48 protein-coding genes and 1 tRNA gene (2 of these 49 running past the window's edge) are annotated in these 57671 nt (G+C 62.6%); 25 read left to right on the forward strand and 24 right to left on the reverse strand.

The window, feature by feature from the left end; translation table 11 throughout:
• Positions 1 to 1036, forward strand: partial view of a diguanylate cyclase gene (locus tag HWE04_RS17070; protein ID WP_241813169.1) — the 3' portion only. It extends 170 nt beyond the left edge of the window; 1036 of the gene's 1206 nt are visible here — the last part of the coding sequence; its start codon lies off the left edge, out of view; its stop codon occupies positions 1034 to 1036.
• A 276-nt stretch (positions 1037 to 1312) separates the two neighbouring features.
• Here HWE04_RS17070 and HWE04_RS17075 read toward each other — a convergent pair whose 3' ends face one another.
• Positions 1313 to 1495 carry a hypothetical protein gene (locus HWE04_RS17075; protein ID WP_006462830.1) on the reverse strand — a complete coding sequence of 61 codons (183 nt, stop codon included), beginning with the start codon at positions 1493 to 1495 and terminating at the stop codon, positions 1313 to 1315.
• 863 nt (positions 1496 to 2358) lie between these two features.
• Between HWE04_RS17075 and mgtA the strand changes: the two genes are divergently transcribed.
• From mgtA to HWE04_RS17090, 3 genes are all read left to right on the forward strand, one after another.
• Complete coding sequence (mgtA, locus tag HWE04_RS17080) at positions 2359 to 5121, forward strand: magnesium-translocating P-type ATPase (RefSeq protein WP_241813171.1); 2763 nt, start codon at positions 2359 to 2361, stop codon at positions 5119 to 5121.
• A gap of 529 nt (positions 5122 to 5650) precedes the next feature.
• A complete protein-coding gene (locus tag HWE04_RS17085; RefSeq protein WP_241813173.1) occupies positions 5651 to 8155 on the forward strand; it encodes a T6SS effector BTH_I2691 family protein in 2505 nt (834 codons plus the stop codon).
• Between the two features lie 3 nt (positions 8156 to 8158).
• Complete coding sequence (locus HWE04_RS17090; protein WP_241813174.1) at positions 8159 to 9235, forward strand: DUF6708 domain-containing protein; 1077 nt, start codon at positions 8159 to 8161, stop codon at positions 9233 to 9235.
• Positions 9236 to 9365: 130 nt separating this feature from the next.
• Here the strand turns inward: HWE04_RS17090 and HWE04_RS17095 are convergent, their stop codons facing one another.
• The 9 genes from HWE04_RS17095 to HWE04_RS17135 all read right to left on the reverse strand — a co-directional run bounded on the left by HWE04_RS17095 (position 9366) and on the right by HWE04_RS17135 (position 19398).
• Positions 9366 to 10484: a hybrid sensor histidine kinase/response regulator gene (locus HWE04_RS17095; protein WP_077238348.1), complete on the reverse strand. Its 1119-nt coding sequence runs from the start codon at positions 10482 to 10484 to the stop codon at positions 9366 to 9368.
• Entirely contained in the window at positions 10481 to 11116 is a 636-nt protein-coding gene (locus HWE04_RS17100; RefSeq protein WP_241813176.1) for a chemotaxis protein CheB, read from the reverse strand. Before HWE04_RS17100 ends, HWE04_RS17095 begins: the two co-directional genes overlap by 4 nt.
• Positions 11113 to 11964 (reverse strand): CheR family methyltransferase, encoded by an 852-nt coding sequence (locus tag HWE04_RS17105; protein ID WP_006462836.1) that lies wholly within the window; start codon positions 11962 to 11964, stop codon positions 11113 to 11115. Before HWE04_RS17105 ends, HWE04_RS17100 begins: the two co-directional genes overlap by 4 nt.
• The gene (locus HWE04_RS17110; protein WP_241813177.1) at positions 11949 to 15449 is read right to left on the reverse strand and encodes a response regulator; all 3501 of its coding nucleotides are present in this window, start codon (positions 15447 to 15449) and stop codon (positions 11949 to 11951) included. Before HWE04_RS17110 ends, HWE04_RS17105 begins: the two co-directional genes overlap by 16 nt.
• Positions 15450 to 15731: 282 nt before the next feature.
• Complete coding sequence (locus HWE04_RS17115; protein ID WP_234294277.1) at positions 15732 to 16391, reverse strand: DUF1345 domain-containing protein; 660 nt, start codon at positions 16389 to 16391, stop codon at positions 15732 to 15734.
• Positions 16392 to 16491: 100 nt separating this feature from the next.
• Entirely contained in the window at positions 16492 to 17025 is a 534-nt protein-coding gene (locus HWE04_RS17120; RefSeq protein WP_006462839.1) for a SecDF P1 head subdomain-containing protein, read from the reverse strand.
• The gene (locus HWE04_RS17125) at positions 17022 to 17240 is read right to left on the reverse strand and encodes a hypothetical protein (protein WP_006462840.1); all 219 of its coding nucleotides are present in this window, start codon (positions 17238 to 17240) and stop codon (positions 17022 to 17024) included. The genes HWE04_RS17120 and HWE04_RS17125 overlap by 4 nt, the downstream gene beginning before the upstream one ends.
• Before the next feature lie 84 nt (positions 17241 to 17324).
• A complete protein-coding gene (locus tag HWE04_RS17130) occupies positions 17325 to 18719 on the reverse strand; it encodes a sensor histidine kinase (RefSeq protein ID WP_241813178.1) in 1395 nt (464 codons plus the stop codon).
• Between the two features lie 16 nt (positions 18720 to 18735).
• Positions 18736 to 19398 (reverse strand): response regulator transcription factor, encoded by a 663-nt coding sequence (locus tag HWE04_RS17135; RefSeq protein WP_006462842.1) that lies wholly within the window; start codon positions 19396 to 19398, stop codon positions 18736 to 18738.
• A 360-nt stretch (positions 19399 to 19758) separates the two neighbouring features.
• Here HWE04_RS17135 and HWE04_RS17140 point away from each other — a divergent pair, with 360 nt between their 5' ends.
• Together HWE04_RS17140 and HWE04_RS17145 are read left to right on the forward strand one after the other, a co-directional pair.
• Positions 19759 to 21999: a TonB-dependent receptor gene (locus HWE04_RS17140; RefSeq protein ID WP_241813179.1), complete on the forward strand. Its 2241-nt coding sequence runs from the start codon at positions 19759 to 19761 to the stop codon at positions 21997 to 21999.
• Positions 22000 to 22014: 15 nt separating this feature from the next.
• Positions 22015 to 22701 carry a Fe2+-dependent dioxygenase gene (locus tag HWE04_RS17145; RefSeq protein WP_241813180.1) on the forward strand — a complete coding sequence of 229 codons (687 nt, stop codon included), beginning with the start codon at positions 22015 to 22017 and terminating at the stop codon, positions 22699 to 22701.
• A 30-nt stretch (positions 22702 to 22731) separates the two neighbouring features.
• On the opposite strand, the gene mdtD is transcribed toward HWE04_RS17145, so the two are convergent.
• The 5 genes from mdtD to HWE04_RS17170 form a co-directional block, all read right to left on the reverse strand.
• Complete coding sequence (gene mdtD / locus HWE04_RS17150) at positions 22732 to 24171, reverse strand: multidrug transporter subunit MdtD (RefSeq protein ID WP_274620160.1); 1440 nt, start codon at positions 24169 to 24171, stop codon at positions 22732 to 22734.
• Positions 24172 to 24299: 128 nt separating this feature from the next.
• Positions 24300 to 25154 (reverse strand): ABC transporter permease, encoded by an 855-nt coding sequence (locus HWE04_RS17155; RefSeq protein WP_077238355.1) that lies wholly within the window; start codon positions 25152 to 25154, stop codon positions 24300 to 24302.
• A gap of 87 nt (positions 25155 to 25241) precedes the next feature.
• Positions 25242 to 26069 carry an ABC transporter ATP-binding protein gene (locus HWE04_RS17160; protein ID WP_006462847.1) on the reverse strand — a complete coding sequence of 276 codons (828 nt, stop codon included), beginning with the start codon at positions 26067 to 26069 and terminating at the stop codon, positions 25242 to 25244.
• 125 nt (positions 26070 to 26194) lie between these two features.
• The gene (locus tag HWE04_RS17165) at positions 26195 to 27208 is read right to left on the reverse strand and encodes an ABC transporter substrate-binding protein (RefSeq protein ID WP_241813181.1); all 1014 of its coding nucleotides are present in this window, start codon (positions 27206 to 27208) and stop codon (positions 26195 to 26197) included.
• 97 nt (positions 27209 to 27305) lie between these two features.
• Positions 27306 to 28361 carry an ABC transporter substrate-binding protein gene (locus HWE04_RS17170; protein WP_102664217.1) on the reverse strand — a complete coding sequence of 352 codons (1056 nt, stop codon included), beginning with the start codon at positions 28359 to 28361 and terminating at the stop codon, positions 27306 to 27308.
• Between the two features lie 166 nt (positions 28362 to 28527).
• Between HWE04_RS17170 and HWE04_RS17175 the strand changes: the two genes are divergently transcribed.
• From HWE04_RS17175 to HWE04_RS17250, 16 genes are all read left to right on the forward strand, one after another.
• Positions 28528 to 29199: a response regulator gene (locus HWE04_RS17175; protein WP_006462850.1), complete on the forward strand. Its 672-nt coding sequence runs from the start codon at positions 28528 to 28530 to the stop codon at positions 29197 to 29199.
• The gene (locus tag HWE04_RS17180) at positions 29192 to 30586 is read left to right on the forward strand and encodes a sensor histidine kinase (RefSeq protein ID WP_241813182.1); all 1395 of its coding nucleotides are present in this window, start codon (positions 29192 to 29194) and stop codon (positions 30584 to 30586) included. Before HWE04_RS17175 ends, HWE04_RS17180 begins: the two co-directional genes overlap by 8 nt.
• A 221-nt stretch (positions 30587 to 30807) precedes the next feature.
• Positions 30808 to 32079 carry an ABC transporter substrate-binding protein gene (locus tag HWE04_RS17185; protein WP_077238359.1) on the forward strand — a complete coding sequence of 424 codons (1272 nt, stop codon included), beginning with the start codon at positions 30808 to 30810 and terminating at the stop codon, positions 32077 to 32079.
• A 279-nt stretch (positions 32080 to 32358) separates the two neighbouring features.
• Complete coding sequence (locus HWE04_RS17190) at positions 32359 to 33237, forward strand: carbohydrate ABC transporter permease (protein WP_241813183.1); 879 nt, start codon at positions 32359 to 32361, stop codon at positions 33235 to 33237.
• A complete protein-coding gene (locus HWE04_RS17195) occupies positions 33225 to 34037 on the forward strand; it encodes a carbohydrate ABC transporter permease (RefSeq protein ID WP_241813184.1) in 813 nt (270 codons plus the stop codon). Before HWE04_RS17190 ends, HWE04_RS17195 begins: the two co-directional genes overlap by 13 nt.
• A gap of 8 nt (positions 34038 to 34045) precedes the next feature.
• Positions 34046 to 35083: an NAD(P)-dependent alcohol dehydrogenase gene (locus HWE04_RS17200; RefSeq protein ID WP_234294283.1), complete on the forward strand. Its 1038-nt coding sequence runs from the start codon at positions 34046 to 34048 to the stop codon at positions 35081 to 35083.
• Positions 35084 to 35085: 2 nt separating this feature from the next.
• Positions 35086 to 36306, forward strand: a complete 1221-nt coding sequence (locus HWE04_RS17205; protein WP_241813185.1) for an ABC transporter ATP-binding protein — start codon at positions 35086 to 35088, stop codon at positions 36304 to 36306.
• A complete protein-coding gene (locus HWE04_RS17210; RefSeq protein WP_241813186.1) occupies positions 36242 to 37123 on the forward strand; it encodes an AraC family transcriptional regulator in 882 nt (293 codons plus the stop codon). Before HWE04_RS17205 ends, HWE04_RS17210 begins: the two co-directional genes overlap by 65 nt.
• Positions 37124 to 37152: 29 nt before the next feature.
• Entirely contained in the window at positions 37153 to 38631 is a 1479-nt protein-coding gene (gene xylB, locus HWE04_RS17215; RefSeq protein WP_241813187.1) for a xylulokinase, read from the forward strand.
• 223 nt (positions 38632 to 38854) lie between these two features.
• Positions 38855 to 41338 carry a type VI secretion system Vgr family protein gene (locus HWE04_RS17220; protein ID WP_241813188.1) on the forward strand — a complete coding sequence of 828 codons (2484 nt, stop codon included), beginning with the start codon at positions 38855 to 38857 and terminating at the stop codon, positions 41336 to 41338.
• 16 nt (positions 41339 to 41354) lie between these two features.
• Complete coding sequence (locus HWE04_RS17225) at positions 41355 to 42248, forward strand: DUF4123 domain-containing protein (RefSeq protein WP_241813189.1); 894 nt, start codon at positions 41355 to 41357, stop codon at positions 42246 to 42248.
• Positions 42245 to 42448: a hypothetical protein gene (locus tag HWE04_RS17230; RefSeq protein WP_241813190.1), complete on the forward strand. Its 204-nt coding sequence runs from the start codon at positions 42245 to 42247 to the stop codon at positions 42446 to 42448. The genes HWE04_RS17225 and HWE04_RS17230 overlap by 4 nt, the downstream gene beginning before the upstream one ends.
• Positions 42445 to 43194: a hypothetical protein gene (locus tag HWE04_RS17235; protein WP_241813191.1), complete on the forward strand. Its 750-nt coding sequence runs from the start codon at positions 42445 to 42447 to the stop codon at positions 43192 to 43194. Before HWE04_RS17230 ends, HWE04_RS17235 begins: the two co-directional genes overlap by 4 nt.
• Before the next feature lie 2 nt (positions 43195 to 43196).
• Complete coding sequence (locus tag HWE04_RS17240; RefSeq protein WP_241813192.1) at positions 43197 to 43841, forward strand: DUF6708 domain-containing protein; 645 nt, start codon at positions 43197 to 43199, stop codon at positions 43839 to 43841.
• Positions 43842 to 43906: 65 nt separating this feature from the next.
• Entirely contained in the window at positions 43907 to 44269 is a 363-nt protein-coding gene (locus HWE04_RS17245) for a hypothetical protein (protein ID WP_342222440.1), read from the forward strand.
• The gene (locus HWE04_RS17250) at positions 44259 to 44516 is read left to right on the forward strand and encodes a PAAR domain-containing protein (RefSeq protein ID WP_241813193.1); all 258 of its coding nucleotides are present in this window, start codon (positions 44259 to 44261) and stop codon (positions 44514 to 44516) included. The genes HWE04_RS17245 and HWE04_RS17250 overlap by 11 nt, the downstream gene beginning before the upstream one ends.
• A 159-nt stretch (positions 44517 to 44675) precedes the next feature.
• Here HWE04_RS17250 and HWE04_RS17255 read toward each other — a convergent pair whose 3' ends face one another.
• From HWE04_RS17255 to HWE04_RS17275, 5 genes are all read right to left on the reverse strand, one after another.
• Positions 44676 to 46082 (reverse strand): DUF2130 domain-containing protein, encoded by a 1407-nt coding sequence (locus HWE04_RS17255; RefSeq protein ID WP_241813194.1) that lies wholly within the window; start codon positions 46080 to 46082, stop codon positions 44676 to 44678.
• A gap of 136 nt (positions 46083 to 46218) precedes the next feature.
• A tRNA-Val gene (locus HWE04_RS17260) sits at positions 46219 to 46293 on the reverse strand.
• 157 nt (positions 46294 to 46450) lie between these two features.
• Positions 46451 to 47185: a DNA polymerase III subunit epsilon gene (gene dnaQ, locus HWE04_RS17265; RefSeq protein WP_234294288.1), complete on the reverse strand. Its 735-nt coding sequence runs from the start codon at positions 47183 to 47185 to the stop codon at positions 46451 to 46453.
• Between the two features lie 59 nt (positions 47186 to 47244).
• Positions 47245 to 47679, reverse strand: coding sequence for a ribonuclease HI (gene rnhA, locus HWE04_RS17270; protein WP_241813195.1), 435 nt, complete (start codon positions 47677 to 47679; stop codon positions 47245 to 47247).
• A 76-nt stretch (positions 47680 to 47755) separates the two neighbouring features.
• The gene (locus tag HWE04_RS17275; protein WP_006464341.1) at positions 47756 to 48550 is read right to left on the reverse strand and encodes a class I SAM-dependent methyltransferase; all 795 of its coding nucleotides are present in this window, start codon (positions 48548 to 48550) and stop codon (positions 47756 to 47758) included.
• A 62-nt stretch (positions 48551 to 48612) separates the two neighbouring features.
• Between HWE04_RS17275 and gloB the strand changes: the two genes are divergently transcribed.
• Complete coding sequence (gene gloB / locus HWE04_RS17280) at positions 48613 to 49407, forward strand: hydroxyacylglutathione hydrolase (RefSeq protein WP_241813196.1); 795 nt, start codon at positions 48613 to 48615, stop codon at positions 49405 to 49407.
• A 342-nt stretch (positions 49408 to 49749) separates the two neighbouring features.
• The gene (locus HWE04_RS17285; protein ID WP_241813197.1) at positions 49750 to 51282 is read left to right on the forward strand and encodes a transglycosylase SLT domain-containing protein; all 1533 of its coding nucleotides are present in this window, start codon (positions 49750 to 49752) and stop codon (positions 51280 to 51282) included.
• Positions 51283 to 51439: 157 nt separating this feature from the next.
• On the opposite strand, the gene HWE04_RS17290 is transcribed toward HWE04_RS17285, so the two are convergent.
• Genes HWE04_RS17290 through HWE04_RS17305 form a run of 4 tightly spaced genes read right to left on the reverse strand, consistent with a single transcriptional unit; the run spans position 51440 to position 57024 of the window.
• A complete protein-coding gene (locus HWE04_RS17290; protein WP_241813198.1) occupies positions 51440 to 53029 on the reverse strand; it encodes an ABC transporter ATP-binding protein in 1590 nt (529 codons plus the stop codon).
• Positions 53026 to 54072, reverse strand: a complete 1047-nt coding sequence (locus tag HWE04_RS17295; RefSeq protein WP_039875999.1) for an ABC transporter permease — start codon at positions 54070 to 54072, stop codon at positions 53026 to 53028. Before HWE04_RS17295 ends, HWE04_RS17290 begins: the two co-directional genes overlap by 4 nt.
• Entirely contained in the window at positions 54069 to 55139 is a 1071-nt protein-coding gene (locus HWE04_RS17300; protein ID WP_006464346.1) for a microcin C ABC transporter permease YejB, read from the reverse strand. The genes HWE04_RS17295 and HWE04_RS17300 overlap by 4 nt, the downstream gene beginning before the upstream one ends.
• A 58-nt stretch (positions 55140 to 55197) precedes the next feature.
• Positions 55198 to 57024 (reverse strand): extracellular solute-binding protein, encoded by a 1827-nt coding sequence (locus HWE04_RS17305; protein ID WP_241813199.1) that lies wholly within the window; start codon positions 57022 to 57024, stop codon positions 55198 to 55200.
• A gap of 593 nt (positions 57025 to 57617) precedes the next feature.
• On the opposite strand from HWE04_RS17305, the gene fabI reads away from it, so the two are divergent.
• A protein-coding gene (gene fabI, locus HWE04_RS17310; RefSeq protein WP_006464348.1) for an enoyl-ACP reductase FabI crosses the window boundary here: on the forward strand, positions 57618 to 57671 show its beginning. It continues 729 nt past the right edge of the window; only the first 54 of its 783 coding nucleotides appear in the window; it begins with the start codon at positions 57618 to 57620; the stop codon falls past the right edge of the window.

Raw genomic sequence — 57671 nt, forward strand, 5'->3', positions numbered from 1 at the left:
GCGCATCTATCGCCTGCGCGTGATCGGCCTGGGGGTCGGCTTCTTCTGCGTGGCAGCCGGTTTCATGCAGAATCCGGTGATCTGGCCACTCTGGCTGGCGCTGTTCGGCCACGGCTACCTGTGGCCGCACGTGGCGCGCCACTGGGCGCTCAACAGCGCCATCCCCTATCGCGCCGAGCGGCGCAATCTGGTCATCGATGCCGCCATCGGCGGCTTCTGGATCGCCGCCCTCAACGGCAACCTGATCCCCAGCGCGGTCATCATCTCCATGCTGTCGATGGACAATATCGCCGCTGGCGGCCTGCGCCTGTTCATGCGCGGACTGTATGCCAGCATCGCCGCCTGCGCGCTGGGCTGGTGGCTGCTGGATGCGCACTTCCTGCCGCAGTCGGACCTGACCACCGTCCTCGCCTGCCTGCCGATGATGGCGTTGTACCCGCTGGCGCTGGGCAAGTCCACTTATGAAATGTCCAAGAAGCTGGCCGAGCGCTCACGGGAGTTCGAGATCGTCAGCCAGACCGACGGCCTGACCCGGCTGTTCAATCGACGTTACTGGGAAAGCCTGCTGATCGCGGAATTCGAACAGCGCAGCCAGGGCGGCGCGGGGAGTCACCAGGCCTTCCTGCTGTTGCTGGACCTGGACCATTTCAAGAGCATCAACGATACCCACGGCCACCTCACGGGCGACGAAGTCTTGCGCAATTTCTCGCGCCTGCTGCGTGCTGCACTGCGGGCAGACGACCTCATCGGTCGCTACGGGGGCGAAGAATTCGTGGTCATCCTGCGTGACATCGCCCCCGCCGAAGCGCTGCAGCTCTCACAACGCCTGGTCGAGGCGGCGCGCAGCACAAATGATGAAAACAATTTATACGGTTGCACCGTCAGCGCAGGACTGGTGCCCTTCTCGGCGGACATGGAAGCCCACTTCGTCTGGTTGCAGCGCGCTGACCACGCCATGTACTGCGCCAAGGAAAGTGGTCGCGATCGCCTGGTGGTGTGGGATGCCAGCCTGGCGCGCAGGAACGCTGCACCCTGATCAGCGACCAACGGCGACGATGGTGCAGGAAGGGTAGGTCAATGGAGTGACCGGAGGAGGGGCATCTGCCCGAGGACACCGGCAGGCGAGAAAAGCAGACGCAAAAAAGGCCGATGTTTTCGGGGCCGCCACGAGACCACTGTGAAAACATCGACCTAGGGAAATCAAGGCGGGGCGATCGGCAAACTCAAAGAATAGGCTGGTTCCCTGGAAATGCCTGCACCGATGCCCCGGCCATTGCCGCAACGAGCGGCAAAGCGGGCCGCAGAAAGCCCGCTAAATTAGCACTGGCAGTGCCTCCAGTACTAAAAGGGCGAGCAGCGCGCCAAAGACCGCGCCCACTGCTCTCAAACTGGTTCGGACCATCCGTGACGCTACCGGGACCTCCCCGCACAACAACAAGCCCGCCAGGGCCATCGGGATGAAGAACATGAGGTTGTTCATGATGAGGTTGGGCATGATGCGTCTCCTGGTCGAGTTTCTTGGTCTTGCGCGTGGTGCGCGTACTCTTGATGGGGCTTGCCTCGTCTGGAGTATAGGTCGCACGACATGGAAGACAAGGCAGCAGCGGGAACAATCGGTGCTGCACAGCAGCGCAGGCACCGCCCGGAGATGCCCGCCCGGCGGCCCTGACAAAGAGCTGACAGCCCACACCGCATCTGTTGCACATGCACAAATTTTTGGCAAGATTGGGTGAATTGCCTTGACCCTGTTTTCTGCGCGGGCGTAGAATTCGCCCGTTCTCATTTTCTGGAGTCCCTCTCATGGGCACTTGTTCGGGTGACAGTTGTTGCCGGTTAATTCCGGGTTAAGCCTCAGCAAGGATTTCAGCAGGACTTCTTCCTGTCGTCATCTTGCACAAGGCAGATGACGGCATCTCATGTCGGTAGCGCGCAGCCTGTTTGACGGGTTTCCCCGCGCCCTGGCGACAGCGATATTCCCTCACAACGACAGATCGACGATCGACCGCCGCAGACACGGCGGCATGACGCATGCATCACCACGCCTTGCCAGCCCTGCGCTGCGCCGGGCTGGCCTTTGCCTGCCGCCTGCCGCATGCACGCCCGCCTGGCTCATCGCCACGCGCGGCCTGCTCTGCTTGCGCCATCAGGCGCCGATGACAGGGGCTCCGCTCAACCAGGCGGAGGCTATGCACATTCCATGAACACTCGAAGACCCAGCGCGCCCTGCCCGTTCGCCCGCGCCCTTGCCGGCGGGGACCGGCCACGGCGCTGATCCGAGGCCGGCAAGTCCAAGCGCTTGCCGGTGCGATGCACATCCTTCGTCCCCGGGACGAAGACCAACAAGAAAAGAAGCACGTCATGAATCTGAACCTGCTGAAAGAAACCTTTGCCAGCTTCATCCGCGCACGCGGCATGGATCGTCACTTCCGCCGCCTGGGCATGGACATGTTCCGCAGCGCCCCGGTCACCCGCGAAGTCCCGCAGACCCTGGCCGAACAACTGAGCGAGGCCTCCCGCAGCGAGGCACAGGCCCTGCTGCAGCGCCTGCAATCGCGCCCTGATGGCCTCACCGAGGCCGAAGCCGACGCCATCCGCGTCCACAGCGGCCCCAATGAAGTCGAACACGAAAAGCCGCTGACCTGGCCAGTCCACCTGTGGCACTGCTACAAGAACCCCTTCAACCTGCTGCTGACCCTGCTGGCGGCCGTGTCCTTCTACACCGAAGACATGAAGGCGGCCATCGTCATTGGCACCATGGTGGTGGTTTCCACGCTGCTGCGCTTCGTCCAGGAAGCCCGCTCCAACACCGCCGCCGACAAGCTCAAGGCCATGGTCAGCAACACCGCCACGGTGATGCGTCACGACCAGGTCGAGGAGATCGCCGCCGAAGCCCAGCGCTACTTCGACGTAACCCTGCATCCCAAGGGCGCGCGTCGCGTCGAAGTACCGATCCGCAATCTGGTGCCGGGCGACATCGTGCTGCTCTCGGCCGGCGACATGATCCCGGCCGACCTGCGCCTGCTGTCGGCCAAGGACCTGTTCGTCAGCCAGGCCGCAATGACCGGCGAATCGCTGCCGGTGGAGAAGTTCGTCACCCCCAGCAACCTCAACAACAGCAGCCCGCTGGAGCTGGACAACCTGTGCTTCATGGGCACCAACGTGGTCAGTGGTTCGGCCAGCGGTGTGATCCTGACCACCGGCAAGCGCACCTATTTCGGTGCCCTGGCCGAGCGCGTCACCGCCACCGACCGCACCCCCACTGCCTTCCAGGCGGGCGTGAACAAGGTCAGCTGGCTGCTGATCCGCTTCATGCTGGTGATGACCCCGGTGGTGTTCTTCATCAACGGCTTCACCAAGGGTGACTGGGTCGAGGCCTTCCTGTTCGGCCTGTCGGTGGCGGTGGGACTGACGCCCGAAATGCTGCCCATGATCGTCACCTCGACCCTTGCCAAGGGCGCCGTGGCGCTGTCGCGCAAGAAGGTGATCGTCAAGCGGCTCGATGCGATCCAGAACTTCGGCGCCATGGACGTGCTGTGTACCGACAAGACCGGCACCCTGACCCAGGACAAGATCTTCCTGGAACGCCACACCGACATCCACGGTGAGCCCGATGACGAAGTGCTGCAGTACGCCTACCTCAACAGCTACTACCAGACCGGCCTGAAGAACCTGCTGGACGTGGCCGTACTGGAACACGCCGAGTTGCAGCGCGAGATGTCGATCGCCTCGGCCTATCGCAAGGTCGATGAGATTCCCTTCGACTTCCAGCGCCGCCGCATGTCGGTGGTGGTCTCCGAGCGCGAAGACCACCATGAGCTGATCTGCAAGGGCGCGGTGGAAGAGATCGTCTCGGTCTGCTCGCACGCCCGCGTGAACGGCCAGATCGTACCGCTCACCGCCGAACTGCTGGAGGAAATCCGCGCCACCACCGGCAGCCTCAACGCCGAAGGCCTGCGCGTGGTCGGCGTGGCCGCCCGCGATCTGCCGCCGACCAAGGAGGTCTATAGCCTGGCCGATGAATCGGAGCTGGTCCTGATCGGCTACATCGCCTTCCTCGACCCGCCCAAGGAATCCACCGCACCGGCGCTGGCCGCCCTGCGCGCCCATGGCGTGAAGGTCAAGATCCTCACCGGTGACAACGAACTGGTGACTGCCAAGATCTGCCGCGAGGTCGGGCTGGAGGTCAAGGGCATGCTGCTCGGTTCCTATGTGGAAAAGATGAGCGACGCCGAATTGTCCGAAGCGGTGGAAACCGTAACCGTCTTCGCCAAGCTTTCGCCGGCCCATAAGGAGCGCATCGTGCGCGTGCTGCATGACCGTGGCCATGTGGTCGGTTTCATGGGCGACGGCATCAACGACGCCCCGGCCCTGCGCGCGGCCGACATCGGCATCTCGGTCGATACCGCCGTCGATATCGCCAAGGAAGCGGCCGACCTGATCCTGCTGGAAAAGAGCCTGATGGTGCTCGAAGAAGGCGTGCTGGAAGGCCGCAAGACCTTCGCCAACATGCTGAAGTACATCAAGATGACGGCCAGCTCCAACTTCGGCAATGTCTTCTCGGTATTGATCGCCAGTGCTTTCCTGCCCTTCCTGCCGATGCTGCCCCTGCATCTGCTGGTGCAGAACCTGCTGTACGACGTCTCGCAGATCTCGATCCCCTTCGACAACGTCGACAAGGAGTTCCTGGAAAAGCCGCAACGCTGGGATGCCGGCGACATCGGTCGCTTCATGGTCTTCTTCGGTCCGATCAGCTCGATCTTCGACATCAGCACCTTCGCACTGATGTGGTTCGTCTTCGGCGCCAGCTCGCCGGAACACCAGACCCTGTTCCAGTCCGGCTGGTTCATCGAAGGCCTGCTCTCGCAGACCCTGATCGTGCACATGATCCGCACCCGTCGCATCCCCTTCTTCCAGAGCCGCGCCTCCTGGCCGCTGATGGGAATGACGCTGGTGATCATGGCCATCGGCATCGCCATCCCGATGACGCCGCTGGCGCACTACTTCAAGCTGGAAGCGTTGCCACTGACCTACTTCCCGTGGCTGGTGGTAATCCTGGTGGCCTATGCGGTGCTGATCCAGGCGATGAAGGGCTGGTATGCGCGGCGGTATGGCTGGCAGTAGGTTCGGTCGCGGCCAGCAAAAAGGCAGTTCAATGAAACTGATGCCACGCTAAGGTCCCCATTCAATTCCACAAAGACGGCGATGCGCGCTTGACGTGTGCATCGCCGTCGTCTTTATTGCACTGCGCTTCGATGGCTTCTGCCGCGGCAAAAACACATCATTTATCGAAGCAATTCAACAGACGTCGCGCTGGCGCCATGCAACCATCTGCGCTTTCCCGATCTGGCCCTGCTTGAACCGCATCTGCTTTCCACGGGAAACCATCCCCTCCCGTAGAAAGACTGGCATGCATCGACACAACATCGGCTGGGCAATCCCCACCCCTCAGCCACAGCCCCACCGCATCCTGCAATTCTCGTCTGCCCCACGGCGCAGCCTTTCCTGAGCATCCCACATCAAGCGACGCATGGACCGCACTGTCCAGCGGCGCAACCAACTGGAGCGCCCTCCTCGCCCGGCTCGACCACGTCGATTACCGGCAGATGGAAGAGCTCCACCGTCTCATGTCCCCATCCAGAGGAGCAGCACGATGACCAACTGTAATTTCTGCCACAAGAAAGGCCTGCTGATCTACCCGGTCCGCTACGCCGTCGCCAGTCCATATGGCGCGGAGGGCGTACCGGGGCTATCCGGCAATTTCCGCATCGAAGACGCACCCCAGGCCGCAGGCGCCGCCAAGTACACCCTGCGTGCGCTGCGCCCCGGCTATCTCTATACCTATGACGAGCGGCGCCAGCGGCTCAAGGCCTATGTCGTCCTCCCCAGCGGGCATCTGTGGAACTACCCGCTGGAATACAACACACCCCATCCCTCGACAATCCGGTTCGCCTGTATCGAAGCCAGCGAAGTCGTACGTGCCTATTGCGTCGACATCGAGCACACCGATGCCGACCCCGCAGGTAACTTCTGGATAGGCTGGTCCAATGTGCAGTGGACCAGGACCCTGATCAAGAAAGTCAGCGATGCAAGCTGGCGCAAGAAACACATGCGCTGCATCGCCATCCCCGCCCTGCTGGCGGGCAGTGCGGTGCATACCGGCGAATTCAGCGCCTGCGCGGAGAAGGTCTCGCATTTCGCTGCCAATCCGGAGGCCATGAAGAAGGCCTTTTCATTCAGCAACACCCCCGTCGATTTCGAGAGCCTGAAATACGCCACCAAGGCGCGCTTCAACGGCATCATGGCGCAACAGGAACCCCACTTCAAAGGCTACATCGCCGCCCTCAATGACCCGGTCGGCATGACCAACGACTTCAGCGAACTGACCGTACCGGGATTGCAGGCAGGATTTGATGAAAAGGTGCATCAATCCAAAGTCATCGCTGACATCCTGGCCATGACCGAACAACACGTACGTCGTGAAGCCCGTGACGACGTGAACCTCGACGACACGATCGACGAGGTAAGCAAGCATCATCCCGATGGCAATCTCTACGCTGGGTTGAAGGGGTGGATGGCCGTCTTCAAGGCGGGTGGGCTTGAGCGCTACGAGAAGAAGCAACAAGAGAAAAGAAGGAAATACGGCATCGACAAGGCCGGTCGGCAAGAGGCCGCCGCAGACGAGGCCTGGCATGATCTGACCCATGACAATGGCAAGCCGACCCTGGACGAGAAGAAGCTGAAGGCCTTCCCCGCCATCTATGAAGCCGCGCTCAAGGAATTCGAACCACGCTACCTTCAGCTGGTGATGACCCATGTCGGCTGGCTCAGGAGCGAGCAACTGGCGAACTGGATGGAGGCTGTCCATGATGATGCCGATATCCGCAGCGGCTATGCCTACAACGAATCGGTATCGCAATGCATCGGCCATGCTGTCTGCACCCAGCCTTGCATCGACCAGCTCACCAGCTGGATCTCGGACGAAAATCTGAAAAGCCCGCGCAACCTGTACGGCCGTGCATTGCTATACAACCAGGCCGACATCATCGCTGCGACGGAGCCGCAGCTCAAGGGCAGCGATATCCAGGTTGAGAACATCCTCAACATCTACAAAGGCGCCATCGACCGACTTCACGATCCGCAGCAGGCCACGCAATTGATTGATCACCTGGCACTAACGACCGGCAATGTCATCAGCCGCTCTCTTGTCAAAGGCGGCCAGAGCATAGCCCGTTCGCTGGCGATGCTTCACCTGAAATTGCTGGCCGGCGGCAGCCTCAAGGTCAGCAATGCAAGTGCTACCGATATAGCTCGATGGGCCATCACCCAGGCACAAGAGCAAGGCATCAAACTTGACACCCATCGGCGGCAGACCAGGGCGGACGCCCGTGCCGAGGCACGTAGTGCGGTCAGGCGTGCGAAGGCGACCACAAACGTTATCGCTTATGAACTCGATATTCCCAGGCTGGAAAAGGAGGGACGTATCGCTCCCGGGACGATCAAGGGCATGGGGATTCCGGGTATCGCGATGGCGCAGAAGTGGCTTGGCTCCTCGTCACCTCGGGATTTCAGGCTGGGGGTGGTGACCATCATTGTGCAGATGACGGCACTCAATTTTGCGATGGAGGATCTGGCTAACAACGATCAGTTCAACCAGGAGGAGACGAGAGTCAAGGCCACCGTAGCGATCCTTAGCTTAAGTGCGACCATCGTCGAGACGGTTGCGGTGACCGTAGAAAAATCAGTGGAACATCCGCTGGGGGCCTTCATCCGAGGCCAATGGCGAGTTGAACTCAAACTCGCGAGAAAATTCACGGTTGGAGCGCGAATAGCCGGAATGCTGGTGGGAATTCTCAGCGGCGTATTCGATATTGTGGTGAGTGCCCCGGCAGCACGCAATAGCGGTAACGAACTACTTTCGACCTTATACAACGCCAGCGGCACCTTAAGCATCGGCATTGCTATAGGTGCCTATTATTCAATTGGCGCAATCTTCTGGCCTTTTCTTATTCTTTCATTCGGTATCGCAATCACTATTGCTTACGTGAACAATAGCGCGTTGAAGAACTGGATTGCTCGATGTGAATTCAGCGCCGGGGAAAAATATATTTCATTTGATACCCAACTAAAGGCATTTTACGAGGCAATTGGAGCTTAAAGAGTGGATGAACGCACATTTCAATTTAAGGCTGGCAAGCCCATTCCCATCTGGGATCTCAACCATCGGTTGCCCATCGATAGAGCTGTCGGACCAGAGTGCAAAGATACAGGCACCATTTTCAGAATTAACTCTTCCTTTATGGATGCAACAGATCAGCCCTACAAGGATAGACAGTGGCAAGCCGGCGGCGTGACGACAGCATGCATAGGAGTACTCGCTATCCTGTATCTTGCAGGAATCATCATGCTGGATGATATCAAGAGCAGTACCACCTATCTGGTCACCAACTTCCTTATCATGACGGGATCTATTTTTGGTTTCAGCTACTGCATTTTGAAGTTCGGAAGGGACGAATTTTTTTCGCTAAAGCGTCGCCCCATTCGGTTCAACCGAAAGGAAAAAAAAATTTACGCGATTCGCCGCCGTAGGTTCTTCTCTAAGCCAGGACAAGGGGATATCACATGGGAAGTTCCTTGGGACGAAAACGCCATCTTCTGCATCCACCGAGGATTCTCCAACAACAGTCCGGTCTATCACATCCGCCATTACGAAGTGGATGAAGACGGTAACGTCCTGCGTGCTTTTGCCATCGGCCGAAAATGGGAGGAGCAGGAGAACCTGCAAGGCCTGCTATCCCAATGGAACTACTGGTGCTGGTACATGAACCATGGACCAGCCGAATTACCCAAGCCGCCATTGTTTTTCAGCGAACGCGAGAGCATGCGAGAAAGCTTCCTCTTCTGCCTGTACGATTTTGGCACACAGGCGAGTGTTCGCTACCGTATCGCGATGATGCCGTACATCCTGCTCATGACCGGCTACCGCTTGCTAGCGCTCTGGACTTGCCGCGATCCGGTCTGGCCACAGGCAGTAAAGGACGTCAGCCTCATTGAACCTGACGACCCCTACGATGAGCCACGCGGGAATACTCCAATTGGCTGGGGCGACACCGTGCTTGCCACGCAGCGAGGCGATTATCCTGACGATCCGAAAATGGAAATCAAAGATTGGAAAGGCGAAGCTGACCCCGCGCTGAATGCCTTGCTTTGGGCAAAAGATGTACCACCCAAATGTTGACCTTTGCGTGATCCGGATATTTCGAGTAGCGAAAACGAAAAACCCTGCCAGTTGAACGGCATTGGCGCCCCGAAGCCAATGCCGGTTCTTCCAAGTCTGCCCCGTCTCGAAGGGAAAATATCGGTACGGCTCAACGGCGCGGCAAGCGCACCGTCACCATGGTCTGCACCTGGTCATCGGAGGTCATGCTGATGCTGCCGCCATGTGCCTTGACGATCTGCTGGGCGATGAAGAGACCCAGTCCCAGGCCTTCCTTGCGTCCGATCTCGCGCTCGCCACCGCGGAAGGGATCGAAGATCACCGGCAGCAGCGCCTCCGGGATCACGCCGCGATTGGCGATCACCATCACCACCTCGTGCTCGCTGCGTCCATCGATGCCGATGCAGACCGGATGGCCTGGCTCGCCATGCTGCAGGGCATTGCCCAGCAGGTTGGCCGCTACCTGGCCCAGGCGGTCGCCGTCCCAGTAGCCATTGTCGTCACCCTCGATGCGACGTTCGATGACGCTGCCCGGATACGTGGCCTGGTATTCCTGCACCACCCGCTCGGTGATCTCGCCCAGGCAGGCACTGGCGCGCACCAGCGGAATGCCGCCTGCCAGGCGGGCGCGGGCCAGGTCCAGCATGTTCTCGATCAGCTTGGCCATGCGCTTGCCGCCGTTGAGGATCTGCTGCGAGGCCTTTTGCGCCACCTCTTCCTTGTAGGTCCGCTGCATCAACGTGGCCGCCATCACCACGGCACTGAGCGGATTGCGCAGATCGTGGCCGAGGATGGCGACGAACATCTCGTTCATGCGCAAGGTCTCGGTGCGCGCCCGCAGTTCCAGCGCCAGTTGCTGCTTCTGACGATACAGCTGGAAGAACACCTCCGCCTTGTTGCGCAGGATGTGCGGTTCGATGGGCTTGTAGAGAAAATCCACCGCGCCACTCTCGTAACCCTTGAACAGACGGCGTTCGTCGCGCACGCCAGCCGTCACGAAGATCAGCGGCACGTTGCGGGTACGCTCGCTGCCGCGGATCAGTTCGGCCAGTTCGAAGCCGTCCATGACCGGCATCTGTACGTCAATGAAGGCCAGTGCCACCTCGTGCTGCAGCAGCAGCTCAAGGGCTTCCATGCCCGAGCGCGCCAGCAGCAGTTCGACATCGTCACGCTGAAGCAGCGCCGACAAGGCCAGCAAGTTTTCTTCGAGATCATCGACCAGCAGGAATTTCACCCGTGGCAGGTCTCTTTGTTTCTGTTGTTCTATCACCTGCGTTCCTTTTCCTGGTCATTCCCCTGTACGCCTACGGTACGCAGCAGATCGGCAATCTGCGAGAGCGTGAGCACATGGTCGATCTTGCCCAGCGCCAGTGCCTGCGCCGGCATGTAAGGCACCTGCGCCTGTTGCGGGCTTTGCACCACCGTCATGCCGCCGGCGCGACCGATGGCCTGCAAGCCGGCCGCGCCATCGTGGTTGCCACCGGTGAGGACAATGCCCAGCAGCCGCTCGCGGTAGACATCGGCAGCCGACTCGAACAATACGTCGATGGCCGGTCGCGAAAAGTTGACCAGTTCATCATTGGACATGGCCAGCAAGGGCCCTTCCTCGCCGCGGTCGACCAGCAGATGATAATCCGGCGGCGCAAAATGGATCACGCCGGGCTGGGCTGGCAGCTTGTCCTGCGCTTCCACCACCGGCTGGGCACAACGGTCGGCAAAGATCTGCGGCAGCAGGCTGGGCCGTTCGCGCGGCAGGTGCAGCACCACCATGGTCGCCACTGCCGCGCCGCGACGCAGCGCCGGGAGGATTTCCGAGAGCGCCTCTACGCCGCCGGCGGAGGCACCGATGACCACGGCCTCGATGTTGCGGCCCTCCAGCGAAGGCAAGGCGACGGTACTCACAGCTCGCCCTTCTTCTGGAACAGGCGTTCCTCGCGGTCCACCTCGTCGAAGGCCACGCCATGCGAGGAGAAGCGCAGCGACTCCTTCGAGCCCAGGCCGAGGAAGCCCTTGCGCACCAGCGATTCGCGGAACAGCCCGAGGGCGCGCTCCTGCAGATGGCGGTTGAAATAGATCAGCACGTTGCGGCAAGACACCAGGTGCATCTCTGCAAACACACTGTCGGTGGCCAGGCTGTGGTCGGAAAAGACCACATTCCGGCGCAAAGACTTGTCAAACACGACGGCACCATAAGCCGCCGTATAGTAATCCGAAAGCGAAGTCCTTGCTCCGGATTTCTGGTGATTGCTGGTGAAGCCGGGAATGCGGTCCAGCTCGTAGACGCCGGCCTCGGCCTTCTTGAGCGCAGTCTGGTTGATGTCGGTGGCGTAGATGATGCTGCGTTCAAGCAGGCCTTCCTCGCGCAACAGGATGGCCAGGGAATAGACTTCCTCGCCACTGCTGCAGCCGGCCACCCAGATCTTCAGCGAGGGATAGGTGCGCAACAGCGGCATCACCTTCTCGCGCAGCGCCTTGAAGTAGCCAGGATCGCGGAACATCTCGCTGACCTGCACCGTGAGGTAGTCCATCAGCGCCGGGAAGACGGTGGCATCATGCAGCACCTTGTCCTGCAGCTGCGAGAGGGTGTCGCAGCCGAAACGGATCATGGCCGTGGCCAGGCGACGCTTCAGGGAGGCGCCGGCATAGCCGCGAAAATCGCAGTGATACTTCAGGTAGATGGCGTCCAGCAGCAACTGCATCTCGATATCGAAATGCCGGTTGGCCAGGGCCTGGTTTATTTGGGCATCCATACACGTACCAGGGACAGCAGTTTTTCCACATCCAGGGGCTTGGCGATGTAATCGTTGGCGCCGGCGGCCAGGCATTTTTCCTGGTCATCCTTCATCGCCTTGGCGGTCAGCGCGATGATGGGCAGGCGCTTCCAGATGGCCTGCTTGCGGATCTCGCGCATGGCGGTCAGGCCGTCCATCTCCGGCATCATGATATCCATCAGCACCAGGTCGATGACGGCGCCGGGCTTGTCCTGGCTACGTTGCAGCGCATCCAGGGCCTCCCGGCCGTTACGGGCGATCTCGACCTTCATGCCCTTGGGCTCCAGCACCGAGGAAAGCGCAAAGATGTTGCGCACATCGTCTTCCACCACCAGGATGCGGCGGCCTTCGAAGACCGTCTCGCGGTCGCGCGCCACCTTGAGCAGGCGCTGGCTTTCCGGCGGCAGTGTGGTTTCCACCTGGTGCAGGAACAGCGTCACCTCGTCCAGCAGGCGCTCCGGCGAACGCGCATCCTTGATGATGATGGAGCGCGAGAAGCGGCGCAGGTTCTGCTCTTCCTCGGCCGAGAGCGAGCGGCCGGTATAGACGATCACCGGCGGGAAGGCCACATGCTCCTGCTCGGCCATCTTTTCCAGCAACTGGTAGCCGGACAGGTCGGGCAGGTTCAGGTCCATCACCATGCAGTCGAAGGTGGTCTCGCGCAGGCGCGCCAGGGCGTCCGTGGCAGTACGCACACCGACCAGGTTGATGTTCTCGCCGGCCAGCAACTGCCGGATGCTGTCGAGCTGGCGGGCATCGTCCTCGACCACCAGCACATGCCGCAGGCCTTGCAGGAACTTGGCTTCCAGCTTGCGGATGGCGCCGATCAGTTCTTCGCGCTGCACCGGCTTGAGTGCGTAACCGATGGCGCCGCGCTCCATGGCCTCTTGCGAATAGTCGGCCACCGACACCACGTGCACCGGGATGTGGCGGGTCTTGGGATTGCGCTTGATCTGGTCCAGCACACCCAGACCGGAGAAGTCGGGCAGGTTCATGTCCATCAGGATGGCGCTGGGACGATACATCTCGGCAGCGGCCACGCCTTCGTTGGCGGAGTGCGTGACGACGCACTGGAAACCCATCTCATGGGCCAGGTCGCGCAGGATCATGGCGAAGGCCGGATCGTCCTCGATCACCAGGATCAGGCGTGCAGTGGCCTCGATCCGGTGGCGGTCGTCGTCGATGGCGATCTCCTCCAGGCGTGTCGGTGTGGCAGCCGTCGCCGAGGCACTGGCAACGCGCACGTCCGGCGCCGTGGCCACCTGGGCCGCCTGCAGTGTCGAGGCTGCGGCAGCGGCATTTGCCGACTTCGGCGTCGTCGCCGGTGCACGCAGGATGGCTTGGTCACCGCTGTAGACCTGCGGCAGCGAGAGCGTAAAGATGCTGCCCTCGCCCGGCCGGCTCTGCACGGTGATGTCGCCACCCAGCAGGTGGGCCAGGTCACGCGAGATCGACAGGCCCAGACCGGTGCCGCCGTACTTGCGGTGGGTGCTGCCATCGGCCTGGCGGAAGGCTTCGAAGATGAACTGATGCTGGTCCTCGCCAATGCCGATACCGGTATCGCGCACGGCGAAGGCGATGCGGTTCTGGGCGTCGGCATAGACGCGCAGGCTGACCTCACCCTTCTCGGTGAACTTGATGGCGTTGGAGAGCAGATTCTTGAGGATCTGGCCCAGGCGCTGCATGTCGGTTTCCATGCGCTGCGGCACGCCCGGCTCCACGTCCACCTTGAAGCCCAGGCCCTTCTGCTGGGCGGTCATGGCGAAGCTGGCCTTGAGTTCCTCGGCCAGCTTGGTCACCACGAAGGATTCGGAGACGATATCGAGCTTGCCGGCCTCCATCTTGGAAAGGTCGAGGATATCGTTGATCAGCGCCAGCAGGTCGTTACCGGCCGATGAAATGGTCTGGGCGAAGCGCACCTGTTCGTCGGTCAGGTTGCCCTGTTTGTTGTCGGCCAGCAGCTTGGCCAGGATCAGGGTGGAGTTCAGCGGGGTGCGCAGTTCGTGGCTCATGTTGGCCAGGAACTCGCTCTTGTACTGGTTGGCGCGCTCCAGTTCGGTGGCCTTGTCCACCAGCACCACCTGGGTCTTGGCCAGGTCGTCCTTCTGCAGTTCCAGCAACTGGGCCTGCTCTTCCAGCTGGGCATTGGTTTCCTCCAGCTCGGCCTGCTGGGTTTCCAGGCGCAGCTGCGAGGCCTTCAGGGCCTGTCCCTGCTCTTCCAGTTCTTCATTGTTGACCCGCAGTTCCTCCTGCTGGGCCTGTAATTCCTCGGACTGGCGCTGGGTCTCTTCCAGCAGTTCTTCCAGGCGGGTGCGGTCCTTGGAGGAGCGCACGGCGATGGCGATCTGGTCCGACAGGCGGGCCAGCAATTCTTCTTCCTCGGCGCGCACCCGGCGCAGGAAGCCGAGCTCGAACACGGCCTGCACCGTGCCATCCACCGAGGCCGGGACGATCAGCAACTCACGCGGCTGATGACGCCCCACGGCCGAGGAGACGGTGAGATAGTGCTCAGGCACATCCTTGACATGCATGGCGCGATTGAGCTTGGCCGCCTGGCCCAGCAGACCCTGGCCGTCCCGCAGATTGGGCTGGATCTGCTGCTCGCCCTCATCTTCCAGGGCATAGGCTGCGAAGCGCTGGAAATCGCCGCCATCGGTGCGCAGGTAGATGGCGCCGACCTGCGCGTTCAGGTAGGCCGTGAGGAAGGCCAGCGTGTTTTCGCCCAGGGTGCTCAGGCGCTGCTCGCCCTGCAGGCGCTCGGCCAGGCCCATCTGTCCGGCGCGGATCCAGGTCTGCTTCTCCCGCGAACGATAGTCGCGCGAGGTGGTGACGGCAGCAGCGGCGATCAATACCAGCAGCAGGGCCGAACCACCCCAGGCCACGGCGGTGGAAAAGGCGACTGCATCACGCCAGTCGGACTGACGTGCGGTCAGCAGGTCGCGCTCCTGCTCTTCCATGTCGCGGGTCAGGGTGCGCACGCGGTCCATGGACATCTTGCCGCGATCCGATTGCACCACCGCCAGCGCGCCAGCGGCATCGCCATTGCGGCGTCGGGTGATGGTCTCGGCCAGTTCTTCCATCTTGTCGTTGACCACCCGTTCCACCTGCGACAGGCGCTTGACCTGGTCGGGGTTGTCGACGATCAGCTCGCGCAGGCGCGTGATCTCGCCCGGCAAGGCGGCCCGCGCCTGGTTATAGGGACTGAGATAGCTTTCGGTGCCGGTCAGCAGGAAGCCGCGCTGGCTGGTTTCGGCATCCTTGAGGGTGGAGACCAGATTCTGCAACTGCTCGCGCACCTGCATGGTGTGCGAGACGGCATTGGCCGCTTCCCCCCGGCTGACCGAGGCTTCGTAGGTGAACAGGGCGATCAGGACGACCGCCACGATCGCCACCGAAAACCCGATCAAGGGTCCCATCGGTAGTGGTGGGCCGGAAAATGCGCCCTTGCCCTGGCGCTTCAACATGGCAATACGTTCTTCTGCTTGGCTGGAATAAACCCGCACGGTGCGCTCCGTTGTTCGAATCGTTGGTCGAGCTGCGGGGGTTCTTTGCCCCCCTCCCCTGGTCTTGCCTTTTGCCACACGGAAAGCCGGCCATTATACGGTGGCCTTCCGGTTCACGCTGCGCCCGGCCCGGGATTGCCCGGGACTGCCTGAGGCTGCATGAACCCGGCTAGGACAGGCGCCCGCCGGTTCGGTTCCATTGCGCTGACATCCTGGCGCCGACAACCAGTGGCGCCGGTCGGCTCAGTTGCCGGCCAGGCCGGCAGCGATATTGATGGACAGGCCGATGATGGCGGCATTGAAGATGAAGCAGATCAGCGAATGGACCAGCACCGACTTGCGCAGCGAGCGCGAAGCCACGCCGACATCGGAGGTCTGCACCGCCACGCTGATGGTGAAGGCGAAATAGAGGAAGTCCCAGTAGTCGGGATTACGCTGCCCCTCGGGAAAGCGCAGCGGCAGGGCGTCGGGATCGTCATCATCGGCATAGAACAGCCGCGCATAGTGCAAGGTGAAGATGGTCCCGATCAGGGCCCAGGAACCGAAGACGGTGGAGGCCGTGAAGGCATACCGCAGCAGGCGCCCGCCCTCGCTGTGGTGGCTGCCCCCGGCCAGTTCCAGCAGGATCGCCAGCAGGCTGGCGATGGCCGCCACGCAGACCATGACCAGCACCACCTGGGCGCTTTCATCCTCGGTTTCGGCCAGGCGCTTGACGGCCTTGGCATCGGCTCGCACCATCATCAGCCACAGGCTGAAAAGATAGAACCAGACACCGGCGTTCCAGCCGATCAGGCATCGACTGATCCAGGTGGAGGCAGGAATGAAGACGGCGGCGACAATACCCACAGCCATGCCGATCAGCAAGCGTGGGTGGACCTGGACGATGTGGCGGGCGACGGACATTGTTATTGTTGGGCTGGTGCGTGAAGCCGCGGTGGCGTGCAATGGGCAGGACATTAGCATGCCCTGCCCCGCCCGGCCAGCGCCCTGCCGCCTTTGCGCCCTAGCGGCTGGGGAACAGACGCGCCAGGCGCACCGCTTCCTCGAAACTGGACAAGCCGGTCAAGGCCATGGTGTTGATGGTCATCGGCCCCTCCACCCTGGCCACGTTGGTGACACGACCTTCCAGCACGGCCGCCAGCTGGCGGCCCATGAATTCCCGCGAGGCTGCCGCCAGCCTGGCCGTCCCGACCGGCGAGAACTGCAACACCAGAATGGCGCGACCGGCGGCGTCCTTCTGCGCGCTGGCGCGCTGCACGTCGCTGGCATCCAGGGCCACGCGCGGCGCAAGGTAGATGTCGCCGCCCGGGGGATCGCTGATCTGCGCCTTGATCCAGCCCTGGGTCGGCACCGTGGTAGCGCCGCGCAGCTCGAACAGGGTCGAGGAAGACGGCGCCGCACCACCCTGCATGCCGCTGGAGGCGCAACCGGCCAGCACCAGTGCGGCACCGGCGGCCGCGCCCAGCAGCAGGGTGCGGCGGCGCGGCGATGCCAGATACAGGGCACCGGGGGTGAGGGAGAACTCGGGGGCGCTCAAAATTCGTGCTCCTTCAAGGCGCGCTGGGCGCGTTCGCGGGCGCTGGCCAGCGCCTCTTCCTCGGTCGGGAAGAGGCCCACGGGAATATAGGTCTCGGCGATCTCGGGCTCGCGCGCCAGGCGCACGAAGACCTGCGCCTCGAATCCCTCGTCGGGCTTTTCCACCGCTTCATAGCGGGCGATGTGGGTACCGCTTTGCAGGACCTTGTCCGTCATGTTGCCTCCTGGATTGTCACGAAGAAGGTGTTTAGACAGAACCGGGAGAGCGAGGTTCGGAGGCGGCGCAAGGGGCCCCTGCCATCAGCCAGCCAGCGGGAAGCGCACTGTAAAGAGCGTGCCCAGCCCGTGCTCGCCGCTATCAACGCTGATCACGCCGCCATGGTCATGCGCGATCTCGCGCACGATGGCCAGGCCCAGGCCGCTGCCGGCCACCTTGTCGTTGGCGCGGTAGAAGCGGTCGAAGATGAGCTCGCGATGCTCGGGCGCAATACCCGGCCCGGAATCCTCTACCGTCAGCACGGCGGCACCATCCTGCTCCAGGCAACGGACGGTGACCGTGCCATGCGGGGGCGAATAGCGCACAGCGTTATCGATGAGGTTGTCGATCAGGTCGCTCAGGAGGAAGCGGTCGCCCCGCATGCGCGCCGGCTGCAGGTCGAAGCCGAGGTCGATGCGCTTCTTGTCGGCCTCTTCGATGAAGTGCTGGACCGACTCTTCCAGCAGCTTGTCCAGCGACAGCTCTTCCAGCTTGCGGCTCTCGAAGAGCCCCGGCTCGGAACGCGCCAGGGCCAGCAACTGGCGACTCTGGCGGATCATGCGTTCCACCGAGGAATTCATCATCGCCAGGGACCGGGCCGTATCGGGCTGATCCTGATGCTTGTCGTGCAGCAGCTCCAGTTGCAGCTTGAGCCCCGTGAGGGGGGTGCGTAACTGGTGGGCGACATCGGCCATGAAGTTCTGCTGTGCCTGCTCACCCTTGTTGATGCGCGCCATCAGTTCATTCATGGCCACGATCAGCGGCTGCAGTTCGACCGGTGCGCCGGTGCCATCGATGGCGCCCAGCTTGCCATGACCGCGTTGCTCCAGGTTGCGCTGCAGGCTCTTGAGCGGGCGCAGGCCGCGCCGCACGGCAATCAGCACCACCGACAACGAACCGAAGGTCAGGGCGCCGTCCAGCAACAGGAAGGACAGCAGAATGGTGTAGTGCGCCCGGTCGCGCTTGCGGATGGTCTCGGCCACCGCCACCGAAATGATGCCGTTCTTGACGCGCACCTGCATGGCGGCGATGCGCACCGGCTCGCCGCGCATCTCGCCATCGAAGTTGATGGGACGGTCGAAGACATCACTTTCCGGCAAGCGGGGAAAACCCTTGTCGCCCACCACGATCTGGCCTTCGGTATTGCGCACGGCGAAGAAGGTGGTGTCGGAGTGGTTGCTGCGCAGGATCTGCTCGGCCTGCTGGGTCAGTTCGGCGGTGGTGCGTTCCTGCCGGTGGCGCACCTGGGCGTACAGACCCCAGGTGGAATCCATCAGGTTCTGGTCGAAGGCGTGCTGGGCCGGCAGCCAGGCCAGCCAATAGGTCAGGCCGGCGCCGACCAGGTTGAGCAACAGCAAGGGCGCGATCAGCCACTTGAGCAGGTCGCGCCGGATGCTGGCGTGGGTCGGCGATGGACTGGCCGCGGCGGTGTCGGACATGCGCTGCCGGCCGGGATCAGGTCTCGCTCTTTTCGAGCATGTAGCCAAAGCCGCGGATGGTGCGGATCACCACCCCGGAGTCGGCGATCTTGAGGCGGATGCGCGAGACGTAGACTTCCACCGCGTTGATGGTGAAATCCTCGCCCCAGGGCAGTACGGCGTCGATGATCTGCTGCTTGGAGACCACCCGCGAGGCGTGCTGCATCAGGTATTCCAGCACCGTCCATTCGCGCAGGGACAGCTCGATCTTGCGACCATCGATGTCGGCGCGCTTGGTGGCGTTGTCCAGCGACAGGCCGCCCACGGTCAGCTGTGCCGGCTGCGGCGCGCTGCGGCGGATCAGCGCCTTGATGCGCGCCACCAGCTCGGGCGTGGCAAAGGGCTTGACCAGGTAATCGTCAGCGCCCAGCTCCAGGCCGTGTACGCGGTCGGGGATGGTGTCACGCGCCGTCAGCAGCAGCACCGGGGTATTGTTGCCGGCCGCACGCATGCGCCGCAGGACCTCGAAACCATCGATGCCGGGCAGGCCGATGTCCAGCACCAGCACGGCCGCATTGAAACGCTGCGACAAGGCATCGTGGCCGTTGTTGACGGTATGCACGGTGAAACCATGCGAATTGAGCACACGCGACAGGCCGTCGGTGAGCACCGGGTCGTCTTCGACCAGCAGAACATTCATAGGAACTTCGAAAGAGAAAAAACAGCGCAAAACCTCTGCGTGACGCTGCATCGTATTGCAGCCGCGCCAATGCTGCAAATCGGGGATTGCCCGAGACAGCCCGGGGCCGGCAGGCGGTGTTACTTTTTTGTCACACTCAGTTTGACGTCAGCTTGCTGACAGTCATTTGTCAGCTTGCCTCCTTAATCTTGCGACCGGTGCCCGTGAATAAAAATCATTGGCATACAGAACAACAATACTGGTCATCAGCCAGCCAAACGGTCTTCCATGTCGAAGGACGGAGTAGCCAGCCATTGGAGCCAATCCGGCGCGAGCCGGATTGGCTTCTCGTTTCTCTACTCCACTCTCCTCGACACGAACATGAACCGTCTCACGCCGATCGCCGCCGCATTGCTGGCCACCTTTGCGGCTCCCCTGCCGCTGCTGGCGCAACAGACTGCGCCCGCTTCTGCATCCACCTCTGCATCCACTTCTGCGACCGCCAGCAACCAGCTGGCCCCGGTCACGGTGGAAGGCCGCCGCGACGATTTCGCCAGCACCGGCACCGCCATCAGCAAACTGCCCGCCGACCTGCACGACGTGCCGCAATCGGTGACGGTGGTCAACAAGGCGCAGATGCAATCGCAGGGGGTGAGCTCGCTGGCCGACGCGCTGCGCAATGTATCCGGCATCACCCTGGGTGGCGCCGAGGGCGGCCAGATCGGCAACAACATCAACTTGAACGGTTTCTCGGCGCGTACCGACATCTACCTGGACGGCTTCCGCGACCGTGGCCAGTACTACCGCGACACCTTCGCCATCGAGGAAGTGGAAGTGCTGATGGGCCCGTCCTCGATGCTCTTCGGACGGGGCTCCACCGGCGGCATCATCAACCAGGTCAGCAAGAAGGCCAACCTGAAGACGGCCACCGAAGTCTCGGCCTCGGTCACCACCAACGGCCTGGTGCGCAGCACCGCCGACGTCAACCGCACGCTGTCGGATACCTCCGCCCTGCGCATCGAAGCCATGGCCCAGAACGGCGCGGCCAGCACCCGCAACCAGACCGACGTGCAGGACTTCGGCCTGGCCGGCTCCTACGTCTGGGGCATCGGTACGTCCACCGAGATCACTCTCTCGGCCCTGCTGCAGCACAACCACGACCAGCCCGATTACGGCCTGCCGCCGCTGAACGGCCATCCCGTCAATGTCGACCGCAACACCGCCTATGGTCTCAACAGCGACCGCACCAACCAGGACGTGGCCTCCTTCAATGCCGGCATCAAGCACAAGATCGCTCCCGACGTGACCTTGCGCAGCCAGACGCAGTTCAACTACGTGCATACCGATGCCGTGGAAACCGCGCCCAATACCATCGGCACGGTCTCTTCCAGCGGCTTCACGGCGCTGACCAATGCCACCAGCAACCTGCCGCTATCCAGCCTCTACGTGCGCGGCCAGAGCCATGACCGCGACATCCGCGACTACTCCATCTTCAACCAGACCGAACTGGCGGCCAAGTTCGCCACCGGGAGCATCAAGCACGATGCCCTGGTGGGCGTGGAAGTGGGTCATGACGGCTACGACAACCAGAACTACTACCGCAACGGCAGCTGCAACGGCCGCTCTCTGAATGCCGCAGGCGCCACCACCGGCTACATGGATTGCGTCAGCGTCGTCAGCCCCAGCTACAGCGCTGCCGGCAGCAGCGTGGCCGATACTGCCGGCAACCACGCCGGTGGCAGTGCCAACACCATCGCCGCCTATGTGGGCGACACCATCGAACTGGTGCCGCAGTTCAAGCTGGTCGGCGGCCTGCGCTATGACCGCTACATCGCCAGCATCAGCAACTCGATCAACGCCGGCAACACCTCAGGCTCCACCGCACTGGCCTCGGCCGACCAGACCGTCAATTTCCTGAGCGTGCGCTCGGGCGCGATCTGGCAGCCCAGCGCAGCGCAGGCCTACTACGTCTCGTATGGCACCTCGTTCAATCCCTCGCTGGAACAACTGACCGGTACCCTGGGCCAGCAGAACCTGGATCCGGAAAAGAACCGCTCCTATGAGGTGGGCGGCAAATGGGACCTGGACAATGGCCTGGCCCTGAGCGCAGCGGCCTTCCAGATCACCAAGGAAAACGCCCGCAGCCTGGTCACCACCGGCGTCTATGCCCTGGCCGGCACGGTCCGCGTGAACGGTGCGCGCGCCGGTGCTACCGGTCGCATCACGCGTGACTGGCAGATCGCCGCCAACTACACCTACCTGGATGCCCAGGTCATCGGCGGCGCCGTGGGCGATACCTCGGTCGGCAAGGTGCCGGTCAATACGCCCAAGCACACCCTCACCACCTGGACCACCTACGACCTGGCCCCGCACTGGCAGGTCGGCGGCGGCGCGACCTACATGTCGCAGCGCTATGCCAATGCCACCAACACGGTGCAAGTCGGTGGCTACACCCGCTATGACGCCATGCTGGCCTACACCACCAAGGCCTATGACATCCGCCTGAACCTGTACAACCTGACCGACAAGATGTATTACGATGCGCTGATCCAGTCCGATGGCGGTCGCTCGGTCCCGGGTTCGGGTCGTACCGCGTTACTGTCGCTGACCTATCGCATGTAAGGCAGAAGGAAACCGATGCTCATCACCGTCCCCCAGTTGCTCGACCCGGCCACCCTGCAGACGGTACGCGGCCTGCTGGAGGCCGCCGGTCCGGCCTGGGTGGATGGTCGCGTGACCGCCGGTTACCAGGGCGCGCCGCTGAAGTTCAACCAGCAGATCGACGAGCGTGCCGAGGTAGCCCTGCAGTGTCAGCACCTCATCGTGGCGGCGCTGGAACGGCATCCGCGCTTCATCAGCGCGGCGCTGCCCAACCTGATCTACCCGCCCATGTTCAACCGCTATGGCGAGGGCATGGGCTTCGGGGCGCACGTGGACGGCAGCGTGCGCATCCATCCGCACACGGGCCGCAAGCTGCGTACCGATGTCTCGGCCACCTTGTTCCTGGCCGACCCGGCCGAGTATGACGGGGGTGAATTGCAGATCGAAGACAGCTACGGCATGCACAGCGTCAAGTTGGCCGCTGGCGACATGGTGCTCTACCCGGCCACCAGCCTGCACAGCGTGACCCCGGTTACGCGTGGCGTACGCATGGGCTGTTTTTTCTGGGTGCAGAGCCTGGTGCGCGACGATGGCCAGCGCCAGATGCTGTTCGAGATGGACAATGCCATCCAGCGCCTGAACCAGACCGATGCCGACGCCCAGGCGCGGCGCACGCTGGTGGGCTGCTACCACAACCTGCTGCGGCAGTGGAGCGATACCTGAGCGCTGCCGATCTGCCCATCCTTGCGGTCTTTACTTGAAATAACGCGGGTCCATCCGGCGAAACACCCAGGCTGAGACCAGGGTGATCACGCCCACGATCACGAAGGTGATCTGGAAGCTGGCATTGGTGGCCGCCCCCTCGGGGCTCTTGAAGGCATTGACCATGGTGCCGCCGATGGTCACGCCCAGACCGATGGCCAGCATCTGCACCATCGAAAAGAGACTGTTGCCGCTACCCGCATCATCCTTGCGCAAGCCCTTGAGGGTGACGCTGTTCATGGCCGCAAACTGCATCGAGTTCGATGCACCGAAGACGGCCAGTTGCACGATGGCCGCCGCCAGTGGCCAGCCCGGCGTGATCAGGGCGAAGGACACGATGGACACGCCCACGATGGCGGTATTGACCAGCAGGAAGCGGTCATAGCCATGGCGCTTGACCAGCGGTGCGATCCACGGTTTGGCGATGGTGCCGGCGATGGCCGCCGGCAGCAGCAGCATGCCCGCATGCAGGGGCGAATACCCCAAACGCACCTGCAGCAGCAAAGGCAACAGGAAAGGCACGGCCGATGAGCCGATGCGACAGACCAGGTTGCCGGCCAGACCGATGCTGAAATTGGGCTCACCGAACAGGCCCAGCCGGAACAGCGGCCGCGCATGGCCGCGCGCATGCCACCAGTAGCCCAGCACGGTGGCCGCCGCCAGCAGGAACAGGGCCGCGCTCCAGGCTCCGCGCTGCGTATCGAAGGGCACATCCAGTGCCAGCGAGAACGCCACCATGCAGGCCGACAGCAAGGCACAGCCCAGCAGGTCGAAGCGCGGCGTATCGGCCAGGCTGTCATCGGGCAGGAAGCGCAGCACCGCCGCCATCCCGACTACGCCGATGGGCACATTGATCAGGAATATCCAGTGCCAGGACAGGCTTTGCACCAGCCAGCCGCCCAGTACCGGCCCCACCACCGGCCCCAGTTGCCCGGCAATCGAGATCGAGGCCAGCGCAGCGATGTACTGCGCCCCCGGCACGGCCCGCAGCACCGCCAGGCGCCCCACCGGCAACAGCATGGACCCACCCAACCCCTGCACCACCCGCGCCGCCAGCAGCATCGGCAAAGTGGGTGCCACGGCACACAGGATGGAACCGACCACGAACAGCAGGATCGCTGCGAAGTACATGCGGCGCGTGCCGAAGCGGTCGGCCAGCCAGCCCGAGGCGGGCGTGAGCGAGGCCATCGTCAGGGTATAGGCCACCACCACCGGGTGCATGTTCAGGACCGGTTCTCCCAGGCTGCGTGCCATGGCCGGCAAGGCCGTGTTGACGATGGTGGTGTCCAGCGTCTGCATGAAGAAGCCGGAGGCGACGATCCACAGCAAGGCGCGCTGGGTGATCGGATCACTACGGGGATCACTGCCGGGATCATTCAGGGAAGAAGCGGCGGGAGACTCGCTCAGGCGTTGCGGCTGGTCGGCGGACATGGCGGAAGGCGGCTGAAAGAAGAAGGCAACACGACGGACGATGGACAATGCAATGACAAAAAGCGGCGGGGACACGAAACCGTGTCCCCGCATTACTTCATCATTCTAAGACTTTTATGGCCGGCCCATCAGAAGGCCTGCGGACGCCACTTCAGCAGGCGCCTTTCCACTGCGTGCAGCAACCAGTCCGCCGCCAGCGCCACTACCGCCAGCACGATCATGGCTGCGAACACGCCGCTGGCATTGAAGGCACCCTGGGCGGTGGAAATCAGCAGGCCGATACCCTGCTTGGAACCCAGGAACTCGCCCACCACCGCACCCACCAGCGCAAAGCCGAAGCTCACATGCAGGCTGGCCAGGATCCACGACAGCGCCGAGGGAATCACCACCGCCATGGTCACCTGACGGCGCGAGGCGCCCAGGATCTGGGCATTGGCGATCATGTAGCGGTCCGCCTCGCGCACGCCCTGGAAGGCGTTGGCAAACACCACGAAGAACACCATCACCACCGCCAGCGCCACCTTGGAGGCCATGCCGAGGCCGAAGGCGATGACGAAGATGGAACCCAGCACCACGCGCGGAATCGAGTTGGCGATCTGGATGTAGAGGCTGAACACATCCGAGAGCAGCTTGTTGCGACCGAGCACGATGCCGGCAATGACGCCGGCCACCGAGCCGATCAAGAAGCCCAGCACCGTTTCTTCCAGCGTGACCAGCACCTGGGTCCAGAGCGAGCCCTGGGACGTGCCTTCCACCATCCAGTCATAGATCTGGATCACGATCAGCGAAGGCTGGGAAAAGAAGAAGGGATCGATCCAGCCGATGCGGGCGCAGACTTCCCAGCCACCCAGCACGATCACCAGGATGGCGATACGCAGGCCGATGACCAGGTTGCGGCGGCCGCGAATCTTGCGCTGCGCCTCGGCTTCGACGGCGGCGATATCCATCGTCGCGGCGGAATGGCTTGCTTGTGCTTGTGTCATGTTGCTCACCTGTTGTCGGATTTCGTTATTCAGATTCGTTGTCGGGAAAGGTCGCTGGTGGCTACCTGGTGCCAGATGCCTGATCCCTCAGGCGATATGGACTTCCTCGCGCAGATCGGCCCAGATGCGGCGCGAAATGTCGATGAAGCGCTGCTCGTAGCGCACCTCTTCCATCACGCGCGGACGCGGCAGGTCGATGGGATAGACGCTCTTCAGGGTGGCCGGGCGGGCGGTCAGCACATAGACCTTGTCGGCCAGGGCGATGGCTTCCTCCAGGTCGTGGGTGACGAACACCACCGAGCCGGAATGGGCCGACCACAGGCGCAGCAGTTCGTCCTGCATCAGGGTGCGGGTCTGCATGTCCAGGGCCGAGAAGGGTTCGTCCATCAGCAGGATTTCGGGGCTGTTGATGAAGGTCTGGGCCAGCGCCACGCGCTTGCGCATGCCGCCGGAGAGCTGGTGCGGATAGTGGTCGCCGAACTTGTCCAGGCCTACGCGGCGTATCCATTCATCGGCCAGCGCATGCGCCTGGGCCTTGGACTGGCCACGGAACATGGGGCCGGCGGCGACGTTGTCGCGCACGCTGCGCCAGGGGAAGACGGCATCGTTCTGGAACACGAAACCGATGCGCGGATCGATGCCGTTGACCGGCTGCCCCATCACGCGCACTTCGCCCATGGTGGGCTTCAGCAGACCCGTGATCAGCGACAGCGTGGTCGACTTGCCGCAGCCGGTGGGGCCGACCACGGCCACGAATTCGCCCCGGGCCACGCTCATGGAAAAGTCGCGCAGGGCCACGGTAGCCTTGCCGTCGGCAGTGATGAAGCGGCAGGTCACGTTGCGCAATTCGATGGCTGGCGTTTCCTGGGCGGCGTTGCCGGCGGGGGTGAAGGCGTGCTGGTTGATCGCATTCATCGGATGGCTCTTTCGGGGCTGGAGGTTGAGTACCGCCCTGACGCGATATTTCGCATCATGGCGTCAAGCGTGGTTCGGAAAGCGGGACCGGCGACAACGCCGTCCCGGGGCTATCGGACGGAGTCCTATTTCACGGTGTCGACGAATTCATCCGTATAGGTCTTGGACAGGTCCACATGCTTGCCCTTGACGTTGGGATTGAATCCCGAGAGCACCGCCAGTACGGTTTCCGGCCCGCCCTTGGGCATCTTGCCGTCCTGCGAATACATGGGCAGCGAGTTGCTCAAGGCCTGCACGTACAGCGGCTTGTTGTTGCCGTAGTAGTCCTTGGGCATCTTGTCGGCGATCTGTTCGGCGCTGTGGGTGTTGATGAACTTGAGCGTCTTGACGAAGGCACGCGCCAGTTTCTGCGCATCGTCCTTGTGGCTGTTGAGCCAGCTGCGCTGCACATAGACGCTGGACGCCGGATACAGGCCACCCAGCGCCTTGACCGTGCCTTCCACGGTGCGCATGTCGATCAGCACCTGGGCGTCACCCGTCTTCAGCAATTGCGAGGCGGTCGGCTCGGTGGTCATGCCGGCATCAATGCGACCCTGCTTCATGGCAGCGATGAAGGTATTGTCCGCGCCCACTGGCAGCACCGAGAACTGCTTGGAGGTGATGCCATGGCGCGAGGCCAGGTACTGGGTCAGGAAGTTGGTGGACGAGCCCAGCCCAGTCACACCCAGGGTCTTGCCCTTGGCATCGGCCATGCTCTGGAAGTGCGGCGCGGCCTTGGTGGAGACCAGCTCCACCTCACCCGGCACCTGGCCCAGGATGGTGATGGCGGTGATTTCCTTGCCCTTGGTCTGCAGGTCGATGGAGTGGTCGTAGAAACCGACCACGGCCTGCACGGCACCGGCCAGCAGTTCGTTCTCGGCGTCGACGCCGGCCGGCTGCGACTGCAGCTCGACGTCCAGGCCCTCTTCCTTGAAGTAGCCCAGTTGCTCGGCCAGCTTGGCCGGCAGATAGACCATCTTGTTGATGCCGCCCACCATGATGGTGATCTTGGCAGCAGCCGAGGCCTGGCCGGGGAAAGCGGCCAGGGTTGCGCCGGCCACGGCCAGCGATAGCAAGGTTTGGCGAATGTTCTTGTTCACGATGTCTCCTGTTGGTCGAATCGGGGTGATGCGGATGCAGCGGATGCAGCGGATGCAGCGGATTCTAGGGTGTTCGGCGCGTGCGTGCAGGGAGGCCTTACTTCACCTGATCGACGAACTCGTTGGTATAGGTCTTGGACAGGTCGATGTTCTTGCCCTTGATGTTGGGGTTGAAGCCGGCCATCACCTTCAACACCTGTTCGGGGCCACCGGCGGGCATCTTGCCATCGGGTGAATACATGGGCAGCGACGCCTTCAGGGCCTGCACGTAGATGGCCTTGTTGCCGCCGTAGTAATCCTTGGGCATCTTGTCGGCGATCTCTTCGGCCGAATGGGTCTGGATGTACTTGAGAGTCTTGACGAAGGCGGTGGCCAGCTTCTGCGACTCGGCCTTGTGGCTGTTCATCCAGGAGCGATGCACGTAGACGCTGGAAGCCGGATAGAGCCCGCCCAGTGCGGCGCGGGTGCCATCGACACTGCTCATGTCCACCAGCACCTTGGCCGCGCCCGTGGACAGCAGGATGGAGGTGGTCGGTTCGGTGGTCCAGGCCACATCCACGCGCTTTTGCTTCATGGCGGCGATGAGCGTATTGCCGGCGCCGACCGGCAGCATCGAGTAGTCACCCGACTTCAGGCCGGCACGGCTGGCCAGGTACTGGGCCAGGAAGCTGGAAGACGAGCCCAGCCCGGTCACGCCCAGGGTCTTGCCCTTGAGGTCGGCCATGCTGCGCACGCTGTCGGCCAGGTCGGCGCGCACCATTTCCATGCCGCCCGGCACCAGCAACAACTGGGTGATGGAGGTGACTTCCTTGCCCTTGCTCTGCAGGTCGATGGAGTGGTCGTAGTAGCCGACCACGGCCTGCACGGCGCCGGCCAGCAGCTCGTTCTCGGCATCGACCCCGGCCGGCTGCGACTGCAGTTCCACGTCCAGGCCGGCTTCCTTGAAGTAGCCCAGGCTTTCGGCCAGCTTGGGCGGCAGGTAGATGAGCTTGTTGATGCCGCCAACCATGATGATGATCTTGTCGGCGGCATGGGCCTGTGGCGCGGCCAATGCCAGGGCGCAGGCGGTGATGGCAGTGGCGCCGGCGGCGATGAGAGTACGACGTAAAGGGGTGGCGCGGGCTGACGAAAACACACGAACGGCGTGACGCATTATGATTGCCTCCTGATTATGGGTGGGATGGTCTGTCGCCATCTTCACTTTTTATTGATCTGCGGGCCTATTCTAAGAAGCCGAAACCTTCATCCAGCTTTCCAAAAAACGGCTTTTTTATTTGCAGCGCAACAAAAAAGATGCCAAAGAAACACGAGACTACCGCATGAAATTGCTCCTGATCGAAGACAATCCCCAGCTTGCCCACTGGCTGGAGCAGATTCTCAAGGAACACAAGTTCAAGGTCGATATCGCCGCCGATGGCGAGATCGCCGACCAGGTGCTGCGCGACGAGAACTACGATGTCGTGCTGCTGGACCTGATGCTGCCCAAGATGCATGGCAAGAATGTGCTGCGCCGCCTGCGCGAGCGTCACAACGGCGTGCCGGTGATGATCCTCACCGCCAGCGGCTCCATCGACGAAAAGGTGGAATGCCTGGGCGCCGGGGCCGACGACTACCTGGTCAAACCCTTCGAGATCCGCGAACTGGTGGCCCGCATCAAGGTACTGGTGCGCCGCCAGACCCCCGACAAGGCCGCCGAAATCCACTGCGGCGACCTGGTCTACGACAGCAACACGCGCCAGTTCGCGGTGGCCGGCACCACCCTGGCGCTGCCGGCGCGCGAGCATGACGTGCTGGAAGTGCTCATGCTCAAGCAGGGCAAGACGGTCTCCAAGACGGCGTTGATGAAGGGCGTCTTCAGCCTCTCCGAAGAACCCAGCGCGGACGCCATCGAAATCTATATCTCGCGCCTGCGCAAGAAGCTGGAACATTCCTCGGCCGCCATCATGACCCTGCGCGGGCTGGGCTACCTGCTGCGCCAGAAAGATGATTGACAGCCTGCGCCTGCGGCTGCTGTGGTGGCTGCTGATCCCGATGGCGGTCTATGTGGGCCTGTCCACCAGCGACGCCTACGACAACGCCGTCTCCAGCGCTACCCTGGTGCAGGATCGCGCCCTGCTGGCCTCGGCCCGCATGATGGCCGGCCAGGTAGGCTGGAACGACGGCGCGCCGGTGGTCTCGGTGCCACCGGCGGCGCTGGAACTGTTCGCCTCGCCGGCCCAGGATGCGGTCTATTACCAGGTGCTGATGGATGACGACACGCTCCTGGCCGGCCGCCCCGACTTCCCCGCCCAGCCCGACTTTGCGGCACTCTACCCGGTCTATACGACCACCACCTTCGAAGGCCGGCCGCTGCGTGTGGTGAGCTATATCCGCGCCCTGTTCGACGAGGGGACGCTGCGCATGGTGGCGGTCTCGGTGGGCCAGACCATGCAGGGGCGCCAGCAGATGATCGACGACCAGTGGCACGCCTCGCTGCGACGCCAGATCGTATTGCTGCTGTTGGCCATCAGCCTGGTGGTGTTGGGCCTGACCATGGAATTGCGGCCTATCCTGGCGCTCAAGGACGCGCTGGCCACGCGCCAGCCCGATTCGCTCACGCCCCTGCAGGCTGGTGGCCTGCAGCAGGAACTGCGGCCCATCGTGGAGGCGATCAACCAGTACATCTTCCGCCTCAATGCCCAGGTCACGGTGCAGAAGCGCTTTGTGGCCGATGCCGCGCACCAGTTGCGTACGCCCCTGGCGGTGATCGACTCGCAGATCCAGTTCGCCCGCCAGCTCGACGATCCGCAGCGGGTGGCCCAGGTGCTGGCCTCGCTGCAGGAGGGCAGCCGCAGCATGACCGATCTGACCAACAAGCTGCTGTTGCTGTCGCAGGCCGAAGCCTCCAACGGCAGCGCCTTCCCGCGCGGCCCGGTGGACCTGCTGTCGGTGGCGGCAATGGTGCTGGAAGAACTGGCCGGGCTGGCCCTGAAAAAGAACATTGACCTCGGCCTGGAGACCACCCTGGAAAGTGCCATGGTCACCGGCAACGAAGCCCAGTTGGGCGGCATGCTGATGAATCTGATCGACAATGCCCTGCGCTACACCCCGGAGGGCGGCAAGGTCACCGTGGGGCTGCAGCACAGGCGCAAGCAGCTCATCGTCACGGTGACCGACAATGGTCCCGGCATCCCGGCTGAAGTGCGCGAGCGCGTGTTTGAACGCTTCTATCGCAATGCCCGCCCGGACCAGCCAGGCTCCGGCCTGGGCCTGGCCATCGTGCGCGAAATCGTGCAGGCCTCGCAGGGCGCGATACGGCTGGAAGTACCGGCCAGCGGCACCGGTCTGGTGGTGGTGGTCAGCCTGCCAGCCATGGCTGCCCCGCCCACTGTGTCGTAGACACGCCGTCGGCAATACAAAATTCTGCAGCGCACATAAAACCTGAGCAAAAAGTATCACCGGCCTTCACGCTTTTGGCGTGGAGCGCCGCGCCCTGGGCTCGTACTCTTGGCCTGGCCGTCAGACAGGCTGTGTTCGCACTGCGCTATGTTCCCCGATGCGGTTGCGCGCACGCCGAGACACGTGACAGGTGATCGATAAAAAATATCAGGAGACAAATCGTGAACAGGTTCTACTTGGGCGCTGCGTGCGCCGTCCTGGGTGCTGCGCTGCCGCTGTCGGTATCGGCGCAGTCCTGCAACGTCCCCGTGCTGAAGGTGCTGGCCCAGAAAAGCCTGGGCCTGACCGTGATGGAAAAATCGCTGGCCGATTACCAGAAGCGCAGCGGTACCCGCGTCGAGATCAGCTACTTCGGCGAGAACGACCGTCGCGCCAAGTCGCGCCTGGATGCCTCTACCAAGGCCGGTTCGTATCAGGTCTACTACGTCGATGAGGCCAACGTGGCCGAATTCGCCTCGGCCGGGTGGATCGTGCCGCTGCTGAAGTATTTCCCCAAGGAAGCCGACTATGATGACTTCCTGCCCGGCCGCCGTGCCGTGGCCAGCTACAAGGATGTAGCCTACTTCGCGCCACTGATCGGCGGCTCGGACTTCCTCTTCTATCGCCGCGATCTGCTGGAGAAGGCTGGCCTGCCGGTACCACGCACGCTGGACGAACTGGTGGCCGACATCAAGAAGCTGCATTCCCCGCCCAATGTCTATGGCTGGGTGGCACGCGGCCAGCGCGGCTCGGGCATGAACGTGTGGCGCTGGGCGCCTTTCATGCTGGCCCAGGGCGGTAGCTGGACCGACAAGAACAACCAGCCGGCCTTCAATTCGCCAGCGGCAGTGAAGGCCACGCAGCTCTATGCCGAACTCTTCAAGTACGCGCCACCGGGCGCGGCCACCTACGACTGGAGCAATGCGCTGGAAGCCTTCCGCTCCGGCAAGGTGGCCTTCATGATCGAGTCCACGCCCTTTGCCGACTGGATGGAAGACAGCAGCAAGTCCAGCGTGGCCGACAAGGTCGGCTATGCCCGTCCGCCTGCGCCCCTGCCCTCGGCCGCCTATGGCCACGGCCTGGCCATCTCGGCCGTCGGCGCCAAGGATGAATGCACGCGCCAGGCAGCCGGCAAGTTCATCGCCTTCGCCACCGGCAAGGAGCAGGAACAGGCCCGCCTGCGCGAAAAGGTCTTCAGTGACTACAACCGCAACAGCACCGTCCAGAGCGACTACTTCCAGAAGAACGTCAAGCCGCAGATCCTGGCCGGTCTGAAGGACACCACCCCGGTCTCCAAGCTGACCATCTGGCCCAGCCCGCAATGGCCGGACATCGGCGACAACCTGGGCGTGGCGCTGGAGGAAGTGTTCACCGGCACGCAGAAGGACATTCCTCGCGCGCTCAACGATGCTGCGCAATATGCGCAGGATGCCATGGAACATGCGCGCAAATAGCGGCAAGCCAAACCTCGATCCCACCCCGAGCACCGTTCGGACTGAGTAGCGGCATGGCCGCGTATCGAAGGCGCAACTGTACTTGTCGCCGGTTCTTTGCTGAACTTGCACGACTGGCGCAGACACCGCGCGCCTTCGATACGGCCCTGCGGGCCTACTCAGGACGAACGGTCGCCAAGGAATCGGAACGTACTGGCGTGGCGCCGACGCTACGCCTCGCTTAGAAGAAGTCACCGCCGAGGCCCTATCCTTGGGTCGCGGCGGCTTCCGGAGTCCTGCATGTTCAATCGTGGAAAGACCTCGCTACCCTACCTGTTCCTGGGGCCCTCGCTGCTGGTGATGCTGGTGCTGGGCCTGGTGCCGACGGTGGCGGCCATCAACCTGGCCCTGAAGAACCGCGTACTGCGCTATCCCGACAGCGACTATGTCTGGCTGCGCAATGTGGAAAGGCTGCTGTCGGACCGGCGCTTCCTCAACGCCATCGAAGTCTCGGCGATCTGGGAAGTGGTGACCGTGCTCGGCGCCGTGGTGGCGGGTGTGCTCATCGCCATCTATCTCTTCGAAAACGTCCACGGCAAGTGGCGGCACGCCATGTGCGTGCTGCTGATCACGCCGGTGCTGCTGCCCCGGGTGTCGGCGGCCTTTATCTGGAAGTTCATGTATTCGCCGCTGACCGGCATCCTTGGCTGGGTGCTGGGGCTGGTGGGCATCCATGACACGGCCTTCCTGTCCGACCCGGTGATGGCACTGTACGCGGTGGCGCTGGTGGACATCTGGCAATGGGGCCTGTTCTTCGCCGTGATCGTGTTGAAGCTGCTGGAAACACTCCCCCCTGAACCACTGGAAGCGGCCAGATTGGACTATGCCCGCACCTGGCAGGTGTACGCCTACATTGCCCTGCCGATGCTGAAGGCCCCCTTGATGAGCCTGGTCTTCATCAAGATGGTGGAGTCGCTGCGTTCCTTCGACCTGATCTACGTGATGACCAAGGGCGGTCCCGGCGTCACCACCGAGACGCTGGACATGTATGCCTATGCGCAAGGGATCGGGCTGTCCGGCAAGGTCTCGTATGCCTCCACCATGGCGGTACTGATGATGGTGGCGACCACGCTGATCTTTACCCTGATCTGGAAGCGGGTGAGCAAATGGGAAGACTGATCGCACGCTGCGCCGTCTGGGGCGTAGGTATCCTGCTGGTGTTGGTGGCGCTGTTCCCGCTGCTGTGGGCGCTGCTCAATTCGCTCAAGACGCTGCTGGACATTGTCACGCCCACGCCGCGCTTCTTCTTTACGCCCACGCTGGAGAATTACCGGCAGGTCATCGGCAGCCCGGAAGTGTTGACCGGCCTGACCAACAGCGCCGTCATCGTCGGCAGCGCGGTGCTGCTGGGCACGCTCATGGGCGTACCGGCAGCCTATGTGATTGCCCGCTATCACGTCCCGGGCAAGCGCGATATCCAGTTCTTCCTGCTGTCGCTGCGCTTCCTGCCGCCAGTGGCGGTGGCCATCCCGCTCATTGCGATCTGGGTCGACCTGGGTCTGTACGACACGCGCTTCTCGATGATCGTGACCTATCTGCTGACCACGCTCTCGACCATCACCTGGCTGTCGATCCCGGTGTTCCAGCGCATGCCGCGCGAGATCGAGGAAGCCGCCACCCTCGACGGCTACGGCCCCTATGCCGTGTTCTGGAAGATCGCCCTGCCCAACTGCGCCGGCACCCTGCTGGGCGGGATCATCTTCAGCTTCGTGCTGGTCTGGAACGAGCTGATGATCGCCCTGGCCCTGACCTCGTCGGCCAGCGCCACCTTGCCGGTGGTGGCCTCGGCCTTTACCTCGATGGGCCAGGAAGTGCCGTGGGGCGTGATCAATGCCTCTACCGTGCTGCTGGCGCTACCGCCCCTGATCTTCGTCGGCGTATTGAGCCGGCTGTTGAATTCCATGCTCAAAGCAAAATAGGAGACCCCATGCAAGCCCTCGTACTCGAAGCCACCCGCGAACTGAAGCTGCGCGAGATCGACCTGCCGCAACAGGTGGGACCGCAGGATGTACTCATCCGCATCCATACCGTGGGCATCTGCGGCAGCGACCTGCATTACTACACCCACGGCAGCATCGGCCCCTTCAAGGTGGAAGCGCCGATGGTGCTGGGCCATGAAGCCTCCGGCACGGTAGCCGAGGTCGGGGCCGAGGTCACCCATTTGAAGGTGGGCGACCGCGTCTGCATGGAGCCGGGCATCCCGCGCCTGGATTCGCCGGCCACGCTGCGCGGCCTGTACAACCTCGACCCGGCGGTACGCTTCTGGGCCACGCCGCCGATCCATGGCTGCCTGACCGGTAGCGTGGTGCATCCCGCCGCCTTCACCTATCGCCTGCCGGACAATGTCAGCTTCGCCGAGGGCGCCATCGTCGAGCCGCTCTCCATCGGCCTGCAAGCCGCCACCAAGGCGCGCATGAAACCGGGCGACACGGCAGTGGTGATCGGCGCCGGCACCATCGGTGCGATGACGGCCCTGGCTGCCCTGGCCGGCGGCGCGGCACGGGTGATCCTGGCCGATGTGGTGGCGGAGAAACTGGCGCACTTCGCCGGCAACCGCGCCGTCACCACGGTCGATGTGTCGCAACATTCGCTGGTGGACGTAGTGCGCCAGCTCACCGGCGACTGGGGCGCGGATGTGGTGTTCGAGGCCTCCGGCCATGGCGGGGTCTATCAGAGCCTGATGGACCTGGTCTGCCCGGGCGGCTGCGCGGTGCTGGTGGGCATGCCGCCGGAACCGGTGGCGCTAGACGTGGTGGCCATGCAGACCAAGGAAGTGCGGCTGGAATCGGTCTTCCGCTATGCCAATATCTTTCCCAGGGCGCTGGCATTGATCAGCTCGGGCATGATCGATGTGAAGCCTTTCATTTCACGCAAATTCCCCTTCTCGCAAAGCATCCGCGCCTTCGAGGAAGCCGCCAGCGGACGTCCCCAGGACGTCAAGATCCAGATCGAGATGGAAGGCTGACCATGGCTGACATCCACTGCCAGGGACTGGCCAAGCACTATGCCGGTGGTCCGCCGGTGCTGCACCCGCTAGACCTGCATATCGGCGATGGTGAATTCGTGGTCCTGCTGGGCCCCTCCGGCTGCGGCAAATCCACCATGCTGCGCATGATCGCCGGCCTGGAAGACATCTCCGGCGGCACCCTTGCCATCGGCGGCCAGGTGGTCAACGCGCTGCCGGCGCGGGATCGCAACGTGGCCATGGTGTTCCAGAACTATGCGCTCTACCCGCACATGAATGTCTATGACAACATCGCCTTCGGCCTGCGGCGGCTCAAGCGACCGGCCGCCGAGATCGACCGCCGGGTGCGCGAGGTGGCCGCCATGCTGAACCTGGACACCCTGTTGGAGCGCAAGCCCCGCGCCATGTCCGGCGGCCAGCAGCAGCGCGCCGCGATTGCCCGCGCCATCATCAAGACGCCCTCGGTGTTCCTGTTCGACGAACCGCTGTCGAACCTGGATGCCAAGCTGCGTGCCCAGTTGCGCGGCGACATCAAGCGCCTGCACCAGCGCCTGCGCACCACTACCGTCTACGTCACCCACGACCAGCTGGAGGCGATGACCCTGGCCGATCGCGTGGTCCTGATGCAGGAGGGCCGCATCGTCCAGGCCGGCAGCCCGGCCGAGCTCTACCGCTACCCGCGCAACCTGTTTGCGGCCGGCTTCATCGGCACTCCGGCGATGAACTTCCTCTCGGGCGTGGTGCAGAGACAAGATCAGGATGTGGTCATCGACACAGCCCGTCAGCGCTGGACACTCAAAGGTGAAAGGTTTTCACGCCTGCGCCATGGAATGGCGGTAAAGTTGGCGATACGTCCCGACTACGTCCGCATTGCCGGCCAGCGGGACACAGCCGCCAGCCTGACCTGCCCGGTCAGCGTGGAACTGGTCGAGATTCTCGGTGCCGACGCACTGCTGACCACCCGCTGCGGCGAAGAGACGCTGACCGCACTGGTCCCTGCCGAGCGCCTGCCGCAAACAGGCGCGCCGCTGACACTGGCCTTCGATCAGCATGATCTGCATGTGTTCGATGTAGCAAGCGGAGAGAACCTGTCGCTGCCCGCGGGCGCCCTGCCGGCCCCCTGGCATGACGACGGCCCGCATGGCAAGGAGACCAAGCATGAGTCCGGATCTGGAACTGGTGCATACCCGCCAGGACGAATCGTTCAGGGCCTGGGTGCATGACTACCCGCACACGGTGGCCAAATGGCACTTCCATCCCGAATATGAAATCCACGTCATCACCGCCTCCAGCGGCAAGTTCTTCGTGGGCGATTGCATCGACGATTTCGGCCCCGGCAACCTGGTGCTGACCGGCCCCAACCTGCCGCACAACTGGGTCAGCAACCTGGGCCCGGACCAGCACCTGGCTGGCCGCGATCTGGTGCTGCAGTTCTCGCGCCCCTTCGTCGAGCGCATGGTGGGCGCCATTCCCGAACTGGCGCCCTTGCAGGAACTGCTCGATGGCGCAGCGCGTGGTCTGCAGTTTCCCGATGCGTTGGGGATATCGATCACGCCGCTGATGCAGGAACTGGCACAGGCCGGTGGTGCGCGGCGCGTGGTGCTGATGATGTCGGTGCTGGAACAACTGGCGTCCTGCCCAGAGCGCAGGCCGCTGGCCGGCCCGGGTTACGACCTCAATGCCCAGCGCCACATGTCATCCACCATCAACCAGGTGTTGTCCTATATCCGCCAGAATCTGGGTGGCAACCTGCGCGAGACAGATGTGGCCGACCTGGCCGGCATGAGCGTGAGCAGTTTTACCCGCTTCTTCAAGCGCCATACAGGCTGCACCTTCATCCAGTACCAGAATGGCCTGCGCCTGAACGAAGCCTGCGAACTGCTGATGTGCACCGAACTGAGCGTGACCGAGGTGTGCTACCGGGTGGGCTTCAACAACCTATCCAATTTCAATCGCCAGTTCCTGGCCTGCAAGGGCATGCCGCCCTCGCGTTTCCGCTCGCTGCACCGGCTCAATGACGACGTCCGGGCAGTGGCCTGACCCCTACTCCGCAAGCAAAGGAAATTGATTTGAGCTATCTGGGCATCGACCTCGGCACTTCCGAAGTGAAGCTCGTCCTCACCGACGACTCCCGCGTCATCGCCACCACCGGCGCCAGGCTGCGCGTGGACAACCCGCACCCGCTGTGGTCCGAACAGGCGCCGCAATCGTGGTGGAACGCCACGCAGGACGCCATCGCCGCGCTGCGCACCGAGGCCCCGCAGGCCTTCTCGGCGCTGCGCGGCATCGGCATCTCCGGCCAGATGCATGGCGCCACCCTGCTGGACCGCAACGGCAACGTCCTGCGCCCGGCCATCCTGTGGAACGACATGCGCGCCCACGCCGAGTGTGTGGAGCTGGAAGCGCTGGTGCCGGATGCCGCCCTCATCACCGGCAATCGCGCCATGCCCGGCTTTACCGCGCCCAAGCTGCTGTGGCTGTCGAAGTACGAACCGGCGGTCTACCGTGCCATCGACAAGGTCTTGCTGCCCAAGGATTACCTGGGCTGGAAGCTGACCGGCGAGTTTGTCTCCGAGATGTCGGACGCGGCCGGCACGCTCTGGCTGGACGTGGCACGACGCGACTGGTCCGAGCGCATGCTCGCCGCCACCGGACTGGACCGCAGCCACATGCCGCGCCTGGTGGAAGGCAGCGCCGTGGCCGGCCAGCTACGCGAGGAATTGCGCCGCGAATGGGGCATCGACGGCCCGGTAGTGGTGGCCGGCGGAGCCGGTGACAATGCCGCCAGCGCCGTGGGCATCGGCGTGACCCAGGCCGGCGACGCCTTCCTCTCGCTGGGTAGTTCGGGTGTCCTGTTTGCCGCCACCGCACGGCACGCCCCCAACCCGCAACAGGGCGTGCATGCCTTCTGCCACTGCCTGCCCGGGCAATGGCACCAGATGAGCGTGATCCTGTCTGCCGCTGCCAGCCTGCATTGGCTGTCCGGCGTGGTCGGTCGCGAGGTGGCCGAACTGGTGGCCGGCGCCGAACACCTGAGCGCGACGCAACAGGCCCAGGCGCCGATCTTCCTGCCCTATCTCAACGGCGAGCGTACCCCGCACAACGATGCCAGCGCCAAGGGGGTGCTGTTCGGCATGACACCGGCGCACGACGCCGCCCACCTGGCCTATGCGGTGATGGAGGGTGTGGCCTTTGCCATGGCGGACGGATATGCAGCGCTGCAGTCGGCGGGTACCGTGCTGCAGAGTGCCGCCCTCGTCGGCGGCGGATCGCGCAGTGCATTCTGGGGGGAGTTGTGTGCCACGGCGCTGGGGATTCCCTTGCGGCGACATGCGGGGGCGGAAGTCGGCGCAGCACTGGGGGCAGCGCGTTTGGGGCGCCTGGCGCATACGGGGGAGGATGTAGCGAAAGTCTGCGTGGCGCCGGAGATTCTGGAGACCTACCACCCCGACTCCGGGAGGCAGGAACAGCTGATGCGCAGGCTGGCACAGTATCGGCGTCTCTACGCCAGTCTGGCCGAGGAATTCAGCCGATTCTCCCGGACCTGATATCCGAAAAGGCAGCACGAAGTTACACCGCTGACCGTCACTGGACGCCCTCTCCGGTCAGCCTTTTCCACATCATCGCCAGCGGCGAAAACACCTCATTTCTCGAAGCATTTCAACAGACTTCGTGCTAGCGCCATGCAACCATCTGCGCTTTCCCGATCTGGCCTGCTAATAGCGCATCCGCTTTCTCCGGGAAACCACCCCTTCCCGCAGAAAGACCCGCATGCAACGAGACCCCAAGCGCTGGGAAATGCTGACCCGCCAGCGCCAGCACAACCGCATCCTGCAACTCTCCTTCGTCCATGAGGACGGCCCCGACGCCGAATTGCTGATCAATCGGCTGGAGGCCAGCGAGGCCTTGAGCCGCGACTTTTTCTACTCGCTGGAACTGCTGAGCAACGATGCCGGCATCGAGCTCAAAACCATGATGGGCAAGCTGCTGTGCGCAGCCTTGACCCGCGCCGATGGCACGCAGCGCTACTTCACCGGCTATGTCGATCGCTTCACTCTCCTGCGTAGCGATGGTGGCATCGCCTTCTATGAAGCCCGGCTGGTCCCCTGGCTGGCCTTCCTGAAATCACGCAAGAACAACCGCATCTTCCACCGCCTTTCGCTGGAAGACCTGAGTGCGACGATCTTCCGTGACTATCGCCTGCACGCGAAATGGGACCTTCAGCGCAGAAAAACCGATCCGGTCCGGACCCAGATGTTCCAGTTCGACGAAAGCGACAGCAATATGCTGCACCGTCGATGGGAAGACGCCGGATGGCATTACCACTACGAGCACGACGCCCAGGGCCATCACCTGATACTGTCGGATGACTCCACCTACGCCCAGCCCATCGACGGCGACGAGGAAGTCCCCTTCCAGCGCCATGGCGGCGCCATCGAAGAAGACGGCATTGCCAGCTGGTCCGCTGCGCGTCGCTTCCAGCCCGCCAGCGTTGCCCTCACCAGCTACGATTTCAAGATGGCCGGCACCCTTGCGGTCAATGTACCGACGCTGAACAAGCAGGGTTCGGCCCTGCCGGTGGAACATTACGAATACACAGGCGCCTATGGTTTTGGCAGTCGGGAAGAGGGCGACCGGAAAAGCCGCATCCGGATAGAAGAATTCGAAGCCCAGGCCAAAATCTTCGAGGGCGCCGGCAATTGCCGTTATCTGCAGCCAGGGCGTACCTTCCGCATGACCGGCCATTTCTCGGAGCAGGGCTCAAGGAAGCCCGACAGGAGCAGTCGTGACGAAGACCAGAAATTCCTGGTCATCAGCGTGGAGCACAGCGCCACCAACAATTACCTGCAGGGCGCCGACGCGCCTCCCATCTACACCAACCGGATCACCTGCCTGCGCCGACGCATCCCCTGGCGCCCAGGCCGGGGGCACCACAGCCAGCCGACCCTGCTCAACGGCATCCAGACAGCCACCGTGGTCGGACCCTCCGGCGAAAATCACTTCGTCGACGAATATGGCCGGGTGCGGGTGCAATTCCACTGGGACCGGATCGGCAAGAACGACGCCGGCAGTTCGGCCTGGATCAGGGTGGCCAGTCATTGGACCGGCGGCACACAGGGATGCATCGCCGTGCCGCGCATCGGGCAGCTGGTGATCGTGCAATGGCTGGGGGGCGATCCGGATCGACCCATCATCACCGGTTCGGTGGTCAACCAGATCAACATGCCACCCTGGGCCCTGCCCTCGCAGGTGGCCCTGTCCGGCATGCGCAGCCGTGAGCTCACACCCAGGCAGGGCAATACCCCGGTGGGCCGCTCCGGTCATCTGCTCTTCGATGACACGCACGGGGCCATCCAGACACAGATGCGCAGTGACGCCTTCGACAGCCAACTCTCCCTGGGCCACATCACCCGCATCGAACAACGGGAGGGACGCCGGGACGCCCGCGGCCAAGGATTCGAGCTACGTTCCGACGCGCACGGCGTCATCCGCGCCGCCCAGGGACTGTTGCTCACCAGCGAGGCACGACCCAAGGCGCATGGACATGTGACCGGCCTGGGCGAGACCGTCGCCCGGTTGACGCAGGCCCGCAGTACCGTGGAGAGCCTCTCCCGGCTGGCCCAGGAACACCAGGCCCAGGACAAGGACGGCGACCAGCAGCACGTTGCCACCGCCCTCCAGGCGCAAAACGACGCCATCCAGGGCAGCAGCAGCGAGGATGGCCGCCCTGCCGAATTGAGCGAACCGCATCTGCTGCTGGCCAGCCCCAGCGGCATCGAATCCAGCTCCGGCGCCTCCACCCATCTGGCCAGCGCCGAGCACGCCGCCGTGACCGCCGGCAGCCATGTCTCGCTGGCGGCCGGCAAGTCCTTCTTTGCCAGTGCCGCAGAAAAGATCTCGCTGCTGGCCTACCGCATGGGCCTGAAACTCATCGCCGCCAGCGGGCGGGTGCAAATCCAGGCACAGAACGACAGCATGGAAATCCTCGCGCAGAAGGTAGTGGACATCATCAGCACCCGCGACTGGATCAACCTCAGAGCCAAGAAGGGTATCCGCCTCAACGGTGGCGGCAGCGAACTGGTGATCGCCGAGGGCATCACCGGCTTCACGAAGGGCGTGCATCACATCCACGCCGAAGACCACCAGACCTTCGGCCCGCAGGAAAAGCCCGCCGAATTCCCCGGCGCACGCCTCTGCTCCACCCGGAACAACGGCGCCGCGCAGGCGGGCGACGCCAGCGTCCCCTTGTCCTGATCCATACGGAGATCCCATGCAAACCGTCTCGCTTCCCGGTGATGTAATCACCACCGGCTACGTGCTGGTCGAGCCATCCAGTGCCGGCTATCACCCGATCTTGAAGTCGCTTCCCACGCATGTCTGCAACACGCCGATGCTCAAGGATGCGGAAGAACTGACGCCGCGCCTCATCGACATGGCCGCGCTCACGCCGGAACAGCAGGAGACCGTCAGCACCGCCCTGCACCAGGAGCCGGAAGCAGCACATCCGCCCACCCTGTGCGCCTGGCTTGAAACCGAAGCCGACATCGACAGGCTGGCGCGCGCCATCACCCGCTTCCTGATCGGCCCCGGCCCGGAAGAGGAACCCATCTATTGGCGCTACTTCGATCCTCGCGTCTTTTCCTTGGCCATGCACCTGTTCTCCCCCGAGCAACGCGACGCCTTGCTGGGTCCGGTCACGCAGTGGTGCTTCGCCTGGTGCGGCCATTGGTGGAGCATGCCCGGCCCGGGACGGGAAGTGGACGCCCTGGAAGGAATCCGGCCCGCCTGGCCCAGTAGTAACCAGTGGAACAGCCTGGCCCACGCCCATCTGCTGGAACGCGTACTGCGCAATCTCGACAAGCCACCCGCCGCCTTCACGCCGCAGGAAATCCTGCAACACCAGCGACGTGGCGAACTCGCACTCGGTCGAGGCCGGCAGCGGCTCAATCTTTCCGCGCCAGATGACCTGATCGCCTACGCCATCCATTGCGTTCGCTACGAAAGCGCATTTCTTCAGCATCCAAAACTGAGCGACGCATGGACCGCACTGTCCAGCGGCGCAACCAACTGGAGCGCCCTCCTCGCCCGGCTCGACCATGTCGATTACCAGCAGATGGAAGAGCTCCACCGTCTCATGTCCCCATCCAGAGGAGCAGCACGATGACCAACTGCAATTTCTGCCACAAGAAAGGCCTGCTGATCTACCCGGTCCGCTACGCCGTCGCCAGTCCATATGGCGCGGACGGCGTACCGGGGCTATCCGGCAATTTCCGGATCGAAGACGCACCCCAGGCCGCAGGCGCCGCCAAGTACAGCGGCAGCAAACCAGGGCCGATGCCCGTACGGAAGCTCGTCGCGCAGTGAACTACGCGAAAGCAAACCCTAGTATCGACATTTACGAGCTAGACATCGCCAAGCTGGAGAGGGAGGGACGCATCGCGCCGGGAAGCATTAAGGGCATCGGTATTCCGGGCGTTGCGGTGGCGCGGAGATGGTTGGGTTCATCGTCACCACCGGAATTCAGGCTAGGCATAGTAACCATCCTTATACAGTTGGTGGCACTGAATTTTGCCATGAAGGACCTCGCCAACAATGACCAGTTCAACGAGGAGGAAACAACAGTCAAGGCTACCGTGGCGATCCTCAGCTTAGGCGCGACCATCGTCGAGACGGTTGCGGTCACTGTGGAAAAATCCGTGGAACATCCTCTAGCTGCATTTATTCGACGTCAATGGTCTATGGACGTAGAACGTGTAAAGCGGCTTGCTTTGCAAGCTCGGTTAGTCGGTGCGCTTGCTGGCATTGGTGCTGCGAGCTATGACATCTTCATCAACACGCCTAAAGCCTATAGGGAAGGAAATAAAGTCTTAGCCGGCCTGTATTTTTCGAATGGAGTTCTGGCCGCACGAATAGCAGCGGCAGGATTTTTTTCGCTGGGCACCCTTTTCTGGCCGTTACTCTTGCTCTCCATCGGTATTGGCATCGCCATAGCACTTGTTAATAACAGCCAACTTAAAACATGGTTATCACGCTGCGAGTTTTCAGTCGGGGAGAAGTACGTCTCCTTCAATGCCCAATTGAAGGGATATCATGACGCAATGGGAGCCTAACAATGGATGAACGCATATTTCCACTCGAAATAGGTCGACCCATTCCAGAATGGAACCTAAGACATCGACTACCTATCGATAAGCCAGTCAGCCCTGAGTGCAAAGACACCGGCACTATTTTCCGGATCAACTCCACCTACATGGATGTAACAGATCAACCCTTTAAGGATCGGCAAGAAGGGACATGCCTAGCAGACCTGCTCTCGCAATGGAATTACTGGTGCTGGTACATGAATCACGGTCCGGCGGATTTACCTAAGCCGCTCCTTTTCTTCAAGGAGAAGGAGAACCCCCTCGAGAGCTTTCTGTTCTGCCTATACGGCTTTGGGATGCGTGCGAGCGCTGCCTATCGCATTTCGATGATGCCGTTCATCCTGCTGATGACTAGCCATCGCCTGATGGCGCTATGGACTTGCCGTGATCCGATCTGGCCTGACGCAGTGAACAAGGTCAGCGTCTTCGAGCCAGATGATCCTTTCAACGAGCCCTCCGGCAGCACACCCATCGGATGGGCAGAAACTGCGCACGCACTGGATCGAAACGAATATCCGGAAGGCGACAAAAAGGACATGCAAAGCTGGTCTGGCGAAACAGACCCTGCTGCCAATGCTCTGCTCTGGGAAAAAGACATACCTCCCAAGCATTAACGCCGGACAAATAGGTATGCCTTGAGTAGCGTCATACGGAGCAACAAAGATCACATAAGCTAAATATGGATGAACGCATATTTCAATTCAAAGCTGGACGCCCCATCGCGATGATGCCGTACATCCTGCTCATGACCGGCTACCGCTTGATGGCGCTCTGGACTTGCCGTGATCCTGTCTGGCCGCAGGCAGTCATGGACGTCAGCGTCATTGAAGCTGACGATCCCTACGATGAGCCCCGCGGAGACACTCCAATCGGCTGGGGTGAAACCGTGCTTGCCAGGCAGCGAGGCGATTATCCTGACGATCCGAAAATGGAAATCAAAGATTGGCAAGGCGAAGCTGACCCCGCGCTGAATGCCTTGCTTTGGGCCGAAGACACTCCACCAACCATCCATCAACCAAGGAAATCCCCTCATGAAAGATGAACAAGGTAGAGCCGTCATCCGCCTGGGTGACAAGACCTCTCACGGCGGTGAAGTGATTTCCGCCAACGATACACTCAAGGCCATGGGCAAGGCGGTCGCGCTTGAAGGCGATATGACGACCTGCCCCAAGTGCAAGGGGCAATTCGCCATCCAGCCCGGCAACAGCACGCGCAAGCACCACGGCAAGCTGGTCGCCTATCATGGTGACGCAACTGCATGTGGTGCGACATTGATTTCCTCGCTCTAAGAAAGCTGGCAAGGACGAAACAAAGCGTGCCGGGTGGTGCTTCGTCCTGCCACGGCACGCATGTACTTTGCGCCCGTTAAGGGGAGTCCTCGCCACATCGATGATCGAGAGATGACAAGGCACCAGGACTTGACCACGGTGTCCTTGAAGCCGGCTGCATCACTGCCCGTCAGGCGTCTCTTTCTTGAGATCGGCAAACTTCCCCGCCATGGTCGGATTACCCCGCGTGAGCCGCTTGATCGTGACGTCCTGCGCCTTGTCGTTGGCCAGGCGCAGGTTGCGGTCGGTGCCGAGCAGGGCTTCCTTGGTCTTCTGCAGGTGGTCGATCGACTTGTCGATTTCCTCTATCGCAGTCTGGAAGCGTCGCGACGCCAGGTCGTAGTTCTTGGCGAAGGCGGCCTTGAAGGTATCGAGTTCGGATTCGAAGTTGGTAATGTCAATGTTCTGCGCCTTCACCAGCGCCAGCTCGGTCTTGTACTTCAAGGAATTGAGCGCAGCATTCCTGAGCAGGGTGATGATGGGAATGAAGAACTGCGGGCGAACCACGTACATCTTCGGGTAGCGGTGGAAGACATCGACGATGCCTGTGTTGTACAGCTCGCTCTCGGGTTCCAGCAGAGAGACCAGGACGGCGTATTCGCAGCCTTTTTCCTGGCGGTCCTTGTCCAGTTCCTTGAGGAAATCCTCGTTGCGGTTCCTGGTGGCGGTACGATCGCTCTCGTTCTTCATCTCGAACATGATGGAGACGATCTCGGTACCCGCCTCGTCCGTATCGCGGAAGATGTAGTCGCCCTTGCTGCCGCTGCGGGCATCGTTGTCCTTCTCGAAGTAGGCGCGCGGGAAGGCTGTGGCACGGATACGATTGAACTCGGTCTCACAGTGCTGCTCCAGGGTTTCACCGACCATCTTGGTGGAGAGCCGCGCCTTCATGTCGCGCAGGCGCTCGATCATGTCTTCGCGGTCCTTGATCTGGGTTTCGTATTTGTCCTTCAGTGATTTTTCGGCCAGCTGCTTTTCCAGTTCGGCGCGCACCAGGCTGCTCTTGAGTTCATCACGCTCTTTTTCCACCACGCCGACCGCTTCGTTGACGGCCAGTTTCTGGGTGATGGCAATGGATTCCATCCTGGCTTTGAGCGCCTGGATCTCGGCATCCTTTTCGCTGACGGTCTGCTGCAGTTGCTGGGCCAGGCGGGCCTCGGCCAGTTGCAGGTCGGACAGCTTTTCCTTTTTCGCCTGCTCCAGGTCATGGGCCAGCCGGTCACGTTCCTTTTCCACATTGGCCATGGCCTCGGCCACGGCCATCTTCTGGGCGAGTTCACCAGCCTGCAGGCGGGCCTTCAATTCCTGGATTTCGGCATCACGGGCAGCGGCGGCCTTCTGCAGTTCGCCCTCGGCCCGGGCGCGGGCCAGTTCAATGGCGTTGCGCTTGTCCTGCTCGGCCAGTTCCAGGCGTTCATGCAATTGCTGCTCGAAGGCACTGTCACGGACCTGCTTGAGGATGTCGGCATAACCGGCTTCGTCGATCTTGAAGGCTTTGCCGCAGTGGGGGCAGATGATGTCGTGCATGAGGGTTCGTTTCCTTGTGCTTTCCGAATGCCCGCTAGCTTAACGGATAGCGAATGGGGGCGATGAAGGGAAAATGGAAAATGGAAAACGGAAGCAGGAAAGCGAAAAGCCCGCACTAGGCGGGCTTTTCTGAATTTGGTGGAAAGTGCAAGGTTTGAACTTGCGACCCCTGCAGTGTGAATGCAGTGCTCTACCACTGAGCTAACCTTCCGTACCTGACCGGCTTTTTACTGCAGCGCCAATCGAGAGACAAGATTATGCCAATCTTTTTCACGGTGCGCAAGCGCTTGGTAAATAATTCTTCATTTTTATCGCCATGCAAAATCCTGCGGGCAGTCCGGCCACATTCTTTGGCCAGATTCGCCTGTTCAGGCTGCTTCGGCGGCGGCCTCGGGTGGCGGCGGTTCGAAGCGCCAGACGCAACTGCCGCGGGCTTCCTTGTCCAGCTGGTTGAGCACATCTTCGTGCAGGCTCAGTTCGTCTTCGCTGGCGGCCAGCACGATCACCTCGGACAGCGGGGCCAGTTCCAGCTTGCCGTCACCGGCGCTGACTTCTTCCTCGGTGCCCAGGTCCATGGTCAGCGAGTTCTGGCCTCGCGTCATGGAGAGATAGACCTCGGCCAGCAGTTCCGCATCCAGCAAGGCGCCGTGCAGAACGCGGTGAGCGTTGGAAATGCCATAACGGTCACACAGCGCATCGAGCGAATTACGACGACCAGGGTGCAGCTCCTTGGCCATCTGCAGCGAGTCCACCACGTCGGCGATGTGCTCCTTGAAGGGCGGCAAGCCCAGCAGGGCCAGTTCGGCATCCAGGAAGCCGACGTCGAAGGGAGCGTTGTGGATGATGATCTGGGCACCGCGCACGTAGTCTAGGAACTCGGCGGCGATCTGCTTGAAGGTCGGCTTGTCGGCCAGGAATTCGGTGGTCAGGCCGTGGACGGCCAGCGCACCTTCTTCGGAGTCACGCTCGGGGTTGATGTAGAAGTGCAGGTTCTTGCCCGACAACTGACGGTTGAGCACTTCCACGCAACCGATTTCCAGGATGCGGTTGCCGTTGCGCGGCGAAAGGCCCGTGGTTTCGGTATCGAGAATGATCTGACGCATGCTTGCTCCTGCTGGTGTTGATGCTGATACGAGTGTACTGAAAATCGAAGGAGGGTCGCCTACCGGATGCTGTCCACACCGCGGTTGGCCAGCTGGTCGGCGCGCTCATTGCCGGCGTGGCCGTTGTGGCCGCGTACCCAGCGCCATTCCACCTGGTGCTGCTGCTGGGCGGCGTCCAGCGCCTGCCACAGGTCGGCGTTCTTGACCGGTTCCTTGCTGGCGGTCTTCCAGCCGCGTGCCTTCCAGCCGTGGATCCATTCACTGATACCCTTCTGCACGTACTGGCTGTCGGTATGCACCACGACTTCGCAGGGGCGCTTCAAGGCATTGAGCGCCTGGATCACCGCCATCAGCTCCATGCGGTTATTGGTGGTGCTGGGCTCGCCACCAAAGATTTCCTTCTCCTGTCCACCAGCCACCAGCAACGCGCCCCAGCCGCCACGACCAGGATTGCCCTTGCAGGCGCCATCGGAATAAATCTCTACTTTGTCCATGCTCTTCCATCTATTTGCTCGGGTGGGCGGGCCGCGATGATACCTGATCGCGCAGCACCGGCCGGTTTTGTCGGTGTCAGTCAGTCTTGTGGATGCGGTTGGTCACCGGCACGCCACGCGGCGCCTTCAGCTTCTGCCGCTGCAGGGCCGGGCCGATCAGGCGCATGCCGGGGACGCGCTTGATCGCCTGCACGATATAGACCGCACCGAAGTAGGGCCACCAGCGGTCGCCCGCCTTTTCCATGAAGCCGAAGCGCTCCAGCCACTGGCTGGTCTCGCAGGGCGGGGCGTAGCAACCGAAGTGGCCGCGGTTGACTTCCATGTTCAGCAGCTTGAGCCAGTCCTTGAGGCGCGGCAGGCGGATGAATTCGCCGTCCTGCGGCAGGAAGTGCGCGCCGGTCAGGCGCCCCGCTGCCTGGCGCATGCCCCACAGGCTGCTGGGGTTGAAGCCGCAGATGATGACCTGCCCTTCCGGAATCAGCACACGCTCTACCTCGCGCAACACCTGGTGCGGCTCGGCGGCGAACTCCAGTACGTGCGGCAGCACCACCAGGTCCAGGCTCTGGCTGGCGAAGGGCAGTTCGCCGAAGTCGGGTGTGACGACCTGCGGCACTTCCAGCTCGGATTGACCTTCCACCGGCATGTGCTTGTCGGCCAGCCAGCGATACGGCATGCGGTTGGCCTGCAGGGCGTGGATCTGCGGAGAGCCGATCTGCACCGCGTTGAAACCGAAGATGTCGGCCGTCAAGGCATTGAGATGGTGCTGCTCCCACTGCCGCAGGTAATTGCCGATGGGCGTCTGCAACCAGGTGGCCAGGTCTATAATTTCGGGATTGCCAGCATTGTGGGCATGTTCAGCCTTGTCAGCCATCTCTTCTTTCGCGCCTCATGACCCAGCCAGCCAAGCCAGCTCAAGCAGATCAGAAAACTTCATTGGACGTCCTGGCCGTACCGGCGTTCGACGACAACTACCTGTGGATCATCCACGACGGGCGCTACGCCGCCGTGGTCGATCCCGGCGATGCCACGCCCGTACTGGCCGCATTGCAGGCCGAAGGCCTGACGTTGGCCGCTATTCTACTGACTCATCACCATGCTGACCATGTCGGCGGCGTGGTCGAGCTGGCGAGGCAGGCGGTGAGTGACGACTTCCCTGTCGTTCCGGTTTATGGTCCGGCACGTGAACAATCCCGCATCAAGGGGATCACCGTCCCGCTGCACGGGAACGAACAGGTCAACATCGCCGCACTGGGCTTGCAACTGGACGTCATTGAGGTGCCGGGTCATACCCTGGGTCACATCGCCTACTACACCGCGCAGCAGCAGATGCTCTTCTGTGGCGATACGCTCTTTGCCGGGGGATGCGGCCGGCTGTTCGAGGGCAGTCCGCAGCAGATGCTGGATTCCCTCGTGAAACTGGCCGACCTGCCCGCCGCCACCCAGGTCTACTGCGCCCACGAGTACACCCTGTCGAACCTGAAGTTCGCCGCCGAGGTGGAACCGGGCAATGCCGAGCTGGCGGCCCGCATCGTGCGCGAGCGCGCCCGTCGTGAGCAAGGTCTGCCTACCGTGCCCAGCACCATCGGGCTGGAACGCGAGACCAATCCTTTCCTGCGGGCGAGCTCGCCGGAAATCCAGCAATCCTTGCAGAAGGCGGGCCGTTTGACGCAGTTGGACGAAGTTAGCAGCTTTGCGGCGCTGCGCGAATGGAAAAATACCTACAGATAGACCGACGTTGGGGGAAAATTAGGGCGCAATTCCCTGCAAATCAAGGACTTGGCTTTGTAACAGGGACCAATTTTTACTTGACTGCGAAAAAGGGTCTTCCGTACACTCCTCCAATTCCCCAATGTGGGCACCAGCGTTTTTACGATTTTTTACGAACCGGTGTCCTCCCTGCACCACGCCGGGGAAACTCGCAGCTTCCGACCTTGCATTACCGTCAACCTGCACGCGACCGTGATCGGACTGATCCGGATCCCGCCGGCAGGAGGTGTCGAGCTTCAATCACAGCTCTGCAACGGAAGCGCCGCACGCAAACTTTTGCCTCTGGCACAGGATATCGCCCACATGCAGCGTACTTTGAAACAACTTGCCATTGCCGCCCTGTTCTGCGCTGGCACCCCGCTGCTCTCCTACGCCAACGATATCTCGATCTACCCCGCTCCCTTCAATGCGATCAATCCCGAACTGGCCGGCAATGCCCTGCCGGGGATGAACGACATCGACATCTGGACACGCATTCGCAAGGGCTTCGGGATTCCTGATCTGGACAATGCGCTGGTGGAGAGCCAGACCCAGTGGTACAGCTCCCGTCCCGACTACATCCAGCGCACCACGGTGCGCGCTTCTCGCTATCTGTTCCATGTGGTGCAGGAGCTGGAAAAGCGCGGCATGCCGACCGAACTGGCGCTGCTGCCCTTCATCGAATCGGCCTTCAATCCGGAGGCACTGTCCACCGCCAAGGCGGCTGGCATGTGGCAGTTCATCCCCTCCACCGGGCGCGACTACAACCTCAAGCAGAACATGTTCACCGACGAGCGCCGCGACGTGCTGGCCTCGACCGATGCGGCGCTGACCTACCTGCAGAAGCTCTACGGCATGTTTGGCGACTGGCAACTGGCACTGGCCGCCTATAACTGGGGCGAAGGCTCGGTGCAGCGCGCCGTGAACCGCAACCTGGCCGCCGGCCTGCCGATCGACTTCAACACCCTGTCGGCGCAGATGCCCAATGAGACCCGCAACTACGTGCCCAAGCTGCAGGCGGTCAAGAACATCATCGCCAACCCGGCCAGCTTCGACATCGCCCTGCCCAAGGTCGATAACCAGCCCTACTTCGTGACCATCGGCAAGACCCGCAACATCGACGTCAAGGTTGCAGCGCAACTGGCCGAACTGTCGCTGGACGAATTCAAGGCGCTCAATCCGCAGTTCAACCGCCCGGTGATCATCGGCGGCGAAGACACCAAGATCCTTCTGCCGGAAAGCAACGCCGAGAAGTTCAAGGCCAACATGTCCAAGTGGACCCAGGCCTTCTCGACCTGGACCGCACACACCGTCTCCAGCGCCCGCGAGCGCATCGAGACCATCGCCAGCAAGTTCGGCACGACCCCTGAAGTGATCCGCAGCGTCAACCAGATTCCGCCGCGCATGGTTCTCAAGGCCGGCTCCACCATCCTCGTGCCCAAGACCGAGGAAACCGCTGCGCTCGATACCGACCTGACCCCGGAAATCGCCGACAACGCCCGCCTGGCCATTGCTCCGGATGCGCCGGAAACCCGCCGCATCTACGTCAAGGCCGGCAAGCGCGACACCCTGGCCGGCATCGCCGGTCGCTATCGTGTGAGCGTGGCACAGATCAAGGAATGGAATGGCTTGAAGCGCGACACCCTGGCCGCCGGCCAGAGCCTGCAGTTGCACGTCCCCAATGTGACCGCGCATGCCGCGCCCACACGGGTCGCCGCCAATCATCGTGCTGCACCGGTGCGCCGCCAGGTCGCTGCCGCCAAGGCACCGGTACGCAAGGCCGCGCCGGCGCCAGCCCGCAAGGTGGCCGGCAAGCCGCTCACCCTGGCCTCGGGCAACGGCGCACGCAAGCAATAATCCGGAGGATGCCGGAGGAGACCCGGGCGGCTTGACCGCCCATAACAAAAACGCGCCTCAAGCACGAGAAAAGAAAAACAACGGTAGCCCGTATGAACCCGAAGCCCCGGAGCTGATCCGGACTTCGGGTTTTCTTTTTTGGGGAGTGGTCGCCGCGTCAGCCAGCCGCTTCGGCGTAGGTGGCGGCCGCCACCAGGCGACGCGTGTATTCCTGCTGCGGTCGTTGCAGTACCTCGGCAGTATCACCACTCTCGACCACCTTGCCGTCCTTCATCACGATCACCTGATGCGCCATGGCCTGCACCACCGCCAGATCATGGGTGATGAAGAGGTAGGCCAGGCCATGCCGGCGCTGCAGGTCGGCCAATAGTTGCAGTACCTGCTGCTGCACGGTTACATCCAGCGCCGAGGTCGGCTCATCCAGCAGCAGCAGTTCCGGCTGCAGCACCAGCGCGCGGGCAATGGCGATGCGCTGGCGCTGGCCGCCGGAGAATTCGTGGGGATAACGTTCCAGCACCGCCGCCGTCAGGCCCACCTCTTCCAGCGCGGCGACGATCGCCTGGCGCTGCTGTTCCAGGCTCTGGCCGGGATGGTGCAGAGCCAGGCCTTCTCCGACGATCTGCTCCACGGTACGGCGTGGCGAGAGCGAGGCGAACGGGTCCTGGAACACCACCTGCATGCGCGCGCGCAAAGGCCGCAGGTCGCGACTGCTGCGCTCGGAGATGGGCACGCCGTCGAAGCGGATGCTGCCCGCCACGCTGGCGGGCGACAGCCGCAGCAGGGCCATCCCCAGCGTGGACTTGCCGGAGCCGGATTCCCCGACGATGCCGATGGTCTCACCGCGCCGCAATTGCAGGTCGATACCGTCGACCGCATGGAAGGCGCGCTTGGCAAACCAGCCCTGCTTGATCTGGTAGGTGCAGCGCAATTTCTCGGCCTGCAACACCACCGGCGCGTCCCCGGGGACATCGGCGGCATTGCGCTGCGGCCGGCTTTGCAGCAGCTTGAGCGTGTACGGTTGCTGGGGGTTGGCGAACAGTTCGGACACGCTGGCGCTTTCCACCAGCTTGCCTTTCTCCATCACGCCCACGCGGTCGGCGAAATGGCGCACCAGGTTCAAGTCGTGCGAAATGATCAGCACGGCCATGTTTTCCTCGCGCTGCAACTGGTTCAGCAGGGCCAGGATCTGCACCTGGATGGTCACATCCAGTGCCGTGGTCGGTTCATCGGCAATGAGCAGCTTGGGCTTGCAGGCCAGGGCCATGGCGATCATGGCGCGCTGGCGCTGGCCGCCCGAGAGCTCGTGCGGGTAGGACAGCGCCCGGCGCGCCGGCTCCGGGATACCGGTCTTTTCCAGCAAGGCTACGGCGCGCCGGGCGGCCTCGCGGGCGTCGATGGCTTCGTGGTGCATCAACACCTCGGCGATCTGGTTGCCGATGGTGAAGAGCGGGTTCAGGGCCGTCATCGGCTCCTGGAAGATCATCGCCACATCGTTGCCGCGCACCTGTTGCATCTGGCGCTCGCTCTTCTGCAGCACGTCCTGGCCGTCGAGCAGGATGCTGCCTTCATAGCGCGCATCCTGGTTCAGTTGCAGCACCGCCAGCGAGGAGACGGTCTTGCCGGAACCCGACTCCCCCACCAGCGCGAACTTCTCGCCAGGGGCAATGGAAAAACTGACGCGGTCCACCACCACGGCGTCGCCGAAGCGCACCGTCAGGTCCTTCACTTCCAGCAGGGGGCCGCTCATGCCTTCCTCCGCACATCCAGGGCATTGCGCAGGGCATTGCCGATATTGGTCAGCAGCAGCAGGGTCACGGTCAGCACCACGAAGGTGGACAGCGCGATCCACCACGCATCGAGATTGTTCTTGCCCTGCGCCAGCAGCTCGCCCAGGCTGGGTGTGGAAGGTGGCACGCCCAGGCCGAGGAAGTCCAGGCTGGTCAGTGCCAGGATGGCCGCGCTCATGCGGAAGGGCAGGAAGGTCACCACCGTGGTCATGCTATTGGGCAGGACGTGACGCCAGATGATCAGGCGGTCCGGCAAGCCCAGGGCGCGGGCGGCCTGCACGTATTCGAGATTGCGGTTGCGCAGGAAATCGGCGCGCACGTAATCCGACAGGCTCATCCAGCCGAACAGCGACAGCAACACCAGCAGCAGCCCCAGGCTGGGCTGGAAGATCGAGGAAAAGATGATCAGCAGGTAGAGCTCCGGCATGGAGCCCCAGATTTCCAGCAGGCGCTGGGTGATCAGGTCGGTGCGCCCGGCGAAGTAGCCCTGCACGGCACCTGCGGCCACACCCAGCACCACGCCGATGAAGGTCAGCGCCATGCCGAACAGTACCGACACCCGGAAGCCGTAGAGCAGCCGGGCAAACACATCGCGTCCGCGATCATCGGTGCCCAGCCAGTTCTCGCCGGAGGGTTCGGCCGGGTTGGGCTGCTTTGCGAAGTAGTTCAGCGTGTTGTAGCTGTAGCGATTGGGCGGGTAGATGACCCAGTTGCCATCCTTGTGGAATTGCTGCTCGATGAAGGGATCGAGATAGTCGGCCGGCGAATCGAAATCGCCACCGAAGCTCTTGTCCGAATAATCCTGCAGCATCGGGAACATCAGCTTGCCCTGGTAGCTGGCCACCAGCGGCTTGTCGTTGGAGATCAGTTCCGCGCCCAGGCTCAGCACGAACAGGATGGAAAACAGCACCAGGCTCCAGTAACCGGTACGGTCGGCGCAAAAGCGCAGCCAGATGCGGCGGCTGGGCGAGATGGACGGGGCCAAGGAAGGGGTCATGCTCATTTCGCCAGGCTTTCGAATTGAACGCGCGGGTCGGCCCACACATAGCAGAGATCACCCAGCAACTTCACCACAAGACCGATGAGAGTGAAGAGATAGAGCGTACCCATCACCACCGGATAGTCGCGCCGGATCGCCGATTCATAGGCCAGCAGACCCATGCCGTCCAGCGAGAACAGGGTCTCGATCAACAGGCTACCGGCAAAGAAGGAAGCGATGAAAGCCGAGGGGAAACCGGTCACCAGCGGGATCAGGGCATTGCGGAAGACGTGCTTGTAGAGCACCTTGCGCTCGGACAGCCCCTTGGCGCGCGCGGTCAGGACGTACTGCTTGCGGATTTCTTCGAGGAAGGTATTGCGGGTCAGCATGGTGATGACCGCAAAGGCGCCGATCACCGAGGCCGCCACCGGCAGCGTGATATGCCAGAGATAGTCGGTGACCTTGCCCACCAGCGACAGGCTGGCCCAGTTGTCCGAGGTCAGCCCCCGCAGCGGGAACCACTGCACGAAACTGCCGCCGGCGAACACCACCAGCAGGAACACCCCCAGCACGAAGCCGGGAATGGAATAGCCGACCAGCACCAGGCCGGTAGTGGCGACATCGAAACGGCTGCCCTCGCGCACCGCCTTGGCGATACCCAGCGGCACCGAGATCAGGTAACTCAGGAAGAAGGTCCACAGGCCGATGCTGATGGAGACCGGCAGCTTGGATTTGACCAGGGTCCAGACATCGCCGTGGTGGTAGAAGCTCTTGCCCAGGTCGAAGGTGAGGAAGCCCTTGAGCATGCTCCAGAAGCGCTCTACCGGGGGCTTGTCGAAACCGTAGAGTTTCTTGATTTCCTCGATGCGTTGTTCGTCGATGCCCTGCCGGCCGCGATAGGCCGAGGCACCGCTGGCGGCGCCACCGCCGGAGGCCTCACCGCCGCCGCCACGGCCTTTCATCTCCAGCATGGCCTGTTCCACCGGGCCACCCGGTACGAACTGGATCACGGCAAAGGTGATGGCGACCACGCCGAAGAGCGTGGGGATCATCAACAGCACCCGCTTCAAAATGTAGGACCAGATATTCATGACTGCAGGCATCCTCGTTCAAGACCGGCCTGGCCGGACATCGTTGCGTGCTTCATCTTCAACGCCCCTTCTCTTCCCACCAGGTGCTGATCACATAGGGATCGGCCTGGTAATACAGCGGCGCCACCTGCGGAATGCCGAAGCGGTTCTGGTAGGCGATGCGATGAGTGGACGAATACCAGTGCGGCACCACGATGTACTTGTGCAGCAGCACCCGGTCCAGCGCCCGCGCCGCGGCAGTCAGCCGGACCCGGGTATCGGCCGCCACCACCGCCTGCACCAGTTGGTCCACCACCGGGTCCTTCAGACCCCAGGCATTGTTGGAGCCCTTTTCATCGGCCGCCTTGGAACCGAACATGTCGAACAGTTCATTGCCCGGGCTGCTGGTGTCGGGGAAGCGGATGCTGGTCATGTCGAAGTCGAAGTCTTCCATGCGCTTGGCCACCAGCGCGTAGTCGGCGCTGCGCTGGACCACATCGATGCCCAGCGTGCGCAGGTTGCGCGCAAACACGCTGATGACGCGCGACATGGAGCTCTGGTCATCCAGGATCTCGAAGGACAGCGCCACGCCCTGGGCATTGCGTACCGCGCCATCGCGATAGACCCAGCCGGCCTGGGCCAGCAGTTCTCGGGCCTGGCGCAGGTTGGCACGCAGCGAGGCGGGTGGATTGGTCGAGGGCGGGATGGGTGCCGGGCCGAACACCGCCGGATCGATCTTCAGGCCCTTGGCCTGCAGCGACTTCAGCAAGGCCAGCTCGTCACCCTGCGGCTCGCCGGTGGCGGCGAGCTGACTGTTGTTGAAGAAGGAGTAGATGCGGGTGTACTGGCCGTAGAACAGCTGGCGGTTCATCCATTCATAGTCCAGCGCCAGCCCGATGGCCTGGCGCACGCGCACATCCTTGAACTGGTCGCGCCGCAGGTTCATCACGAAACCCTGCATGCCGGCACCATTGGAATGCTTGAATTCCTTCTTGATGATGCGGCCGTCGCGGAACTGTGGGCCGGTATAGCTGCGCGCCCAGTTCTTGGCGCTGTACTCCACCACCACGTCGAACTCGCCGGCCTTGAAGGCCTCTAGCCGCGCCAGGTCATCCTTGTAGAAACGGTAGACGATACGCTCGAAGTTGAACATGCCGCGCCGGGCCGGCACCTCCTTGCCCCAGTAGTCGGGATTGCGGCGGTAGGTGATGCTGCGGCCGGTGTCGTAGCTCTCGATCAGGTAGGGGCCGGTGCTGATGGGCGGGGTCAGCTGGATCTGGTCGAAGGGGGTGCCCTGCGCCCACTTCCTGGAGAACACCGGCACGCTGCCTACGATCAGCGGCAGTTCATGGTTGCTGCTGGCGAAGTCGAAGCGCACCGTCGCCGCATCGACCACTACGCAATCCTTCACATCGGCAAAGACCGATTTGAATTGCGGCGCACCCTTGGCCAGGATGGTGTCATAGGAATACTTCACATCCTCGGCCGTGACCTTGTCGCCATTGTTGAAGCGCGCCTTGGGATTCAAGTGGAAGGTCATGGACATGCGGTCCGGCGCCAGCTTCATGTCGTCGGCCAGCAAGCCATAGACGGTTGCGACCTCATCGGCGGAAGACACGGCGAGGGTCTCGAACATCAGCTGGTCCAGCCCGGCGGCGGCCACGCCCTTCAAGGACAAGGGATTGAACTTGTCGAAGCTGGTGCGGCGGTCGGGGTTGGCCAGATAGAGCGTGCCGCGACGTGGCGCATCGGCATTGACGTAGTCGAAATGGCTGAAGCCGGCCGGATACTTGGGCGTGTCGTACAGCGAAAAGGCATGCTCGGCGTGGGCCGGAGCAGCGTAAGCCAGCGTAGCGGCCAGCAGGGAGGAAAGGAAAATCCGGGATGTCTTCAGGGGCTTGACCATGCGGTTGTCTGTCTGCGCTGTCGCGGGCGTTGATGTCTGGGGGCAGGCAAGTCCCGTGCCCACCGGCCTGGAAACGATTTTGTTCCGGGGCATTGTAAATAGAGGAACGATTACAGGGAAGCAATTAAAGCAGCAAGGGCCTGTTCACACTCAATCTGCGAGATGCGTTGCGCCCAGAAGGCGTGGTGGCAAGGCGCGCGGCAAGGCTGGTGGTGGTGCCACCAGCCTTGCCGTGCAACGCCGCCAGCGCGCCTTCTGGGCGCAACCCTCCGGGAGAGGCCGTCAAGCGTCGCCTGCCGTTGTTGCAGCTCCTTGCCGTAGCACCACTACGGCGCGTCGCTGCGCCTAGGCAGACAACGCTTGACGACCTCTCGCACTCGCAGATTGAGTGTGAACAGGCCCTAAGTTCATAGCATGGCTGCGCAATGCGAACGGGCCGCAAAGGTTGCCGCGCCTGCCGCTAGCCCCTACAATCCGGGTCTGTTCCAGCGCGGTGGCCGCACGATGCGACCGTCGCCATCACCATCGGCCGCCCCGCGCGTCCGCCTGCCAGGCGGCCCTACGCAGGACGCGGCGGACCATACGGAGTCATCATGGCATTTCTGCAAGGCAAAAAAATTCTGATCACCGGCTTGCTGTCCAACCGT

It is taken from the genome of Herbaspirillum sp. C7C2, from assembly GCF_022627865.1.
In the GTDB taxonomy this organism is placed as follows: Bacteria; Pseudomonadota; Gammaproteobacteria; order Burkholderiales; family Burkholderiaceae_D; genus Herbaspirillum; species Herbaspirillum frisingense.

Bases quoted from the DNA above. Each gene is read 5' to 3' on its own strand.
- HWE04_RS17175 (WP_006462850.1), top strand. From the start codon at position 28,528: ATGAAATTGCTCCTGATCGAAGACAATCCCCAGCTTGCCCACTGGCTG.
- HWE04_RS17220 (WP_241813188.1), top strand. From the start codon at position 38,855: ATGCAACGAGACCCCAAGCGCTGGGAAATGCTGACCCGCCAGCGCCAG.
- HWE04_RS17125 (WP_006462840.1), bottom strand. From the start codon at position 17,240: ATGACGGACAAGGTCCTGCAAAGCGGTACCCACATCGCCCGCTATGAA.
- HWE04_RS17240 (WP_241813192.1), top strand. From the start codon at position 43,197: ATGGATGAACGCATATTTCCACTCGAAATAGGTCGACCCATTCCAGAA.
- HWE04_RS17290 (WP_241813198.1), bottom strand. From the start codon at position 53,029: ATGAGCGGCCCCCTGCTGGAAGTGAAGGACCTGACGGTGCGCTTCGGC.
- HWE04_RS17160 (WP_006462847.1), bottom strand. From the start codon at position 26,069: ATGAATGCGATCAACCAGCACGCCTTCACCCCCGCCGGCAACGCCGCC.
- HWE04_RS17245 (WP_342222440.1), top strand. From the start codon at position 43,907: ATGGATGAACGCATATTTCAATTCAAAGCTGGACGCCCCATCGCGATG.
- HWE04_RS17195 (WP_241813184.1), top strand. From the start codon at position 33,225: ATGGGAAGACTGATCGCACGCTGCGCCGTCTGGGGCGTAGGTATCCTG.
- HWE04_RS17140 (WP_241813179.1), top strand. From the start codon at position 19,759: ATGAACCGTCTCACGCCGATCGCCGCCGCATTGCTGGCCACCTTTGCG.
- HWE04_RS17295 (WP_039875999.1), bottom strand. From the start codon at position 54,072: ATGAGCATGACCCCTTCCTTGGCCCCGTCCATCTCGCCCAGCCGCCGC.
- HWE04_RS17170 (WP_102664217.1), bottom strand. From the start codon at position 28,361: ATGCGTCACGCCGTTCGTGTGTTTTCGTCAGCCCGCGCCACCCCTTTA.
- mdtD (WP_274620160.1), bottom strand. From the start codon at position 24,171: ATGTCCGCCGACCAGCCGCAACGCCTGAGCGAGTCTCCCGCCGCTTCT.
- HWE04_RS17275 (WP_006464341.1), bottom strand. From the start codon at position 48,550: ATGGCTGACAAGGCTGAACATGCCCACAATGCTGGCAATCCCGAAATT.
- mgtA (WP_241813171.1), top strand. From the start codon at position 2,359: ATGAATCTGAACCTGCTGAAAGAAACCTTTGCCAGCTTCATCCGCGCA.
- HWE04_RS17180 (WP_241813182.1), top strand. From the start codon at position 29,192: ATGATTGACAGCCTGCGCCTGCGGCTGCTGTGGTGGCTGCTGATCCCG.
- HWE04_RS17190 (WP_241813183.1), top strand. From the start codon at position 32,359: ATGTTCAATCGTGGAAAGACCTCGCTACCCTACCTGTTCCTGGGGCCC.
- HWE04_RS17285 (WP_241813197.1), top strand. From the start codon at position 49,750: ATGCAGCGTACTTTGAAACAACTTGCCATTGCCGCCCTGTTCTGCGCT.
- HWE04_RS17225 (WP_241813189.1), top strand. From the start codon at position 41,355: ATGCAAACCGTCTCGCTTCCCGGTGATGTAATCACCACCGGCTACGTG.
- HWE04_RS17155 (WP_077238355.1), bottom strand. From the start codon at position 25,154: ATGACACAAGCACAAGCAAGCCATTCCGCCGCGACGATGGATATCGCC.
- HWE04_RS17305 (WP_241813199.1), bottom strand. From the start codon at position 57,024: ATGGTCAAGCCCCTGAAGACATCCCGGATTTTCCTTTCCTCCCTGCTG.
- HWE04_RS17230 (WP_241813190.1), top strand. From the start codon at position 42,245: ATGACCAACTGCAATTTCTGCCACAAGAAAGGCCTGCTGATCTACCCG.
- HWE04_RS17255 (WP_241813194.1), bottom strand. From the start codon at position 46,082: ATGCACGACATCATCTGCCCCCACTGCGGCAAAGCCTTCAAGATCGAC.
- HWE04_RS17075 (WP_006462830.1), bottom strand. From the start codon at position 1,495: ATGCCCAACCTCATCATGAACAACCTCATGTTCTTCATCCCGATGGCC.
- rnhA (WP_241813195.1), bottom strand. From the start codon at position 47,679: ATGGACAAAGTAGAGATTTATTCCGATGGCGCCTGCAAGGGCAATCCT.
- HWE04_RS17200 (WP_234294283.1), top strand. From the start codon at position 34,046: ATGCAAGCCCTCGTACTCGAAGCCACCCGCGAACTGAAGCTGCGCGAG.
- HWE04_RS17300 (WP_006464346.1), bottom strand. From the start codon at position 55,139: ATGAATATCTGGTCCTACATTTTGAAGCGGGTGCTGTTGATGATCCCC.
- HWE04_RS17085 (WP_241813173.1), top strand. From the start codon at position 5,651: ATGACCAACTGTAATTTCTGCCACAAGAAAGGCCTGCTGATCTACCCG.
- HWE04_RS17205 (WP_241813185.1), top strand. From the start codon at position 35,086: ATGGCTGACATCCACTGCCAGGGACTGGCCAAGCACTATGCCGGTGGT.
- HWE04_RS17110 (WP_241813177.1), bottom strand. From the start codon at position 15,449: ATGTTGAAGCGCCAGGGCAAGGGCGCATTTTCCGGCCCACCACTACCG.
- HWE04_RS17115 (WP_234294277.1), bottom strand. From the start codon at position 16,391: ATGTCCGTCGCCCGCCACATCGTCCAGGTCCACCCACGCTTGCTGATC.
- dnaQ (WP_234294288.1), bottom strand. From the start codon at position 47,185: ATGCGTCAGATCATTCTCGATACCGAAACCACGGGCCTTTCGCCGCGC.
- HWE04_RS17250 (WP_241813193.1), top strand. From the start codon at position 44,259: ATGAAAGATGAACAAGGTAGAGCCGTCATCCGCCTGGGTGACAAGACC.
- HWE04_RS17145 (WP_241813180.1), top strand. From the start codon at position 22,015: ATGCTCATCACCGTCCCCCAGTTGCTCGACCCGGCCACCCTGCAGACG.
- HWE04_RS17130 (WP_241813178.1), bottom strand. From the start codon at position 18,719: ATGTCCGACACCGCCGCGGCCAGTCCATCGCCGACCCACGCCAGCATC.
- HWE04_RS17210 (WP_241813186.1), top strand. From the start codon at position 36,242: ATGAGTCCGGATCTGGAACTGGTGCATACCCGCCAGGACGAATCGTTC.
- HWE04_RS17135 (WP_006462842.1), bottom strand. From the start codon at position 19,398: ATGAATGTTCTGCTGGTCGAAGACGACCCGGTGCTCACCGACGGCCTG.
- HWE04_RS17105 (WP_006462836.1), bottom strand. From the start codon at position 11,964: ATGGATGCCCAAATAAACCAGGCCCTGGCCAACCGGCATTTCGATATC.